Source organism: Maricaulis sp. (assembly GCF_030149235.1).
GTDB lineage: Bacteria > Pseudomonadota > Alphaproteobacteria > Caulobacterales > Maricaulaceae > Maricaulis.
The window spans coordinates 1-54,957 of sequence record NZ_JASBRW010000056.1 but is presented as its reverse complement, the minus strand read 5'-3'; the positions used below and the strand labels follow the sequence as shown (position 1 = coordinate 54,957).

General features: G+C 62.5%; 58 protein-coding genes (1 of these 58 only partly in view). 32 read left to right on the top strand and 26 right to left on the bottom strand.

Annotated elements, in window-relative coordinates:
* A protein-coding gene (locus tag Q1V51_RS08310; protein WP_300555243.1) for a beta-ketoacyl-ACP synthase III crosses the window boundary here: on the top strand, positions 1-469 show its end. 647 nt of this gene lie to the left of the window's left edge; 469 of the gene's 1,116 nt are visible here — the last part of the coding sequence; the start codon falls outside the window, past its left edge; it ends in the stop codon at positions 467-469.
* Positions 470-499: 30 nt separating this feature from the next.
* Here the strand turns inward: Q1V51_RS08310 and Q1V51_RS08305 are convergent, their stop codons facing one another.
* Positions 500-1,711 carry an ammonium transporter gene (locus tag Q1V51_RS08305; RefSeq protein ID WP_300555240.1) on the bottom strand — a complete coding sequence of 404 codons (1,212 nt, stop codon included), beginning with the start codon at positions 1,709-1,711 and terminating at the stop codon, positions 500-502.
* A 495-nt stretch (positions 1,712-2,206) separates the two neighbouring features.
* Here Q1V51_RS08305 and Q1V51_RS08300 point away from each other — a divergent pair, with 495 nt between their 5' ends.
* A complete protein-coding gene (locus tag Q1V51_RS08300; RefSeq protein WP_300555237.1) occupies positions 2,207-3,322 on the top strand; it encodes a beta-ketoacyl-ACP synthase III in 1,116 nt (371 codons plus the stop codon).
* 11 nt (positions 3,323-3,333) lie between these two features.
* Positions 3,334-4,344 (top strand): hypothetical protein, encoded by a 1,011-nt coding sequence (locus tag Q1V51_RS08295; protein ID WP_300555234.1) that lies wholly within the window; start codon positions 3,334-3,336, stop codon positions 4,342-4,344.
* A 42-nt stretch (positions 4,345-4,386) separates the two neighbouring features.
* On the opposite strand, the gene Q1V51_RS08290 is transcribed toward Q1V51_RS08295, so the two are convergent.
* On the bottom strand, positions 4,387-4,761 hold the full coding sequence (locus tag Q1V51_RS08290) for a hypothetical protein (RefSeq protein ID WP_300532612.1): 375 nt from the start codon (positions 4,759-4,761) through the stop codon (positions 4,387-4,389).
* Between the two features lie 150 nt (positions 4,762-4,911).
* Between Q1V51_RS08290 and Q1V51_RS08285 the strand changes: the two genes are divergently transcribed.
* The 7 genes from Q1V51_RS08285 (at position 4,912) to nadC (ending at position 10,960) form a co-directional block, all read left to right on the top strand.
* A complete protein-coding gene (locus Q1V51_RS08285) occupies positions 4,912-5,529 on the top strand; it encodes an HD family hydrolase (RefSeq protein ID WP_300555232.1) in 618 nt (205 codons plus the stop codon).
* A 10-nt stretch (positions 5,530-5,539) separates the two neighbouring features.
* Positions 5,540-6,511: an NAD regulator gene (locus Q1V51_RS08280; protein WP_300555230.1), complete on the top strand. Its 972-nt coding sequence runs from the start codon at positions 5,540-5,542 to the stop codon at positions 6,509-6,511.
* A gap of 73 nt (positions 6,512-6,584) precedes the next feature.
* The gene (locus Q1V51_RS08275; protein WP_300555228.1) at positions 6,585-6,794 is read left to right on the top strand and encodes a hypothetical protein; all 210 of its coding nucleotides are present in this window, start codon (positions 6,585-6,587) and stop codon (positions 6,792-6,794) included.
* A gap of 209 nt (positions 6,795-7,003) precedes the next feature.
* Positions 7,004-8,131: a quinolinate synthase NadA gene (gene nadA / locus Q1V51_RS08270; protein ID WP_366522722.1), complete on the top strand. Its 1,128-nt coding sequence runs from the start codon at positions 7,004-7,006 to the stop codon at positions 8,129-8,131.
* A 9-nt stretch (positions 8,132-8,140) separates the two neighbouring features.
* On the top strand, positions 8,141-8,566 hold the full coding sequence (locus tag Q1V51_RS08265; protein WP_300555224.1) for a hypothetical protein: 426 nt from the start codon (positions 8,141-8,143) through the stop codon (positions 8,564-8,566).
* Positions 8,559-10,103 (top strand): L-aspartate oxidase, encoded by a 1,545-nt coding sequence (locus Q1V51_RS08260; RefSeq protein WP_300555221.1) that lies wholly within the window; start codon positions 8,559-8,561, stop codon positions 10,101-10,103. Before Q1V51_RS08265 ends, Q1V51_RS08260 begins: the two co-directional genes overlap by 8 nt.
* A gap of 8 nt (positions 10,104-10,111) precedes the next feature.
* The gene (gene nadC / locus Q1V51_RS08255) at positions 10,112-10,960 is read left to right on the top strand and encodes a carboxylating nicotinate-nucleotide diphosphorylase (RefSeq protein ID WP_300555218.1); all 849 of its coding nucleotides are present in this window, start codon (positions 10,112-10,114) and stop codon (positions 10,958-10,960) included.
* Here the strand turns inward: nadC and Q1V51_RS08250 are convergent.
* Entirely contained in the window at positions 10,957-11,256 is a 300-nt protein-coding gene (locus Q1V51_RS08250) for a hypothetical protein (protein ID WP_300555216.1), read from the bottom strand. The genes nadC and Q1V51_RS08250 overlap by 4 nt on opposite strands.
* On the bottom strand, positions 11,253-11,810 hold the full coding sequence (locus Q1V51_RS08245; RefSeq protein WP_300555213.1) for a phosphoribosyltransferase family protein: 558 nt from the start codon (positions 11,808-11,810) through the stop codon (positions 11,253-11,255). The genes Q1V51_RS08250 and Q1V51_RS08245 overlap by 4 nt, the downstream gene beginning before the upstream one ends.
* A gap of 90 nt (positions 11,811-11,900) precedes the next feature.
* On the opposite strand from Q1V51_RS08245, the gene Q1V51_RS08240 reads away from it, so the two are divergent.
* Complete coding sequence (locus tag Q1V51_RS08240) at positions 11,901-12,911, top strand: alpha/beta hydrolase-fold protein (RefSeq protein WP_300555211.1); 1,011 nt, start codon at positions 11,901-11,903, stop codon at positions 12,909-12,911.
* Here the strand turns inward: Q1V51_RS08240 and Q1V51_RS08235 are convergent.
* The 5 genes from Q1V51_RS08235 to Q1V51_RS08215 all read right to left on the bottom strand — a co-directional run bounded on the left by Q1V51_RS08235 (position 12,908) and on the right by Q1V51_RS08215 (position 18,163).
* The gene (locus Q1V51_RS08235) at positions 12,908-13,537 is read right to left on the bottom strand and encodes a hypothetical protein (RefSeq protein ID WP_300555209.1); all 630 of its coding nucleotides are present in this window, start codon (positions 13,535-13,537) and stop codon (positions 12,908-12,910) included. The genes Q1V51_RS08240 and Q1V51_RS08235 overlap by 4 nt on opposite strands.
* Positions 13,538-13,635: 98 nt before the next feature.
* Positions 13,636-14,112, bottom strand: a complete 477-nt coding sequence (locus Q1V51_RS08230; RefSeq protein ID WP_300555207.1) for a response regulator — start codon at positions 14,110-14,112, stop codon at positions 13,636-13,638.
* 57 nt (positions 14,113-14,169) lie between these two features.
* Positions 14,170-15,144: an ATP-binding protein gene (locus tag Q1V51_RS08225; protein ID WP_300555203.1), complete on the bottom strand. Its 975-nt coding sequence runs from the start codon at positions 15,142-15,144 to the stop codon at positions 14,170-14,172.
* Positions 15,141-17,444: an ATP-binding protein gene (locus Q1V51_RS08220; RefSeq protein WP_300555200.1), complete on the bottom strand. Its 2,304-nt coding sequence runs from the start codon at positions 17,442-17,444 to the stop codon at positions 15,141-15,143. The genes Q1V51_RS08225 and Q1V51_RS08220 overlap by 4 nt, the downstream gene beginning before the upstream one ends.
* A 248-nt stretch (positions 17,445-17,692) precedes the next feature.
* Positions 17,693-18,163 carry an NUDIX domain-containing protein gene (locus tag Q1V51_RS08215; RefSeq protein WP_300555197.1) on the bottom strand — a complete coding sequence of 157 codons (471 nt, stop codon included), beginning with the start codon at positions 18,161-18,163 and terminating at the stop codon, positions 17,693-17,695.
* Between the two features lie 183 nt (positions 18,164-18,346).
* On the opposite strand from Q1V51_RS08215, the gene Q1V51_RS08210 reads away from it, so the two are divergent.
* Positions 18,347-19,333 carry a calcium/sodium antiporter gene (locus tag Q1V51_RS08210; RefSeq protein WP_300555194.1) on the top strand — a complete coding sequence of 329 codons (987 nt, stop codon included), beginning with the start codon at positions 18,347-18,349 and terminating at the stop codon, positions 19,331-19,333.
* Between the two features lie 3 nt (positions 19,334-19,336).
* Here Q1V51_RS08210 and Q1V51_RS08205 read toward each other — a convergent pair whose 3' ends face one another.
* Together Q1V51_RS08205 and Q1V51_RS08200 are read right to left on the bottom strand one after the other, a co-directional pair.
* Positions 19,337-19,738 carry a dihydroneopterin aldolase gene (locus Q1V51_RS08205; RefSeq protein WP_300555192.1) on the bottom strand — a complete coding sequence of 134 codons (402 nt, stop codon included), beginning with the start codon at positions 19,736-19,738 and terminating at the stop codon, positions 19,337-19,339.
* The gene (locus tag Q1V51_RS08200; protein ID WP_300555189.1) at positions 19,735-20,499 is read right to left on the bottom strand and encodes an SDR family oxidoreductase; all 765 of its coding nucleotides are present in this window, start codon (positions 20,497-20,499) and stop codon (positions 19,735-19,737) included. The genes Q1V51_RS08205 and Q1V51_RS08200 overlap by 4 nt, the downstream gene beginning before the upstream one ends.
* On the opposite strand from Q1V51_RS08200, the gene uvrC reads away from it, so the two are divergent.
* From uvrC to Q1V51_RS08180, 4 genes are read left to right on the top strand one after another with little or no spacing between them, the layout of a single operon-like run.
* The gene (gene uvrC, locus Q1V51_RS08195; RefSeq protein ID WP_300555187.1) at positions 20,498-22,390 is read left to right on the top strand and encodes an excinuclease ABC subunit UvrC; all 1,893 of its coding nucleotides are present in this window, start codon (positions 20,498-20,500) and stop codon (positions 22,388-22,390) included. The two genes, Q1V51_RS08200 and uvrC, sit on opposite strands and share 2 nt — an antisense overlap.
* 9 nt (positions 22,391-22,399) lie before the next feature.
* Positions 22,400-23,017, top strand: a complete 618-nt coding sequence (locus Q1V51_RS08190; protein WP_300555184.1) for a CDP-alcohol phosphatidyltransferase family protein — start codon at positions 22,400-22,402, stop codon at positions 23,015-23,017.
* The gene (locus tag Q1V51_RS08185) at positions 23,010-23,711 is read left to right on the top strand and encodes a response regulator transcription factor (protein ID WP_300555181.1); all 702 of its coding nucleotides are present in this window, start codon (positions 23,010-23,012) and stop codon (positions 23,709-23,711) included. The genes Q1V51_RS08190 and Q1V51_RS08185 overlap by 8 nt, the downstream gene beginning before the upstream one ends.
* An 8-nt stretch (positions 23,712-23,719) precedes the next feature.
* Positions 23,720-25,036 carry an ATP-binding protein gene (locus tag Q1V51_RS08180; RefSeq protein WP_300555178.1) on the top strand — a complete coding sequence of 439 codons (1,317 nt, stop codon included), beginning with the start codon at positions 23,720-23,722 and terminating at the stop codon, positions 25,034-25,036.
* A gap of 9 nt (positions 25,037-25,045) precedes the next feature.
* On the opposite strand, the gene proC is transcribed toward Q1V51_RS08180, so the two are convergent.
* The 3 genes from proC to Q1V51_RS08165 form a co-directional block, all read right to left on the bottom strand.
* On the bottom strand, positions 25,046-25,888 hold the full coding sequence (gene proC, locus Q1V51_RS08175) for a pyrroline-5-carboxylate reductase (RefSeq protein ID WP_300555175.1): 843 nt from the start codon (positions 25,886-25,888) through the stop codon (positions 25,046-25,048).
* Between the two features lie 8 nt (positions 25,889-25,896).
* Positions 25,897-26,400, bottom strand: a complete 504-nt coding sequence (locus Q1V51_RS08170; protein WP_300555172.1) for a YbjN domain-containing protein — start codon at positions 26,398-26,400, stop codon at positions 25,897-25,899.
* A gap of 97 nt (positions 26,401-26,497) precedes the next feature.
* Positions 26,498-26,806, bottom strand: a complete 309-nt coding sequence (locus Q1V51_RS08165) for an accessory factor UbiK family protein (RefSeq protein ID WP_300555169.1) — start codon at positions 26,804-26,806, stop codon at positions 26,498-26,500.
* A gap of 135 nt (positions 26,807-26,941) precedes the next feature.
* Here Q1V51_RS08165 and lgt point away from each other — a divergent pair, with 135 nt between their 5' ends.
* The 7 genes from lgt to ychF all read left to right on the top strand — a co-directional run bounded on the left by lgt (position 26,942) and on the right by ychF (position 35,480).
* Complete coding sequence (gene lgt, locus Q1V51_RS08160) at positions 26,942-27,838, top strand: prolipoprotein diacylglyceryl transferase (protein WP_300555166.1); 897 nt, start codon at positions 26,942-26,944, stop codon at positions 27,836-27,838.
* Complete coding sequence (locus tag Q1V51_RS08155; protein WP_300555164.1) at positions 27,835-28,917, top strand: SAM-dependent methyltransferase; 1,083 nt, start codon at positions 27,835-27,837, stop codon at positions 28,915-28,917. Before lgt ends, Q1V51_RS08155 begins: the two co-directional genes overlap by 4 nt.
* Before the next feature lie 96 nt (positions 28,918-29,013).
* A complete protein-coding gene (locus Q1V51_RS08150) occupies positions 29,014-29,949 on the top strand; it encodes a ribose-phosphate pyrophosphokinase (protein ID WP_300555161.1) in 936 nt (311 codons plus the stop codon).
* 87 nt (positions 29,950-30,036) lie between these two features.
* Positions 30,037-32,097 (top strand): alpha/beta hydrolase, encoded by a 2,061-nt coding sequence (locus Q1V51_RS08145; RefSeq protein WP_300555159.1) that lies wholly within the window; start codon positions 30,037-30,039, stop codon positions 32,095-32,097.
* 854 nt (positions 32,098-32,951) lie between these two features.
* Positions 32,952-33,593 carry a 50S ribosomal protein L25/general stress protein Ctc gene (locus tag Q1V51_RS08140; protein ID WP_300555157.1) on the top strand — a complete coding sequence of 214 codons (642 nt, stop codon included), beginning with the start codon at positions 32,952-32,954 and terminating at the stop codon, positions 33,591-33,593.
* A 100-nt stretch (positions 33,594-33,693) separates the two neighbouring features.
* Positions 33,694-34,299, top strand: a complete 606-nt coding sequence (pth, locus tag Q1V51_RS08135) for an aminoacyl-tRNA hydrolase (protein ID WP_300555155.1) — start codon at positions 33,694-33,696, stop codon at positions 34,297-34,299.
* Between the two features lie 80 nt (positions 34,300-34,379).
* Positions 34,380-35,480 carry a redox-regulated ATPase YchF gene (gene ychF, locus Q1V51_RS08130; protein WP_300555152.1) on the top strand — a complete coding sequence of 367 codons (1,101 nt, stop codon included), beginning with the start codon at positions 34,380-34,382 and terminating at the stop codon, positions 35,478-35,480.
* On the opposite strand, the gene Q1V51_RS08125 is transcribed toward ychF, so the two are convergent.
* Positions 35,477-36,019: a TetR/AcrR family transcriptional regulator gene (locus Q1V51_RS08125; RefSeq protein ID WP_300555149.1), complete on the bottom strand. Its 543-nt coding sequence runs from the start codon at positions 36,017-36,019 to the stop codon at positions 35,477-35,479. The two genes, ychF and Q1V51_RS08125, sit on opposite strands and share 4 nt — an antisense overlap.
* 128 nt (positions 36,020-36,147) lie before the next feature.
* Here Q1V51_RS08125 and Q1V51_RS08120 point away from each other — a divergent pair, with 128 nt between their 5' ends.
* From Q1V51_RS08120 to Q1V51_RS08110, 3 genes are all read left to right on the top strand, one after another.
* Entirely contained in the window at positions 36,148-37,413 is a 1,266-nt protein-coding gene (locus tag Q1V51_RS08120) for a multidrug effflux MFS transporter (protein ID WP_300555147.1), read from the top strand.
* 12 nt (positions 37,414-37,425) lie between these two features.
* Positions 37,426-38,304 carry an enoyl-CoA hydratase-related protein gene (locus Q1V51_RS08115; RefSeq protein WP_300555145.1) on the top strand — a complete coding sequence of 293 codons (879 nt, stop codon included), beginning with the start codon at positions 37,426-37,428 and terminating at the stop codon, positions 38,302-38,304.
* A gap of 73 nt (positions 38,305-38,377) precedes the next feature.
* A complete protein-coding gene (locus Q1V51_RS08110) occupies positions 38,378-38,956 on the top strand; it encodes a hypothetical protein (RefSeq protein ID WP_300555143.1) in 579 nt (192 codons plus the stop codon).
* Here Q1V51_RS08110 and rlmJ read toward each other — a convergent pair.
* Entirely contained in the window at positions 38,953-39,846 is an 894-nt protein-coding gene (gene rlmJ, locus Q1V51_RS08105; RefSeq protein ID WP_300555140.1) for a 23S rRNA (adenine(2030)-N(6))-methyltransferase RlmJ, read from the bottom strand. The two genes, Q1V51_RS08110 and rlmJ, sit on opposite strands and share 4 nt — an antisense overlap.
* Before the next feature lie 114 nt (positions 39,847-39,960).
* Here rlmJ and Q1V51_RS08100 point away from each other — a divergent pair, with 114 nt between their 5' ends.
* Entirely contained in the window at positions 39,961-41,442 is a 1,482-nt protein-coding gene (locus tag Q1V51_RS08100; RefSeq protein ID WP_300555138.1) for a peptidase S10, read from the top strand.
* A gap of 51 nt (positions 41,443-41,493) precedes the next feature.
* Here the strand turns inward: Q1V51_RS08100 and Q1V51_RS08095 are convergent, their stop codons facing one another.
* The 7 genes from Q1V51_RS08095 to petA form a co-directional block, all read right to left on the bottom strand.
* Positions 41,494-42,021, bottom strand: coding sequence for an adenine phosphoribosyltransferase (locus Q1V51_RS08095; RefSeq protein WP_300555136.1), 528 nt, complete (start codon positions 42,019-42,021; stop codon positions 41,494-41,496).
* Positions 42,022-42,041: 20 nt separating this feature from the next.
* Positions 42,042-42,683 carry a glutathione S-transferase family protein gene (locus Q1V51_RS08090; RefSeq protein WP_300555133.1) on the bottom strand — a complete coding sequence of 214 codons (642 nt, stop codon included), beginning with the start codon at positions 42,681-42,683 and terminating at the stop codon, positions 42,042-42,044.
* A 1-nt stretch (position 42,684) separates the two neighbouring features.
* A complete protein-coding gene (locus Q1V51_RS08085) occupies positions 42,685-43,080 on the bottom strand; it encodes a lysozyme inhibitor LprI family protein (protein WP_300555131.1) in 396 nt (131 codons plus the stop codon).
* A gap of 97 nt (positions 43,081-43,177) precedes the next feature.
* Entirely contained in the window at positions 43,178-44,059 is an 882-nt protein-coding gene (mtnP, locus tag Q1V51_RS08080; protein WP_300555128.1) for an S-methyl-5'-thioadenosine phosphorylase, read from the bottom strand.
* A gap of 77 nt (positions 44,060-44,136) precedes the next feature.
* Complete coding sequence (locus tag Q1V51_RS08075) at positions 44,137-44,937, bottom strand: cytochrome c1 (RefSeq protein ID WP_300555125.1); 801 nt, start codon at positions 44,935-44,937, stop codon at positions 44,137-44,139.
* 11 nt (positions 44,938-44,948) lie between these two features.
* Positions 44,949-46,250: a cytochrome b N-terminal domain-containing protein gene (locus Q1V51_RS08070; protein ID WP_300555122.1), complete on the bottom strand. Its 1,302-nt coding sequence runs from the start codon at positions 46,248-46,250 to the stop codon at positions 44,949-44,951.
* Positions 46,247-46,873, bottom strand: coding sequence for a ubiquinol-cytochrome c reductase iron-sulfur subunit (petA, locus tag Q1V51_RS08065; RefSeq protein WP_300555119.1), 627 nt, complete (start codon positions 46,871-46,873; stop codon positions 46,247-46,249). The genes Q1V51_RS08070 and petA overlap by 4 nt, the downstream gene beginning before the upstream one ends.
* Positions 46,874-47,048: 175 nt before the next feature.
* Between petA and Q1V51_RS08060 the strand changes: the two genes are divergently transcribed.
* Entirely contained in the window at positions 47,049-47,501 is a 453-nt protein-coding gene (locus Q1V51_RS08060; protein ID WP_300555117.1) for a TrmH family RNA methyltransferase, read from the top strand.
* On the opposite strand, the gene Q1V51_RS08055 is transcribed toward Q1V51_RS08060, so the two are convergent.
* Complete coding sequence (locus tag Q1V51_RS08055) at positions 47,498-48,634, bottom strand: site-2 protease family protein (RefSeq protein WP_300555115.1); 1,137 nt, start codon at positions 48,632-48,634, stop codon at positions 47,498-47,500. The two genes, Q1V51_RS08060 and Q1V51_RS08055, sit on opposite strands and share 4 nt — an antisense overlap.
* 291 nt (positions 48,635-48,925) lie before the next feature.
* Here Q1V51_RS08055 and Q1V51_RS08050 point away from each other — a divergent pair, with 291 nt between their 5' ends.
* Positions 48,926-50,272, top strand: a complete 1,347-nt coding sequence (locus Q1V51_RS08050; protein WP_300555112.1) for a DEAD/DEAH box helicase — start codon at positions 48,926-48,928, stop codon at positions 50,270-50,272.
* On the opposite strand, the gene Q1V51_RS08045 is transcribed toward Q1V51_RS08050, so the two are convergent.
* The gene (locus Q1V51_RS08045) at positions 50,269-51,612 is read right to left on the bottom strand and encodes a globin-coupled sensor protein (protein ID WP_300555110.1); all 1,344 of its coding nucleotides are present in this window, start codon (positions 51,610-51,612) and stop codon (positions 50,269-50,271) included. The genes Q1V51_RS08050 and Q1V51_RS08045 overlap by 4 nt on opposite strands.
* Positions 51,613-51,809: 197 nt before the next feature.
* Here Q1V51_RS08045 and hemF point away from each other — a divergent pair, with 197 nt between their 5' ends.
* The 3 genes from hemF (at position 51,810) to Q1V51_RS08030 (ending at position 54,387) form a co-directional block, all read left to right on the top strand.
* Positions 51,810-52,700, top strand: coding sequence for an oxygen-dependent coproporphyrinogen oxidase (hemF, locus tag Q1V51_RS08040; RefSeq protein ID WP_300555108.1), 891 nt, complete (start codon positions 51,810-51,812; stop codon positions 52,698-52,700).
* 87 nt (positions 52,701-52,787) lie between these two features.
* The gene (locus Q1V51_RS08035; protein ID WP_300555105.1) at positions 52,788-53,609 is read left to right on the top strand and encodes an AraC family transcriptional regulator; all 822 of its coding nucleotides are present in this window, start codon (positions 52,788-52,790) and stop codon (positions 53,607-53,609) included.
* 70 nt (positions 53,610-53,679) lie between these two features.
* Positions 53,680-54,387, top strand: coding sequence for a CPBP family intramembrane glutamic endopeptidase (locus tag Q1V51_RS08030; RefSeq protein ID WP_300555102.1), 708 nt, complete (start codon positions 53,680-53,682; stop codon positions 54,385-54,387).
* Between the two features lie 62 nt (positions 54,388-54,449).
* On the opposite strand, the gene Q1V51_RS08025 is transcribed toward Q1V51_RS08030, so the two are convergent.
* Positions 54,450-54,842 (bottom strand): hypothetical protein, encoded by a 393-nt coding sequence (locus Q1V51_RS08025; RefSeq protein ID WP_300555100.1) that lies wholly within the window; start codon positions 54,840-54,842, stop codon positions 54,450-54,452.
* Between the last annotated feature and the right edge of the window lie 115 nt (positions 54,843-54,957).

Genomic DNA, 54,957 nt, shown 5'->3' with positions numbered 1-54,957 from the left:
TGATGAAGGCTGGAACATCCTCTCCACGCGGATGGTGACCCAGTATTCCAACAATATCCGCTCGAATTTCGGATTCCTGAACGCCTCCGAAGACCCCGAGCCGGTCTTCGAGGAGCGCTATTTCGTGCAGGAAGGCCGCAAGGTCTTCAAGGAAGTCTGCCCGATGGTGATCGAGCTCATCCTGACCGAGCTGGGCAAGATGAAGCTCTCGCCTGCCGACATGAAGCGGATGTGGTTGCACCAGGCGAATATCAACATGAATATGATGATCGCCAAGAAGGTCTATGACCGCGATTTCGAGCCGCATGAGGCTCCGGTCGTGCTTGACGAATTCGCCAATATTGCCGGCGCCGGTTCGCTGGTCGCCTTCCACCGTCACCATGACGGGTTCGAGGCGGGCGATAAGGGCCTGATCTGCTCCTTCGGTGCAGGTTATTCGGCCGGAACGATCTTCCTGGAGAAGCGCTAGGCGCTTCTCCCCGGCGGCCAGGGTGCTGACCTAGCTCCCGACCGATTCCCCATGCAGTTCGGTGTCGAGCCCCTTGCGTTCAGCTTCCTCGCTGACGCGCAGACTCATGAATTTCGACATCACGAACAGGATGATAAAGGTCACCGCACCGCTGTAAACAGCCACCGAGAGCGCGCCCCAGGTCTGAGTCCAGACCTGCAGCAGATTGCCCTCAATCGCCCCGGCCGCTCCGCCGATCGCTTCGACCGCGAACACACCGGTCAGCACCGCCCCGACAAATCCGCCGACCCCGTGCAAGCCGAAGGCATCGAGGCTGTCATCAATCTTGAGCAGGCGTTTCAGCCCCGTCACGCCCCAATAGGCCCCTGCCGCGCCGCCTGCACCAATGATGAATGCTGCCCAGGCGGGCACGAATCCGGCAGCCGGGGTAATCGCCACCAGGCCCGCGACCGCGCCTGACGCGGCGCCCAGCGCGCTGGCCTTGCCGCGCAGGGCCCATTCCAGGATCATCCAGGTCAGCGCTGCGGTCGCAGCTGCAATCTGGGTCGTGACGAAGGCATGGGCCGCAGCCCCGTCGGCCGCCAGGGCCGAGCCGCCATTAAAGCCGAACCAGCCCACCCAGAGCATGCCGGCACCGATCAGGGTGAGGACGAGATTATCCGGGATCAGCGCCCCGCCCGGCCAGCCGCGCCGCGGACCAAGCACCTTGGCCAGGACCAGGCCAGCGACACCGGCATTGATATGGACCACCGCGCCTCCAGCAAAATCGAGCTTGCCGGCATCTCCCAGGAAACCACCGCCCCACACCCAGTGGCACACCGGGGCGTAGACCAGAATCAACCAGAAGGCCGCGAAAATCAGGAAGGCCGAGAACCGGATCCGCTCCACCGCCGCACCGGCGATGATCGCCACGGTGATAATGGCGAAGGTGAGCTGGAACATGAGGAAGAGATTGGCCGGCAGATCGCCATTCATCGTCTCAGGCGCAATCCCCGCCAGGCCGGCATTGGACAGCCCGCCAACAAAGGCATTGACCGGACCGCCATCAGAGAAGGCCAGGGAATAGCCCACCAGCGCCCACAGCACCGTCCCAACCGCCGCCGCGCCAAAGCTATGCATCATCGTGGAAAGTACATTCATGCGCCGCACCATACCGGCATAGAAGAGCGCCAGGCCCGGCAGGGTCATCATCAAGACCAGAGCCGTCGATGTCAGCACCCAGGCATTATTTCCGCTATCCACGACGATCTCCTCCACATCCGCTACTGGCATGTTGCGTCGCAGCAGAGCTAGGAACAGGGCTGCCAGCCTGTCCATGCATTTGCGCGGATATTGTGCGGAAGGGTCGATTGCGCTCGAATTTAGTGCAAACCTGCCTCAAAACCGTGCAGACGCGCAAAAATTTTCGGCTGACAGAAAAAATGGCCCGGCTGCGGTTGAGCAGCCGGGCCAGTTATACGTCTTCAACCGGGGAGGAGTGGTTTCGACGCTAAAAACTCGCTGCAGCGCCTCGAGACAGACTCGATTGCTGCGTCGCAACAATGATTGGTGCAGCGCAGCAGGAGGTCAAGGGGGTCGGTGAAGTTTTCCGCTGAATAACGCTCATACGGAAAGTTTTGGGCGAATTAACCCGGCCTGGAACCGGGAATGCACGTTTGTTTTACGGTGCAGCGCCGCATTGATTAGACGAAATCATCGGCTAGGCTGAATGGCGAGGGAAGAAACGGGCCAATAATCGTGCGCAAAAGCATTATCCGGTCGACGGGGCATTACATCCCGGAAGCCGTTATTACCAATGAGGAACTCGTTGCCAGCTATAATGCCTGGGCCGAGCGCTTCAATTCCGACAATGCCGCCGCCATCGCCTCTGGCGACATGGCCGAGCAGCTTTTGTCGAGTGTCGACTTTATCAAGAATGCCTCCGGCATCGAACGCCGTCATGTCGTTGAGAAGTCGGGAATTCTCAATATCGACACGATGACGCCAAAAATTGCGCCGCGCGCCTTCGAAGAGGTCGCCTTTCAGGCCGAGTTCGCCATGAAGGCAGTCACGCCGGCCCTGGAAAAGGCCGGTGTCTCCGGAGCGGACGTAGATGGCGTCATCGTCGCCTCCTCCGCCCAGCAGCGTAATTTCCCGGGCCTGGCCTGTGAGATCCAGGAGATGATCGGCTCGAACGGGTTTTCCTTTGACCTGACCATGGCCTGCGCCTCGGCCCTATACGGCCTGCATATCGCCAATGGCATGATCCAGTCCGGCCAGGCCAGGCGCATGCTGGTCTGCTCGCCAGAAATCATGACCTGTATCAATGTGCATTCGCGCCGTGATGTGCACTTCATCTTCGGCGATGCCTCAAGCGCCATTCTCGTCGAGGCCGATGAGGGCCAGGATGGCGGCTGGGACGTGGTCGGCACGCATTGTCAGAACAAGTATTCCATCGCCCTGCGCTCTGATTTCGGCTTCATCAACGCGGCCGAGCGCACGGTGCAGCCCGATTATGCGCCAGGTCTCGACCAGGACGGTCACAAGGTCTTCAAGGACGTGGTCGGCTTCGCGCCGACCGTCGCCCGCACGATGATGCAGGATATCGGGCTGGAACCGGCCGATGTGCGCCGGACCTGGCTGCACCAGGCCAATATCCGCATGGTCGACATGATCGCCAAACGCATTCTCGGCCGCGACCGCACCGAGGAAAACGCCCCGGGCATCCTGCACGAATACGGCAATACCTCCTCGTCTTCAGTGGTCATCAATTTCGAGCAGAACTCCGAGGACATGGCTTCGGGCGAACACGGCGTGATGTGCGCCTTCGGCGCGGGCTATGGCGTCGGCGCTGCTGCCGTGCGCAAACGATAGGAACAGATACGATGAAATATCCGGCTTTCGGCATCGCCCTTCTCACCCTCACCGCCTGCTCCGCACCAGACCAGGAAGCGGTCGAGGACGCCCCCGCAGACACGCCGGAAGCCGTCGTTGAAGAGGCTCAGCCCGCGGCAGAAGAGGCCGCGGAGGACGCGACTCCGGCGATGCCGGGCAATGACATCTTCATCTATACGCTGGAATGGGAAGACGGTACGCCGGCACTGGGCGATCGCGTCACCCAGATCGACCGGCCGGGCTATGACAACCAGCCCTTCTTCACGCCCGACGGCACCGCCCTGCTCTACACCGCCGGTGATAATGTAAGCGGTGAGACCGATATCTGGCGCCTCGATATTGCTTCCGGCAACACCCAGCCGGTCACTCGCACTCCGGTGGAAAACGAATACTCGCCGCGTATCGCGCCCAATGGCATGGGACTGACCTATCTGCTGCAGCCGGAAGGCGGCTATGCCGGCAATGCGACGCTGGCCCGTTTCGACAATTCCGAACGCGAGCTGGCCCATGACCTCGCCCCGGCCGGTTATTATGTCTTTTCCGGGGACATGAACCATGTCGCCGTTTTCTATCTCGGTGAGCCGGGCAGCGAAGGGCCCTTCACCCTGCAGCTGATCGATCGCACCACCGAGCCGGAAACCGTCACCCAGATTGCCGAAAATCCCGGCCGGACCCTGTTCCGCGCACCCCGCGGCCAGGCGGCCTATTTCTCCGTGGGGGATGCCGAAACCGGCGCACATACGGTGCATACGCTCGATTTTGCCAGCGGCACTGCCGTGGCCCTGTTCGATCTACCCGGCACCAGCCAGGACTTCGTTTCCATCGGCGCGCCTGATGACACGGTCGACTTCCTGTCCACCCATGGCGACCAGATCGTATGGCGCGATGGCGAGGGCAGCTGGCAGGCCATCTTCGACCTCGCCGGCGCCGGCCATAACGGCGTCACCCGCCTGGCCGTGAGCCCGGACCGGTCGATGCTGGCGCTGGTCGCTGAGGAATAGGTGTGAGCGCCCTCCCCCGCTGACGGAGGAGGGGGCAAGTCACTAAACCGGCTGCGCCTCGGTGATCTTGTAGGTCAGATCATCGCCATCGGCTTCGTGGATGGTGAGGTATTCGCCGACACGCATGACATGCTCACCGAGGCGGAAGACCGGCTCATCCGGGCCTTCATGTTCTTCGTCATAATGGAAGAACCAGTGGCTGCCGCGATGGGTCAGCCAGCCATCTGCCTTTTCAGCCTCATCGGGCGAGAAGCGGTCAACGGTGCATTTGGCGCGTTCGGCCCGCCAGAGCTCGACATCGAGATGCCCGTCCTTGTCCAGCGGTGCGACAACGACATAGCCGTGATTATCATCGCCCTCAGGGTAGCCGGCATCCGGATTACGGCCGAGGCGCATGACGATACGGGTCAAGGACATGGATTTCTCCCTCATTTGTTTGTCATCATATCAACCTGCCCGGGCGGCCGCGTCCAGCACTTCCGGCGCGTCAAACACGCGCAGGGCTGTTGGCAAGGTCAAAGCGCTTCTGCTACACCCCGGCGCCCGCTTGATGAGGAAACGTCCCGCATGTCCAAAGACGCCGCGAAGTCGAAAGCCCCACGCGCCTGGCAGCGCATGATTTCCGGCCGGCGCCTGGACCTTCTCGACCCTTCCCCCTTTGATGTGGAAATCGAGGATATCGCGCACGGCCTGGCCCGTGTGGCGCGCTGGAACGGCCAGACCAAGGGCGATCACGCCTTCTCCGTTGCCGAGCATTCCGTTGTGGTTCTTCAGATTCTCGACAGCCTCTATCCGGGTCTTGATGCGAAACTGCGCCTCGCCGCCCTGCTGCATGATGCACCGGAATACGTCATCGGCGATATGATCAGCCCGTTCAAAGCGGCTCTGGGCGTGGACTACCGCGCCTTTGAAGACCGGCTGGAAGCGGCCGTGCATCTTCGCTTCGGTCTGCCGCCCAAGCTGTCCAAGGAAAACAAGCGCAAGATCAAGCGCGCCGACATGATCTGCGCCTATTTCGAAGCGACCCAGATCGCCGGCTTCACGCATGAGGAATCGGTCAATTTCTTCGGCCGGCCGCCGGCCGGGCTGGAGATCGCCATTCGCCCCCTGCCGGTGAAACAAGCCCAGCTGCTCTTCCTGGAACGGTTTGAAACGGTACTGGCCGAGGTCGAGGCCAAAGGGTAGAAGCGAAGCCATGGCAGCGCTCGACAACAGCCTTATCGTCGGTCTCAACGCGGTGATCCTGTCCGTGGATGCGGACCGGCCGCGCGTCCTGGTCGTGGCTCAGGAAGACGGAGATGTTGCCCTGCCCTTCGGTCCGTTTGACCCGAACGAACACCGCACATTCGAGATCGGCCTGCGCCGCTGGGTGGCCGAGCAGGCCCGCTTCCAGCTCGGCTATGTCGAACAGCTCTACACCTTCGGCGATCGCGGCCGTGAGGCGCCGGTCGCCGCCATGGGCGGCTCGGACGATGCCCGCATCATCTCGGTCGGTTATCTCGCCCTTACTCCGGACACCAAGACCCCGCCCGATGGCGGTGGTATCTGGCAGGACTGGTACAGCTACTTTCCCTGGGAGGACTGGCGCCCGGGCAAGCCGGCGATGATCGACGAGGAAATCCTGCCCCGCCTGTCGGCCTGGGCCGATGAGGCCGCGGTGCCCGGCCGGCGCGCCGCGCGCCACGACCGGCTGAAGCAGACCTTCGGCCTTGGCGGGTCGAGTTGGAATGAGGAACGCGTCCTGGACCGGTTTGAACTCCTCTACGAGGCCGGACTGATCGCCGAGGCAGCGCGGGATGGCCAGGCCGAGCGCGATCCGGGCTGCGACGGCCTCGGACGGGTGATGGCCTCGGATCATCGCCGGATTCTGGCAACTGCCCTCTCCCGCCTGCGCGGCAAGGTGAAATACCGCCCGGTCGTGTTCGAGCTGATGGAAGACCGCTTCACGCTTTCGGACCTGCAGCATGTCGTCGAAGCCATTATCGGCTATCGTCTGCACAAGCAGAATTTCCGGCGCGCGCTCGACCGGGCCGGCTTTGTTGAGGGCACGGGCAAGTTCGAAAGCCAGACCGGCGGTCGACCGGCGGAGCTGTTCCGCTATCGCCGCGAAGCCCTCGCCGGCCTGCCCTCGCTGGGCCTGGCCACGCCGCGGCTAAAGGACGCCTGACGCAACCTCTGGATCAATGCCTGGACTAAAACTACCCCTGGCCGTAGGGTGGCCCTCGAACAGGGGGGTGAAATTGCGTACCATCGTCACAAGCATTGGCATCGCTATCGCCTACGGCATCGCCCTGATTTCAGCGATCAATGGCCTGTGGTGGCTGGCCGGTCTGATCGCTGCGTCTACGACCATCGCCCTGGTGAGCCTGCCCCCTTCGACGACACCGCCCAAGCGGGCCGCTTTCGCGGCGATCATGCTGGCCTGCCTGATCGTCAGCATCTCCCAATAATCCCCGCGGCACGAGCCGGTCTTGCAGGCCGGTTTTTCCACATCCCCGCTTGCGCTTTGCTCAAACTGAGCATATATCGGTTCCGTCATTAGGCTCAGTTCGAGCATAAGGCGGTTCATCCGAGCCGCCGTTTATCGGATCTTGTAAATGCTCATTTAGAGCATAAAGGCGCGGGAAACATCACGTCGCCGAGACTGGGGAGTAATATGATGGATCGTCTGAATTGGGACGGCACGCCGACCAGCACCAATGCGGAAACCGCCCAGGCCTCCAACCCCTATCTCCTGCCCTATACCGACGAGGTCAAGGCGGCGACGGACCACCTCTATGAGCGGGTCAAACATGTCGTCACGCCGATGGAATGGCCGCAGAAGGCTGCGCTCATCCATGCCATCAACACGCTGAAGGCGGAAAAGAACGCGGTCATCCTCGCACACAACTACATGACGGCGGACATCTTCCATTGTGTCGGCGATCTGATGGGTGACAGCCTCGCCCTCGCACGCATGGCCGCGGAAAGCGATGCCGATGTCATCGTCCAGGCCGGCGTGCACTTCATGGCCGAGACCGCCAAGGTTCTCGCGCCGGAAAAGACCGTCCTCATCCCCGACATGGAAGCTGGCTGCTCGCTGGCAAGCTCGATCACCGGTGAGGATGTTCGCCGCATCAAGGCGGCCTATCCGGGCGTGCCGGTCGTGACTTACGTCAACACCTCGGCCGATGTGAAAGCCGAGTGCGATATGTGCTGCACCAGCTCGAATGCCGTGCAGGTCGTCAAGAGCCTCAACAGCGACACCGTCATTCTTCTGCCCGACCAGTATCTGGCAAAGAACGTCGCCGCCCAGACGGATGTGAAAATCCTGACTTGGGCTGGCAGCTGCGAAGTGCACGAACAGTTCACGACGGAAGACGTTCAGGACCTGCGCGATGCCCATCCGGGCGTGGTCATCATCACCCACCCGGAAAGCCCGCTGGAAGTGGTCCAGGCCGCCGACTTCGCCGGCTCGACCGCTGCCATGGCGGACTGGGCCCGCAATAGTGGCGCCAAGAAAGCCGTACTGCTGACGGAATGCTCGATGAGCGACAATGTCGCCGTGGAAGTGCCCGAGATCGAGTTCATCCGACCGTGCAATCTGTGCCCGCACATGAAGAAGATCACGCTGGAAAACATTTACGACGCCCTGCGCTTCGAGCAGCATGAAGTGCATGTCGATGCCGATGTGATCGAAGGCGCCCGCGCCTCGGTACAAGCCATGCTGGATCTGCCCAAGCCGGCCGCTCCGGCCAGTTTCGACCCGGCATGCCAGGAAAAGCCCGTGGATATCGTCACGGTCTAGGAGGACGGTGTGAAACTCGTCAGCCAGGATGGGCGCGAACTCTATGACTTTGGCGATGACCAAGACGGGCAGAACCTACTGAGCCTGCTGATCACCAATGCCAAATTCCAGGACGGACCATCCGACGCGGTGGCCCATAACGACAAGGTCAACGCCCTCTTGCGCGCGATTGACCCATCCAGCCTGGCCGGTTTCGAGCTGCATGCCGACCGGTTTGACGGCGAGGACATGATGAAAATCCGCCGTTCATTGCTGTTCCAGGCCGTGGGCCGGCATCTGGCTGGGCGGTTTTCTGACGCCGAACGCGACCGGCTGATCGAGATCAGCTTCTTTCCGATGAAGCTCAACCGGGCCCAGCATGCCCAGGTCTGCAAGGACCTCAACAAGGCGCTGGACGACTTCGCCGCGGCACGGGAGCGGGGCCGCAATGGCTGATCGAACACTCATCATCGGCGCCGGCATTGCCGGGCTTTGGGCGGCCCTGAAACTGGCACCCAAGCCCGTAACGCTGCTCACCGGCGCGCCGCTGGGTCAGGGCGCGGCCTCGGCCTGGGCCCAGGGCGGGGTATCCGCGGCGCTGGCCGACAATGATAGCCCCGAGCTTCATGCCGCCGATACGGTTCGCGCAGGAGCCGGCCTGGTCGATGCAGATGCGGCCGAGGCGATCGCCGCAGGCGCCGCAGCCGAGGTCGAGGCACTCGCTGCGCTCGGTGCACCGCTCGAGCGCGAAGGCGACAACTGGGCCCTGTCGCGCGAGGCCGCCCACTCCGCTCACCGGGTCGCCCGGGTCAAGGGCGATGGCGCCGGCGCGGCGATCATGGCGACACTGATCGAGGCCGTCCGGAAGGCGGATCATATCGAGCTCAAGGAAGGCTGGAAGGCGGTCCGCCTGCTCGGTGACGCCTCCGGGTGCACCGGAGCCGCGGCCAAGGCTCGGGACGGCCGGATCGAGCGGATCCACGCCGCGCAGACGGTACTCGCAACGGGCGGAGCCGGTGGCCTGTTCGCCCTGACGACAACGCCGGCCGGTGCACAGGGCCAGGCCATGGCGATGGCCGCCCGCCTCGGCGCCAGGATCCAGGACCCGGAATTCATCCAGTTCCACCCGACCGCCCTCAATGCTGATCTGGATCCTGCGCCGTTGTGTACAGAGGCCTTGCGCGGGGACGGCGCGGTGTTGATCGACAAGTCCGGCAAGCGTTTCATGAAGACGGTCCATGACGACGCGGAACTGGCCCCGCGCGATGTCGTGGCCCGCGCTGTTCATCGACAGAATACGAGCGGTCAGGGCGCCTATCTGGATTGCTGCGAGGCCATTGGCGACAGCTTCCCCGACCGTTTCCCGGCCGTTTTCGCCGCATGCCGGCGAGCCGGGATCGATCCGCGCCGTGAACCCATCCCGGTCGCGCCAACGGCGCACTACCATATGGGCGGTGTCATGACGGACATTGATGGGCGCACCAGGATTGCCGGCTTGTGGGCGATTGGCGAATGCGCCTCGTCCGGCCTGCATGGAGCCAACCGGCTGGCGTCGAACTCGCTCGCCGAGGGCCTGGTTGCCGCTGCGCGCTGTGCTCAGGCCATCGAAGCGGCTGCGCTGACCGTTGCTCGCGTGCCGGTATCAGACCCACCTGGTGATGCGGCCGCGCCATTGGTTGCTCTGCCGCCGCTCGCCCTGACCCGCCTGCGCCAGGCCATGTCGCGTCATTGCGGTGTCGAACGGACCGGGCGTGGGCTGCGGGAACTCCTCGCCCTGATCGACGCATTGCAGACCCGCTATGGCGATGCGGATACCCTACTGGCCGCCCGTCTGATCGTCACAGGGGCGCTGCAGCGAGAAGAAAGCCGCGGCGGGCATTTCCGTGTCGATTTCCCGGAGACACAGAAGCAGGCGCGCCATACCTGCCTGACGCTCGCGGCGCTGACATCTGCCCAAACCAACCAGCACCCCAACGCCCTCCCGGCTGAATAGGACACGCCATGACCGTCAATCCCATCCCGCCGCACATCCTGCGTGACGCAGTTACCCGGGCCCTCGCCGAGGATCAGGGCGGCCGGGGCGATATCACGGCGCTGGCCTGTATTCCGGTGACGGCAAACGCCAAATTCTTCTTCAAGGCGCGCGAGGACGGCGTCATCTGTGGCCTGCAGCCAGCTCTGGAAGCGATCTGGCAAATGGACCCCGAAGCCCTGGTCAAAACCCAGGTCGAGGACGGCGAAACCGTTGAAACCGGCGACGTAATTGCCAGCGTACTCGGCAAGGCCCGGGCGCTCCTTTCAGCAGAGCGTATCGCATTGAATTTCATGGGCCGGATGAGCGGTATTGCCAGCTTCACCCAGCGCTATGTCGCCGCCGTCGAGGGAACGGGTGTCCGAATAGCTCATACGCGAAAGACCACGCCCGGCCTGCGCGCCTTCGAACTGCAAGCCGTCCAGGCCGGAGGCGGAGCACTGCACCGTTTCGGGCTCGATGACGCCATCCTGATCAAGGATAATCATGTCGCCGTCTGTGGCGGCGTAGCGGAGGCGGTGAAGGCCGCCAAATCCAATGCCGGGCACATGACCCGTATTGCCGTCGAGGTGGACCGTCTGGATCAATTGCCGGCGGCGATCGAAGCCGGTGCCGAAAGCGTGCTGCTGGACAATTTCTCGCTCGAGGACCTGCGCGCCGCCGTAGCCGAAACCAACGGCCAGGTCATTCTGGAAGCCTCGGGCGGGGTCAATCTGAAGACGGTGCGCGGCATCGCCGAGACCGGGGTGGATGTCATATCCGTGGGCGCCCTGACCCACTCAGCGCCGAATTTCGATATCGGGCTGGACGAAGCCTAGGCGACCTTCGCCAGCAATTCCGCCAGCGTGCGCGCTCCGGACACCGGCTCCGGCAATACCCGCTCGCCGAAAGTGGTGCCCGCACGGAACTCCTCAGCCAGGCTGTCATACCAGATCAGGTCGCCTTCATGGCGGGCAATGACCCAGAACCCAACGCCATGTTCGGCTCCGTCCGCGGGTGACCAGACTTCCGGCTCGATGCGGATATCCGCCCAGAGCTCGGCCTGCTCAACGTCCAGCTGGCCCTCAGCAACCAGCACCATGCCACGGATCTGGGCCTCGGTGACCAGGCTCATTCTGTGTCTGACAGCGGCGCGGCGACGCCCTTGGCCGCTACCTCTTCCGGGCTGAGACCGCACAGCTCGTGCGGGAAGACGAGCCAGTCATCGCATTCATGGACATAGAAGTCCGGGGTCAGCTCCGTCGTGTTGCGCGCCGGCTTGTAATAGACCGTCGCGATACGGGTATCGATGGGATAATTGCGCCGCAGTTTGGACTTCAGCACGCGCAGGATCGCCTTGATCGACCGGCCGCTGTCAAACACATCATCGACGATCAGCACCCGGTCATTGGCGTCGAGCGTGTCGACCAGATAGCCCTCGCCATAAACCTTCACCTCGCGCGATTGCTGGTCGATCCCGGTGTAGGACGAGGTCCTCAAGGCGATATGGTCGGTCTTGATCCCCTTGTATTCGAGGAGTTCCTGCACCGCGATACCGACCGGCGCGCCGCCGCGCCAGACGCCGACAATATGGGTGGGAGAGAACCCGCGCTCCATGACCTGGGCGCCCAGCCTGAAACTGTCGCGCAAAAGCGCGTCAGCGGAGATGTAAGTCTTGGCAATGCTCATGCTGCAACTTGACCCGACTTGGCGCTGATCTCAAGCGCTTGCCTCGCCCCGTCGCATGACTAGGCTGGCGGCAAATCGCGAGAGGTTCCCATGCGCCGAAACAATGACATTCCTGCCGGTACCGTCACATCCATCACCGTTACCAGCCGAGCCATCGCCAACAACATGCTGGGCGACAGCCTCGAGCGCCGGGTCGATGTGTATGTGCCAGCTGGACATGACGGCAAGGACTTGCCGCTCCTGGTCGACCTGGTCGGGTTCACGGCCGGTGGGCCCAAGCATACGAACTGGCAGAATTTCGGCGAGAATGTCCCCGAACGTGCGGACCGGCTGATCGCAGACGGCAAGATGGCGCCCTGCGTGATCGCCTTTCCGGACTGTTTCACCCGGCTCGGCGGCAATCAGTACATCAACTCCTCGGCCATGGGGAATTGGGCGGATTTCCTGATCGAGGAATGCGTTCCAGCCATCGAGCAGCAATTCGGCTGCGGCGGAGACGGCAAGCGCGGTGTCTTCGGCAAGAGCTCGGGCGGGTATGGCTCCATGGTCCACGCCCTGCTTTATCCCGACTTCTGGGCTGCCGCGGCCTGTCATGCCGGCGATATGGGCTTCGAGCTCGGCTACGCGCCCGATTTCCCGCACACGCTGCGCCGCATCGCCAAAGGCGGCGGCACCATCGAGCGCTTTATCGAGAGCTTTGAAAACGCCGTGAAGCTGTCAGGTGACGACCTGCATGCGCTGATGATCCTGGCCATGGCGGCGACCTATGACCCCGACCCGGACAGCTATCTGGGCATCCGCCTGCCGGTGACGATGGACACGTGCGAGATCATTCCCGAACGCTGGGCACAATGGAAACGCTGGGATCCGCTGGAACTGGCCGATACGCATGGCGAGGGCCTGAAACCGCTCAAGGCGCTCTATATCGATTGCGGCGATGTCGACCAGTACAATCTGGTCTATGGCGCGCGTCGCATGACGCGCAAGCTCGCTGCCCTGGGCGTCGAGCATGTCTATGAGGAATTCCCCGACAACCATTCCTCGGTCGACTACCGGATGGATGTCTCCCTGCCCTATCTGGTCGAGGCGCTCAGCGCCTAGGCTGGGGCGACGATCCGGGGCTTGTTGCCACCCATGGCCGAACTCACGCTGGTCGCGACCACGGCGATACCCAGGCGCGCCACAATGGTGAAGAACAGCAGCAGGATCTTCTCGTCGGAGATGATGTAGCGAATACCTGCCGTCCAACGCCCCGGCAGCGGCAATTGTGCCAGCATGTCCTCAACATAATCGGCCGCATCCAGCATGGCGTGCAGCACGCCCTCCGCGGTCAGCGCCAGGGTCGACAGCATCAGGATCGCCAGGACGAAAGACAGCATCAGTGTCGAGATCATCGAGGCGGTCGAGGAAATCAAGCCCGGCGCGGCGACGTGATAGCGATCGCGCTGGGTGAAGCGGGTGAAGAGATTGCCGATAATGCCGAGCATGATGCGGGCAATGATTGTGAACAGGAGCAGGACGATCTTGTCGTCACTGGCATAGATGCGAACGAGATTGTTGTAGCGCTCCGGCACCGGGATCGAGACGATGGCGTCCTCGATCAGGTCGGCGCCGTCCTGAACCCAACCGAGCCATTGCGGCAGGTAGAACCAGAGCGAAACCAGCATGAACATGGCCAGAACCATGGACACAAACAGCGTCACCGAAATTCCTGTCAGACGGCCCATGGCCCCGCTCCCTTTATCCCCGCATCCTTCATAGCCCGCCTAAACGCCGGACACATGACAATACTCTTCGCAGGGGAATCCGGCGGGAAAACGGCAGACTAGTCGATCGGTTCCAGATCGGCGTCCGACTGTCCCGGCGCTTCGACGATCTGCACCCAGTATTCGCCGATCGAGTTGATCACACGCATCAGCCGGTCCAGCGAGATCGGTTTGACGATGTAGGAGGATGCACCCAGCCCATAACTCGACAGGATATCGTCTTCGCTCTTCGAGGTGGTCAGAATGATGATCGGGATATCACGCAGTTCGGGGTCGGCTTTGACCTCCTCCAGCGCTTCACGCCCATCCTTCAGCGGCATGTTCAGATCGAGCAGGATAATGCCCGGAAACGGCTCGCCCTTGAGATGAGCGTAATTGCCCTGACGCTTGAGATAATCGAGCAATTGCTCACCATTCTCGAGGAATTCGAGCGGATTCTTTAGGCGAACTTCCTCGCACGCCTCTTTGAATAGGAGGCGATCATCCGGGTCGTCATCCACCATCAAGATCGTGAAAAGCGCGTCTTCAGTGCTCATATGCCCGCCTCTTTGCTTGCACCAACCCGTAGCCCCCGCACCGGTTTTTTTCAACCTTTACCGCTGAGCCGGCAGAGCGAGGGTGAAGGTTGCGCCCTGCCCCGGCTGCGAGCTCGCGCGAAGCGAGCCCTTGTGGCGCTGGGCAATTTTCAAACACGTGGCGAGACCAATCCCAGCACCATCGTATTCACTGCGAGAATGCAGCCGTTCGAACATGGAGAAGATGCGCTCGGAATATTTCGGATCGAAGCCGATACCATTATCGGCGACGGAGATCTCCACATACGCCCTCCCGGCATGCTCGACCTTTGCCGCCGTGATCGTGATTTCCGGCGCTTGGCCCGCCGGCTGGTATTTCAAAGCATTACCCAGAAGATTTTGTAACACAATCCGTATCTGGCCCGCATCCCCATAAACGGTAGGCAGACCCTCGGCCGTGATCACCGCCTTGGACCGTTTGATCCGTTCCGACAGGGCATCGCGCACGAAGTCGACAAGCTGGTTCATATCGACCGTGTCAAAGCGAATATCGCGCTGGCTGGCGCGGGAGAACTCCAGCAGCGAATCGATAAGGTGCCGCATCCGGCTGGCGGCGTCAGTCATGCGTGCGAGATAATGCTGCCCGTCTTCACCCAGCTGATCATTATAGCGATCCGTCAGGCGCTGGCCGAAGCTCTCAACCTTGCGCAGCGGCTCCTGCAAGTCATGCGAGGCCGCCGAGGCGAAAACTTTCAGGTCCTCATTGATCCGGCCCAGCTCCTCGACGCGTTCAGCCGTTTGCCGGCGCTCACGCTCAGCCTCGGTCAGGCGGCTGGTCAGATACAGCGCCGACCCTAGCCCCGCCCCCGTCACGGCAATCACGGCCAAGGAAGCCAGCGCCCGCGCATCAGGCGGCAGCCCGGGCATGACCAGGGCTATAACAGCGCCAGCCGCCACAATCACCGGCAGAATGCCGATCAGCATATCGGCGCGAAACCCCGGTTCTTGCACGCCTGCTGTTGGACGTTTCGGGCGATTGCGGTCCGCGCTCATATCCCACCCCCTTGCCGGATCGGCAGGGTCAGCGTGAATACGGCGCCGGCATCAGGCTCGCCCCAGGCGGTCAGCTCGCCGGAATGGCGCTCGGCAATCTTGCGGCAAGTGGCCAGCCCCACCCCGGTACCGTCATATTCCTCGCGCCCGTGCAACCGTTCGAACATGCCGAAAATGCGCTCGGCATGGCGCGGTTCGAAGCCGATACCGTTGTCGGCAACGGCGATCCGCGCAACCGCCCCGGCATCGCCGACCTCCACCGAGCCTTCAATAGAGATAGAGGGCTGAATACCAGACCGCCGGAATTTGAGCGCATTGGCGATCAGATTGATGAAAAGCTGGTGCATCTGGCCGGGATCGGCCTCGATCGCCGGAAGTTCCCCGACCCGAATCTTGGCGCCCTCAGAGGCGATGCGCGGTTCCAGATCAGACACCACATCCGCGACCACGGCAGACAGTTCCACCGGCAGGAAGGACGTCGTCTTCGAATTGACCCGCGAATAGCTGAGAAGATCATCGATCAACTGCCGCATCCGCCCGGCCGCGTCGACCATACGCTCGAGATAATGCCGGCCGGTATCGTCAAATTCTGCACCATACTTGTTCGACAGGCGATCACCGAAGGCCTGGATCTTGCGCAACGGCTCCTGCAGGTCGTGCGAAGCCGCATAGGCGAATTCCTGCAACTCCGCATTCGAGCGCTTGAGCTCCTGGGCATAGCGGCGCAGGGCCTGCTCGTCCTGGCGGCGTTTGGTGATATCCCGGAAAGTCACCACGGCTCCGGCCGACACATCGTCTGTCTTGATGGCCGTGGTCGAATATTCGATCGGGATCGGCTGCCCACTCTTGGTCCAGAAGACTTCCTTGTCGTTGTCGATGATCGGCACGCCGGCGGTATGCACCGGGCACTCCTGAAGGGGATAGATTGATCCGTCGCGATTCGAATGGTGGATCGTGGCGTGCGCCGGGCGACCAACCAGCTCATCCTCGCTGTAGCCGAGCATTTCGCAGGCACTGCGATTGATGAAGCTGATCTTGCCATCACCATCAATGCCGTAAATACCCTCGCCCGCCGACATCAGGATCTGGCTCAGGCGCTGCCGCGCTTCATGGGTGGCGGCGGCGCGCTGGCGGCTGATATTGCGGTGCGCGCTGAACAGAACGGCGAGTAGGATGAAGGACAGGGCCATGGCAACGGCAAAGACGCGCAGCACGGCCTGGGCCTGGCTGGCGCCGGCCAGCGCCTCGGAGAGTTCGATCTCGGTAATGACACCGAAATCGCGCTCATCGCTCCACTGCCAGGCCCCCATGACCAGAACGCCGCGAGGATCGCGATAGCCGTCAAGATTCTGCCCGGCATTGCCGGCGGTCACATCGCGAGCGGCATAAGTCAGCGGCCACTCGCTGTAAGGACGCACGCTGGAAGAGACCGAGCGCAGCGTCATACCCGGATCTCGGGCATCAAGGTGAAGCATGGAGGGGTGTCCCTCCGACAACAGGCCGGCTTCGACGAATTGCGCGTCATAGCGCGAATTGCTGAGCAGGCGGCCGTCACGATTGACAACATAGGTGTCCCCGGACACACCGGTCCGGCCGACTTGGAAAGTCGAGGTATATTCGCGCATCGGGTCGACCTCGAAGATCAGGTACCCGACAAGACCGCTCGGCTCGCGCAATGGAATCACAAGACCGATGACACTGATTTCACTGTGCTCTTCACCCGATTGATCGGAAACCGGCCCATCCAGAATACGCGGGGCGGTCAGGCGGATCCCGTCGGGCTGTGCCCCGGCGGTGTTCAGCGCCTCGCTTAGCTGGCCGAGGCGTCCGATTTCCATGGCGGACAACACGCGACCACCCGCGTCAACCAACTCATAGCCGCGATAGCCATATTCAGCGACGCGGGTATCCAGGCGCATGCGGATATCCGTCTGCATTTGCGCGTCCGCCAGCGCCTCCGGGCTGTCCAGGCCCTCAAGCCCGCGAATAGTCGCAATCAGATCGGGATGATCGAGCCAGATACTGGCATGATCTTCCTGGTGCCCCGCCCAGGCTTCGAAGCGTTGAATGGTGTTGGACAGAACCGACTGCAGGGTGGAGGCGTTGGTCTGGCGCGCCGAATTCATCAAAGCCCGTTCACCGGCCGCCACCGCCAGGGCGACGATGATAACAAAGGCCACCGCCAGAATCCCGGGCAAAACCTGGGAAATCCAGGTTTCCGAGTCAGAGGCGTCCTGCCAGCTGGTGCTGTCATCACCCCGCCTCGGCTCGACTATCCTGTCTGGCCCTTGTTCCGACATATGCGTCTCAGCGAATCGATCCCAGTGTCAGTCTAGGCGTAACGCAACAAAGAAAGGACTAATAAAACACGCCATTGGCTGGCAAACACGGCAAAACTGAGCCGACGCCAGTCAGGCACGGTTCACGCAGACCGGAATAGAACATCACCGTGCGCCCCGCGGTGTGCCGGCCTTTCAGTCAGTTTTACCCTCGCATGGACGCTGATCGGCCGGCGCACCGCAACTTTTCGCCCCCCTGCGACGGGGCATTACCACGCCTCTGAGACCTTCCGGCCCCGGTAGTATTCGGCCAGGCGACGTTGCGTGCCCGGCGATGTGTCCGGTGGCAAGGCATCTGGCGCAAACCATCCCGTCTCCTCAATCTCACCGACACTATCGGGCTCACAGGTCTCGAACACGCTGGTGTGGAAGAGCAGGATGTGATCGCCCTTGAACACGGCATGGTTGGAGAATACGCCGACCAATCGCAGCGGAGTGATCGCCCGTAGGCCGGCTTCCTCTTCCAGTTCACGCATCGCCGAAAGGGCCGCCGATTCGCCTGTCTCGACGCCACCGCCGGGTAAATGCCATCCGCCGATATAGGTATGGCGCACCAGGACCACCTCGCCGGCCTTGTTTTCCGCGATAATGCGCACCCCCAGCGTGGTGCCGCGACGCAGGCGCCACCAGAGCTGAAACAGTGGTCTTACATAGGGTTCTACCCGCTGACGCCAGTTCATGGCACCAACATCGCTGGCCAGCGGCCACCAGCCGCGCTATGTACCCGCTCGAACCATATCTGTTGGGGAAATACCATGTTTGCTTTGTACGCTATTGGTGGCGTTGCTGCCGTGTTTGCTCTGCTCAATCTCATCGAATACCGCCGCGTCGATTAATTCAACGTCACAGCGGCGAGTAGTTTGATGTCGGCACCTGAGTTTATCGGCCTGATTCTCGGTGGAATTGTCGTCCTCCTATTCGGGGGCGACTTCCTCGTCCGCGGCAGTGCCGCCCTGGCTCGCCGCTGGAAACTGCCGCCGCTCTTTGTCGGCCTGACCATTATCGCCTTCGGCACTTCGGCGCCGGAACTTGTGGTCTCCGTACAATCCGCCCTGATGGGCGCGCCGGGCCTGGCGCTTGGCAATATTGTTGGCTCCAACATCGCCAACTTCCTGCTGGTGCTCGGCCTTCCGGCTGTCATCGGCACGATCCACACCACCACTCCCGGCCTGCGCCGCAATGCCATGATCGCCCTCGCGGCGGCTGTGGCCCTGATTGTGGTCGGCTGGGACCGCCAGATCGACATGCTGGAAGCCTCGATCCTAACGATCACCATCGTGCTCTATGTTGCCATTCTCGGCATTCTGGCCCGCAGCGACAGCGATGACCCGACCTTGGCCGAACTCACCGATGTCGATGGCATTGACGGACTTCCGGGAACCTGGCGCGGGATCTTTATCGCCATCATCGGTGGCCTGATCGCCTTGCCGGTCGGGGCACAGATGATCGTCATAGGTGGCACGGAAGCGGCCCGCGCGCTGAATGTGGACGAGTCGATTATCGGACTTACCGCTCTCGCTTTCGGTACCTCGCTGCCGGAACTGGCTACGGTCGTTATGGCTTCGCTGCGTCGTCAGGCTGATCTGGCGATTGGCAATATTCTCGGCTCGAATATCTTCAACGTCTTTGCCGTGGGCGGCGCGACAGGTCTCGCGGCGGGCGCTGCTGGCCTGACCCTGCCGATGCCGGAAAGCTTCTTCAGCCTGGACCTCTGGGTCATGCTGGGCGCCAGCCTGATCATCGCCGCCATTGTTCTGGTCCGACACCCGATCAACCGCCTGACCGGCGCCCTGCTTTTCGCCGGCTATGTCACCTATATTGCGGTGCTAGCCCGGACGGTACTCGGCTAAGACCTAGCCCTTCCGCCGGAAGCGCGTCAGACCGACCGCCTCGGCATCCTTGTAGGCGTCGGTCTTGCGCGTGGTGACCTGCGCCGCCCTGACCGCCTCTGCGCTCAGGGCAATGTCGAGAATCTCGCCACACAGGGTTTCCTGCAGATCAAACTGACGCTCCTCCAGCGCCTTGATGCCGTTCAGGAGGTAGTCGTAATCGACCACGGTGCCGATATCGTCCGCACCGGACCAGTTCTTGGAAACGACGGTCACGACATCGACCAGGACTTGCTGGCGCACACCGCGCTCATAGTCGTGAATGCCGATTTCGATCGACATTTTCACGCCCTCGAGACGGTAGATGAAGACATCCTCGCCGGTCGTGTTGGCGAGGGCGTTTTCGATGACCTGGTCGAGTCTCATGCCTTTTCCTCCGGCACGCCGGCCGCATACATCACGTCACCATTGCGGGCGTCGAGATGCTGGCCGCCATCAATGATCATCGTCTCGCCCGTCATCGCATCGGTCGCAAGGATGAAACGCACAGCGCGGATGATGTCATCAGGCGTGGAGCCCCCCTGCATCGGGTTCAGGCGATGGGCGCGCTCGAATTCTTCCTGGTTCTGACCGCCCGACGGCAAGGTGATCCCCGGAGCGATAGCATTGACCCGGACACGCGGCGCAAAGGCCATGGCCATGGTCGTCGTCGCCCCCAGCAGGGCGTGCTTGGACAGGGTGTAGGAAAAGAAATCCGGGTTCAGATTGAAGAGTTTCTGATCGAGGATGTTGATCACGCAACCGGACGCACGCGCGCTATGCTTTTCCGCCATGGCCGAGGCCAGCAAGACCGGAGCCATGAGATTGACCCGCATAGCCTCGTCGAGCATGTCCGGCGTAACGTCTTCAGGCCGGTCCATCTCGAAGATTGACGCAGAATTGATCAGGGCATCGACCCGCTTGAGAGAGGACACGAACTCGCTCACACCGTGAACATCACCCAGGTCGAACTGCGCCGTTGAAGCCGAACCGCCCGCCTCTTGGATCGTCGCCTCGACCGCACGCGCGGCCGTGCCGGAGGAATTGTAGTGGATGATGACATGCCAGCCATCCTCGGCCAGCGCGGTGGCGATTTTAGCACCCAGGCGCTTGCCGCCGCCCGTTACCAGCGCGATCTTGTGATCCATGAGTCCCTCAAAACAATCTTCGTCTGCGATAGATGACCCGTCCGCCGCGCCGGCGCAATCGCTGACGGGCCCCAAGCTCATCGCTGAATACGTCAAACGCCTGCCGTCCCGGCCGGGCGTTTATCGCATGTTCGGCGAAGATGGAGCGGTGCTCTATGTCGGCAAGGCGCGCAATCTGAAAAACCGCGTCTCCAACTATGCCTCAGGCCGCGGTCACTCCAACCGCATCGCGCTGATGATCGCGCTGACGCGGTCGATGGAATTCGTCGTCACCGAAACCGAAACCGAAGCCCTGCTACTCGAAGCCAATCTGATCAAGACGCTGAAGCCGCGATTCAACATCCTGCTGCGCGACGATAAGAGCTTTCCCTACATCCTGATCCGCAAGGACCATGCGGCGCCGCAATTGCTCAAGCATCGCGGGGCGCGCAAGATCAAGGGTGATTATTTCGGCCCCTTCGCTTCTGTCGGCGCGGTCAATCACACCCTCAACACGCTGCAGAAAGCCTTCATGATCCGGACCTGCTCCGACAGCGTCTATGAAGGCCGCACCCGCCCCTGCATGCTGTATCAGATCAAGCGTTGCGCTGGCCCCTGCGTCGACCTGGTCAAGCCGGACGCCTATGACGAGCTGGTCTCGCAGGCGACCGCCTTCCTGCGCGGCAAGTCCAACGCGCTGCGCGCAGATCTGCAGCAGCGCATGCAGGCCGCATCGGATGATCTCGACTTCGAGAGCGCCGCGCGCCTGCGCGACCGGATCCGGGCCATTGCTGCGGTGACGACAGACCAGGGCATCAACCCGACCGGGGTCGAAGAAGCCGATGTCATCGCCGTGGCTCAGGATGGCGGGCGCTCCTGCGTCCAGGTCTTCTTCTTTCGTGCCGGCCAGAACTGGGGCAACCAGTCCTTCTTCCCGCGTCATGATGAAGAGGCTGAACCGGCAGATGTCCTCGCCGCTTTCATGGCGCAGTTCTATGACGACAAGCCCGCACCGGGTTTGATTCTCCTGTCGCACGAAATCGAGGATGCGCCGCTGCTGTCCGAAGCGCTCAGCCTGCGTGCGGACCGCAAGGTCAAACTGCTTGCCCCGCAGCGGGGCGAAAAGCGCAAGCTGGTCAGCCAGACCGAGACCAATGCCCGCGAGGCCCTCGCCCGCCGGCTGTCGGAAAGCGTGACCCAGGCCCAGCTGCTGAGCGGCGTGCAGCGCGTCTTCAAGCTGGATGACCTGCCCCAGCGGATCGAAGTCTATGACAACTCCCACATCCAAGGCACCAATGCGCTGGGCGCGATGATCGTCGCCGGTCCGGAAGGCTTTGAGAAGAATCACTATCGCCGTTTCAACATGAAGGGCGATGATGCCGCGACGAATGATGATTTCGCCATGATGGCGGCGATGTTGCGGCGGCGCTTCTCGCGCTTGATCAGGGAACGCGATGACGGCGCCCCTGTCCCCGATCTGGTGCTGATCGATGGCGGCAAGGGCCAGCTTTCAAGCGTGCTCGAGGTGATGGAGGAGCTGGGTGTCGCCGAGATACCGGTCGCCGCGATCGCCAAGGGTCCGGAGCGCGATGCCGGCCGCGAAGCCTTCTACCTGCCCGGCCAGGCCCCGTTCAAACTGCCGCAAAAAGACCCGGTCCTGTATTACCTGCAACGGCTTCGCGACGAAGCGCACCGCTTCGCTATCGGCGGGCACCGGGCCAAGCGCAAGAAGGCCATCACGGACAATCCGCTCGACGGCATTCCCGGCGTCGGACCCTCACGGAAAAAAGCGCTGCTGGCGCATTTCGGCTCGGCCAAATCCGTCCGCAATGCCGCTCTCGCGGACCTGGAAGCGGTTGACGGCGTGTCCAAAGCCATGGCCAAACGTATCCATGACTGGTTCCAGAAATAGAGATCGCCCTTGCGCTCCCACATTCCCAACATTCTGACATCGCTGCGTATCCTGCTCGCGATCACCGGTGCGCTCGCGCTCTACACCTCGTTCGGCCTGGAAAACGGACACACCGTGTTCGGACTGACGTTGGAGCCGGGCTCGCGCCTGGCGCTGGATCTCAGCCGATTTGCCTTTGCCGCCTTCTTCATCTCCGCTGCCACCGACTGGCTCGATGGCCATCTGGCGCGGCGCTGGCAGGTGGAAAGCGGCCTGGGGTCCGTGCTCGACCCGATCGCCGACAAGCTGCTCGTCGATCTTTACCTGCTGGTCTACACCCTGATGCTGGCCGCACCGCCGGAAGTCTATGTCCCGGTCTTCGCCATCATCCTGCGCGATGCGGCGATCACGGTGCGTCGACTGATGTCGAGATCACCGGCCGAAACCGCCCCAGTCAGCCTGACCGCCAAGCTCAAGACAGCGCTCGCCATGGGTGTCGCCGGCTTGCCGCTGATCGCCCTGCCACTGGGCTGGCTGGCCTATGAAGCCGTATTGCTGATCTGGATTGGCGGTCTCTGGCTCGTTGCGGCCTTGGCGCTTCAGACCGGACTGAGCTATTTTCGCGCCAACGGGAGCGCCAATGACTGATATCGCCGCAGACGAGGCCCATATCCTCGTCGTCGATGACGACGACCGCATCCGGGCGCTGTTGAAGCGTTTTCTGCAGGAACGCGGCTATCGTGTCTCCACCGCAGAGAATGCCAGCCGAGCCCTCGCAACCATGAAGGCCCTGGAATTCGATCTCCTGGTACTCGACGTTATGATGCCGGGCATGGACGGGTTCGAGATGACAGAGGCGGTGCGGGGCCAGTCGGAAACTCCGATCATGCTGCTGACGGCACGGGGAGAAGCGGAAGACCGCATCAAGGGGCTCAGCCTCGGTGCTGATGACTATCTCTCCAAGCCCTTCGAGCCGGAAGAACTCATCCTGCGCATCAATGCCATCCTGCGCCGGACCAAGCCGGCCCAGGCAGCGATCAAGCGCGTCGAATTCGGTGACTGGAGTTTTGATATCGACCGCGAACAACTCTCACGCTCCGGCGAACCGGTGCGGCTGACCGGAGGAGAAAGCGCCCTGCTGGCCGCCCTCGCGGCCAGCGCCGGCCAGCCGGTCTCGCGTCTCGCCCTGTCGGAGCGAACAGGCAGCGGTGAGCGCGCGGTTGATGTCCAGGTGACGCGCTTGCGGCGCAAGCTGGAGAACGACCCCAAGGAGCCGTTGCATTTGCAAACCGTGCGCGGTGAAGGCTATCGCCTGGCTGCCGACCCGGTTTTCGAGGACTAGGCGGTGCGATGAGTCTTCTGCGTCGCATCACGCCCAAAGGCCTGTTCGGCCGCACCCTGCTGATCATTGTCATGCCGGTGGCCCTAATGCAGGTGGCCGTCGCCTGGTCCTTCTTCGAGGAACACTGGGAGACGGTGACGAGCCGGCTGTCGGAAGGCGTGGCCGGCGATATCGCCATGATGACGGCGCTCTACGAGCAAGACGATCCGGGCAATCCCCAGTTCGACCGTCTCGCCGACACAGCCTATGCGACGATGCGGCTGTCGGTGGATTTCCGGGAAGGCGAAACCCTGCCCACGGCGCGCCGCTCGTCATTTTTCCGAACGCTGGATCGCACGCTGCGCTCCGCGCTTTCGGCCCAGATCAGCAATGAATTCTGGTTCGATACCACGCGCTATCCCAGCTATGTCGATGTCCGCGTCGAGGTCGATGGCGGCGTTTTGCGCTTCATCGCCCTGCGCGAGCGGGTTTTTGCCACAACCGGGCATATCTTCCTGTTGTGGATCATCGGGGCCTCGACCCTTCTGACCGCGGTCTCCATTGTCTTCATCCGAAACCAGGTCAAACCGATCCGCCGCCTCGCCGACGCAGCCGAGCAATTCGGCCGCGGCCAGGATGTGGCGCATTTTCGGCCCGCCGGGGCGACCGAGGTTCGCCAGGCCGCCCACGCCTTCCTGGAGATGCGCGCCCGCATCAAACGCCATCTCGAACAGCGCACCGCCATCCTGGCCGGGGTGAGCCATGATCTGCGCACGCCATTGACGCGGCTGCGCCTGCAGCTGGCCCTGATGCCGGAAAGCCCCGAGCGGGAGGACGCCAAGCGCGATCTTGCCGCAATGGAAGAAATGCTCGACGAGTATCTCGATTTTGCACGCGGGCAGATGTCGGACGAGACCGAGCCGACCGATCTCGGCGCCCTGGCCGAGGAAGTCACCAGCGACATGGCCCATACCGGCACGCCCATCGATGTCCATTATGACGGCGACCTCATTGCCGATGTCCGCGTCAGCACGGTGCGCCGGGCGATCGCCAATCTGGTCTCCAACGCCGCCGGCTTCGGCGAGCATGTCGCCGTCAGCGTGCGCCGCAATGGTGGCCGGATTGAAATCATTATCGATGATGACGGGCCAGGCATTCCCAAGGACCAGATCGAGGAAGCTCTCAAACCCTTCTCGCGCCTGGATGAAAGCCGCAACCAGAACCGCAAGGGCGTCGGCCTCGGCCTCGCCATCACCCGCGATGTCGCGCGCAATCATGGCGGCGAGCTACGCCTGGGCGAAAGTCCGATGGGGGGATTGCGGGCCGTATTGAGCCTGCCGGGTTAGGTCCAGGCGCTAGCGGTTTTCCGGCTCGGCACCGAGCGCGCGGGACCGTCGCTCCGCCGCGTTGACGGCCATGCGCACCAGTTCCGGCAAACCACCGCCCGAGCCCATCAGCACATCGAGTGCGGCCTGCGTAGTGCCGTTCGGCGAGGTCACTGCACGGCGCAAGTCCTGCGGAGACTTGTCCGACGCAGCGAGCAGCGCACCTGCGCCGACAATCGTTTGCCGCGCCAGCTTGTCGGCCAGCTCCCGAGGCAAGCCTTCAGCGAAGCCGGCACCGGCGAGCGCCTCGGCGAGCAGGAAAACATAGGCCGGGCCGGACCCGGATACGGCTGTGACGGCACCGAGCAGGCGCTCATCGCGCACCCATTCGACATCGCCGCCGACCTTGAGAAGCTTGGTGGCCTGGTTCTCGAAATGCTCACCGGCCGGGTTGGAAACGCAGACCGAGATGCCGGAACCAACAGCCGTCGGCGTATTGGGCATGGCACGCACGATCGGGCGGTCACCGAAGACATTTTCCAGGCGCTTGATCGTGATCCCCGCCATGATCGACAGGATGGCGGTCTCCTTGGTCAGGAGCGGCGACAGGCTTTCTGCCAGGCTGTCGAGCACCTGCGGTTTCACGGCCAGCACAACAGTGCCGATCTGTGTCGAGGCTGTCAGGCTTAAACGATCAATATGTTCAAGTCCGTGATCCTCGATCAGCGCCTCGACCACCTCGCTTGGCGAGGGGTCAACGATGAGAATGTCTTCAGCCTTGATCCCGGTTCGCTTGTTCCGCAGCCATCCGGCCGCCAGCGCACCGCCCATATGACCGGCCCCGATAAGGGCAATCTTTCCAGCTTGGCTCATAAGTGTGATCAGGCCTCGCCCGCGGTTTCGAACATCGCGGCTGTGGTTGCTTCTTCCGGCGTCTTGCCGCCCCAGATGAGGAAGTGGAAGGCCGGATAGAAACGTTCACCTGCTTCGCGCGCCGCGGCAATCATTACCGCCGCCTGAGCTGCAGTCACCGGCGTGTCGCCCGGCAGGGACATGGCGTGGCGATAGACGATGGAGCCATCTTCGGCCCAGACGTCGAAATGACCGATCCAGAGCTTTTCATTCAGGCGCGCGACCAGTTCGCAAACATCGCGGTAGCGGTTCGCCGGCACTTTCAGGTCGAGGCTGGCGCAGACATGCAGCGCCTCCAGGTCCGGCCGCCAGGCGAACCAGATCTGATGATCCCGCCAGGCACCGGGCGTGCTGATATGCAGCTCGCCACTCTCGTCGCGGTCGTAAGGATATTGTTCGGCGATCACCGCCTGCTCGACCGCATCGAGCGGGTCGGTCGCAGTCAGGGTGACATCATCAGAGAGCAGGTCCATGGAGCCATCTTCTTCGTCTGCGCGGCGACTCACACCGTGCAAGGACGGTATGACCGCGCCACGACAGGCGCAATAAAAAGCGCTTTGCGCGCTGGGGTCAGTCTGTGGATTTCGCTGCAGCAGCTTTGGCCCGAGCCTTGCGCTTGCGCGTTACCGGTTTCTTTTCGCTGGCTTTTTCGAGCGCCTCAACCCGCGCCTCGAGGGCCGCGATGATAGCAACCGCATCGGCCAGATTGGCTTTCACCGCGTCGTATTCCTCGCGCGATACCAGGTCCATATCGGCAATGATTCGATCCGCGCGGGCACGGAACATGGCCTGCGCTTCTTCACCCACAGCCTGGGCGGCACCGAAAGCGTCGGTCATCAAATCTGCGAAATCATTGAGAAGCGGGTTGCGCGTTTGCATCAAAGAAAGCCATTAGAGTGTCGGGGAAGCCCTATATGCGGTGCGGGGTGCCAAAGCGCAACGTGCCGAAGCGTCACATCTGCACCTGAAGTACGTGCGTATCGGCAAGAAGCGCAGCGGTAATAGCGAGATATCATGCAAATCTGCCCGGCCAGTTTCGACCTGATTGACCCGATCCTATTTTCGATCGGTCCCGATGGTTTCCACTTCGGCACCCATGAACCGGCCTGGTTTGCCCTACGCTGGTATGCGATCGCCTATATTGCCGGGCTAATCCTGGGCTGGCGCTACATGGTCGCGCTGAGCCGTCGGGCGCATGTCTGGCATCCGGCCGGTACCAAGACGCCCAAAGCCCCCTTCAACGAGCCACAGGTCGATGACCTCCTGTTCTGGGCGACACTCGGCGTGATCGCAGGCGGCCGTCTCGGCTATGTGTTGTTCTACTACCCGGAAATGATCTGGCAGCGGCCGCAGGACATCGTCCTGGGGATTACCGATGGCGGCATGGCCTTTCATGGCGGCCTGATCGGTGTCTCCCTGGCACTGTGGTACTTCGCCCGCAGCAACAAGCTGGATCTCTGGCGTATCGCGGATGCGGCCGCCGTGGTCACACCGATCGGCCTGTTCTTCGGGCGCATGGCGAACTTCATCAATGGCGAGCTCTGGGGGCGCCCCTGGGACGGCCCCTGGGCGATGCGCTTTGCCAATGACCCGCTCTGCCTGACCCGGCATCCGAGCCAGCTTTACCAGGCCGCCCTCGAAGGCCTCGCCCTGTTCGCCATCATCAACATCGCCACGTGGAAATTCCGCTCCCTGTCCAAACCGGGGCTGAATGCGGGCCTGTTCCTGCTCTTCTACGGCCTGTTCCGTGCCTTGATGGAGACCGTCCGTGAGCCGGATAATCACATGATCCCGGCGCTGCAGGGCATCATCACCATGGGCATGCTCTTGTCCCTGCCAATGATTGCGCTGGGCGGCTGGCTGATCTGGCGCGCCGTGAAAACCGATCAACCCGGCAAGGCGGCCGCATGATCGCAGACCGCCTGAAGGCGCGGATCCGCGAACAGGGCCCGCTTTCCATTGCCAATTTCATGACCGAGGCCCTGTTCGACCCGGTCGAGGGTTTCTACGCCACCAAAGACCCGATCGGCGCCGGTTCGGACTTCATCACCGCGCCGGAGATCAGCCAGATATTCGGCGAGCTGGTGGGGCTGTTCGTGCTTCAGAGCTGGGTCGATCTCGGCCGCCCTGATCAGGTTCGCCTGATCGAGCTTGGCCCCGGCCGCGGCACGATGATGTCGGACGTGTTGCGCACTGCGCGCGCCCTGCCCGGCTTTCTCGACTCCGCCCGGATCACCCTGATCGAAGCGAGCGCCGCCCTGAAATCGGTCCAGGCCCAGACCCTGGGGCCCAGCGGTGCCCAGATCGGCTGGGCTGACCGGCTTGAGGCCGTCGCCCCCGGCCCGTCCATCATCCTGGGCAATGAGTTTCTCGACTGCCTGCCCCTGCGCCAGGCCATCCGGCATCGCGGCAACTGGCATGAACGCATGGTGGCGCTGGGTGACGACAATGAGTTCGTCTTTGCACTCGGCCCCGATCTCGGCCCGGATACGGATCTGATTCCGCCGCGTCTGCGTGACCTGCCCGACGGCCAATTGGCGGAATTCCGTCCCGGCGACCTGCAAGTCGTCGAAGCTCTGGCGGCCCGGTTCAAAGACGCTCCCGGCCGCGCCCTGTTCATCGATTATGGCCCGGCCACCAGCGAGGCCGGCGATACGCTGCAAGCGATCCGGGCGCATGAAAAGGTTGAAGTGCTCGATGAACCCGGCACAGCCGATCTGACCGCCCGGGTGAATTTTGAGGCTCTGAGCGCCGCGGCCCGGGCACAGGGTCTGGACAGCCAGGGCCCGCTGGGTCAGGGCGCATTCCTCAACCGGATGGGCCTTGAGGCCCGCGCAGCGGCCCTGAGTCAGTCCGCCCCGGAAAAGCGCGCCCTGATCGCACGCCAGGTCTTCCGCCTGACCGACCCCGATCAGATGGGGGATCTGTTCAAGGCCATCGCGCTACAATCACCCGGCCTGCCCGCCCCCCCGGCTTTCTCTGCAGACTGATATTTTTAACAACCGCTTTTGGCGCTTTTTCGGGTTCATTCTTTTGCGCCCCTCTGTTAAGCAGCGCGCTAATTTCACACGCGCGGGGCGAGCACCATGAAACTGATGTCGGGCACTTCCAACGAGCCTCTGGCTCGGGCTATCGCGGACTATCTCGATGCCCCCCTGACCGCGACCGAGATCGAACGCTTCGCCGATGGCGAGATTTTCGTCCGCATCGACGAGAATGTGCGCGGCGAGGACGTCTTCATCATCCAGTCGACCTCCAGCCCGGCCAATGACCACCTTATGGAGCTGTTGATCTGTATCGACGCCCTGGTCCGCGCCTCGGCCCGCCGGATCACCGCAGTGGTGCCCTATTTCGGCTATGCCCGCCAGGATCGCAAAACCGGCGGCCGCACGCCGATCTCGGCCAAACTGGTCGCCAATATCATCGCCAAGGCCGGCGCCGACCGGGTTCTGACCATCGACCTGCATGCCGGCCAGATCCAGGGCTTTTTCGACATCCCGACCGACAACCTCTTCGCCACCAAGGTGATCGAGGACGATATCCGCCGCAAATATTCCGAGAAGGACGACCTTCTCATCGTCTCCCCCGATGTCGGCGGTGTGGTGCGCGCCCGGGCGCTGGCCAAGCTGCTCGATGCGGAGATCGCCATTGTCGACAAGCGCCGCCCCAAGGCCGGCCAGTCGGAAGTGATGAATATCATCGGTGAAGTCGAAGGCCGCCGCTGCATCCTGTTCGACGATATGTGTGATAGCGGCGGCACGCTGTGCAATGCCGCAGCGGCGCTGAAGGAAAAGGGGGCCATCGACGTCTCCGCCTATGTCACCCATGGCGTTCTATCCAATGACGCGCCGGGCCGTATCGCCAAGTCGGAACTGAATGAGCTGGTCGTGACCGACAGCATCATCCCGGATCCGACCGCAACGGTGACCGACAAGGTCCGCCGCCTGCCGGTCGCCCCGCTGCTGGGCGAAGCGATCCGCCGCATCGCCAATGACGAGTCGGTGTCGAAACTGTTCGACTAGATCGGCTATCGACCGCACCCAGGTCTGAGCCTACACTCCCATCAGAATTGAACCCGCGCGGGGGCGCGGGCCATTGGGGGTATTGCCATGAAACGTATTCTCACGAGTGCTGTCGCGGGTCTGTTTGCGCTGGGCGCAGCGGCCTTTGCGCAGGATGAAGCCGGACCGGACTCGCCGGCTGAGGTGACGGCAACGGAAACACCGGTTGCGATCGACTGGCCGGTTCCCTCGGTCGAACCCTATGTCTGCCCCTTCAGCTTCGACTATAAAGTCGGCGAAATGAGCTGCGGCTTCATCGCGGTGCCGGAAAACCGCGGCAATCCCGACAGCCGCATGATCCGCATCAATTACGTCAAGATCGCCTCCACCGCCGAGGACGAAGCCGATGTGCGCGAGGATCCGGCCATTTATTTGACCGGCGGTCCGGGCGTGGCTCTGGAAGGTTATGCCGAGCGCCTGCGTGAACATGACATTCTGCAACAACGTGATCTCTACATCCTGGAACAGCGCGGCATCGCCAATTCCGGTGAGTTCTGCCCCTTCTATGATGCGGTACGCCGCGATCTTGCCTGGGCCGACACGCCGCTGCAGGCCTCGGTCAATGGTGCCGAACGCATGCGCGAATGCTTCCGCACGGCGCGCGAGGCCGGTGTCGACCTGACCGGTTACAACACGGTTGAAAATGCCCGCGATGTCCGCGCCCTGCGCCAGGCGCTGGGTTTTGAGAACTGGAATGTCTGGGGCATTTCCTACGGCTCCGTGCTCGGCCAGATGGTGCTGCAGGAAGACCCCGAAGGCACCCGCGCCATGGTCATCGACGCCATCGTGCCCAATGACCTCATCGGGCTCGGCCGCATCGGCCGCTGGGTCACGCGCGTTCTGGACAATGTATATTCCACCTGCACCGATGCAGCGGTCTGCGAGGATCTGGAAGCGCGGGTTACGGCTGCGATGGAAGCGCTCAAGGCCGAGCGTATCGTGGTCGAGGTCGACAATACCGAGATCAATCCGGAAGGCCGGGTCAGCTTCGGGGCCGAGATCGTCGTCTTCGCCCCCTTCATGATGATGTATGAGCAGGACGAACACCCCGCCGTCCCCGGCGTCATGGACACGATGCTGACCGCGATCGAAACCGGCGACATGTCGCTTTTCGAATTGCTCGCCAGCGATGACGATCTGGGCGGCATTGCGGTCTCCCAGGGCATGTCCAGCGCCATTCGCTGCAATGACGGCTATTACGCCGCCAGCGCGGCCGTGGCTGACGAGGACGTCGCTGAAAACCCGATCCTCGAAGGCCTCGGCTTTGCCGAAGGGGCCGCCTATCAGGCCCAGGTCTGCGTCGAAGAAGGCCTGGCCCCGCGTCAACAGCACCCGGACGCCTACGGCCTCATCTCTACCGATATTCCGGTCCTCGTCGTCAATGGCGCCTGGGACCCGGTCACGCCGCCGCCGCTGGCCGAGCGCATCATGCCGGGCCTTTCCAACAGCCGCTATGTCGAAGTGCCCTTCGCCGGCCATGGCCCGACCCGCTCGCTGGCGCAATGTGCCGGCCCGGTGATGAATGCCTTCTTCGACAATCCCGACCCGCAGGCGCTTGACGCGACCTGCCTGGAAGAGGGCGTCAACCAGCCGGACTATGTCGACTTCTTCACCTCCAGCGCCGTCATCCGCGCCGGCACGATGGCATCGGATGATCCCAAGACGCTGGCCCCGGCGGCGATCTGGTTCGGTCTGCCGCTGTTGATGCTGATCTTCTCGGCCATCATCTACCCGCTGGCCTGGCTCGCCCGCCGCATCAGCCTCAATTCCGCCGAGGCCCTTTCCGCCGATACCGGTGGCGCGCGCTGGCTGGCCTGGTTTGCCGCGCTGTCCGGCATCGCCTTCCCGGTCATGGTCGGGCTCGGCGCCTATGAGGCCAGCGAGATTTCGCAATTCGCCATCATCGCCGGCATGACCAGCACCGCCTCGACGGGTGCCTGGATGGCGCTGCTGGCCGGCGTGTTCGGCTTCCTCGCCCTGGTCCAGCTCTGGCGCGCCCGCGCGGCGGGTTCGGTGCGGATCGGCTCGCTGATCGGCATTGCCATCACCGGCCTGTCAGCGGTCGCGCTGGCGGCGTTCGCTGTCAGCTGGGACCTGGCACCCTTCTAGGAAACGCTGTCTCCCCCCTCTCCCAGGGGAGAGGGGGACCGGCGCTCGCCGCCGGTCCGGAGCGGGCCGGGAGTGAGGGGGCGTCTCAGCTCCTGATCCTGACGCAAGTCAGGACCTTGAGGGGCCGAGCTCGACGGCGTCGAGGTCCCGGATCAAGCCCGGGATGAGGGAAAATAATCCTCGGTCGGTGGCGCTCGGCGATAATCCCCCCAGCTCCCGGGATGAGAGGCGATGTACACGTCGACATCGCCCGGGGACCAGCGGAGCCTGTCCGCGGTGGGTGCGGTGACGCGTATCCACCTCCGGCAGGGCGTCGAGGGAGGTCGCAGCGGCACTAGACGACCGACCGCTCCTACTTCCCCGATTGGACACGGTCCGGCGACGGTCCGGGAAAGCTCCGCGTGCGGGATGCCAGGTCATGCCACACAAACAAATACTAGAGATCCGGCACGGCCGGCATCCCGCACATCCTCTCCTCTCGGCCGGCGCCAAGCTGGCCGGGCGAGAACCCTTGTCTGGATGGTTGCGGAATGGAGATTTTCAATGAAACGCCATCGCTGGATGAACCCCACGGCACGTGAGCCGACGCGGGGCTGATCCAAACCACGCTCCCCTCATCCCGGACTCGATCCGGAATGAGGGGTTCAACCCGGTCGTTCAGGCCGCATCCCCGCTACCCTCACCGCAACAAATGCAGTAAAAGCGCCCTGCGGCTGTTACTTCCCCGCCCATGCGGTTGCGCAGCTCGCGGGGATCGGCTATAGCCCGCCGCTCGAAAGATTACTGTGGCGCGATGCCAGATAAAGTCGCCGCCCGCCAAGTGAGGCGGCGCTTGCATTTAAGGATCAGGACCGATGAGCAACATCGTTCTCACTGTTGACGTTCGTGAAGGTATTGGCAAGGGCGCCGCACGCGCTGCCCGCCGTGATGACCTGGTGCCGGGCGTTCTCTATGGCGGCAAGCTGGATCCGGTCGCAATCAACCTGCGCGGCAATGAAGTCCGCAAGGCCCTGCTGACCGGCAATTTCCTCTCCAACATGATGGAGCTGGATCACGAAGGTAAGCGCCAGTCGGTCATCGCTCGCGACATCCAGTTCCACCCGATCTCTGACAAGGTCATGCATGTCGACCTGTTCCGCGTTGACGAAGACTCCAAGATCAACATGGAAATCCCGGTCCGCTTCATCAATGAAGCCGCCTCTCCGGGCATGAAGCGCGGCGGCGTCCTCAACATCGTCCGCCACGATGTCGAATTGCTGGTTCCGGCCGGCAATATCCCGGACTTCATCGAAGCTGATCTGACCGGCCTCGACATCGGCGATTCGGTGCACATCTCCGCCATCAAACTGCCGGAAGGTGCGACCCCGACGATCTCCGATCGTGACTTCACCGTCGCCACGCTGCAGGGCTCGCGCGCTGTGCTCACGGCTGCTGATGAAGCAGGCGCTGAAGGCGAAGCTGCTGAAGGCGAAGCTGAAGGCGGCGACGAGGCATAAGCCCTCGCGCCCTGCTCCATCGCCGGAGCGGACACGCTGTTTCAAAGGCCGCGACTCGCAAGGGTTCGCGGCCTTTTGCTGAGAGGAGCCGGGTCGCGACATGATGATCCTTGCCGGGCTCGGCAATCCCGAGCCGAAATACCTCAAGAACCGTCACAATGTGGGCTTCATGGCGCTCGACGTCATGGCGCAGGCCTGGTCCTGCGGGCCGTGGCGCAAGCGCTTCCAGGGCCTGGCCACCGAGCTGACCATCGGCTCGGAAAAACTGCTCCTGCTCAAGCCACAGACTTTCTACAATAATTCCGGCCATGCCATTGGCGAGGCCGCGAAATTCTTCAAGGTTCCGCCGGAGAAGGTCGTGGTCTTTCACGATGAGCTCGACCTGGCGCCGGGCAAGTTCCGGCTCAAACTGGGCGGCGGGGCGGCCGGCAATAACGGCATCAAGTCGACCACCAGCCAGCTCGGCCCGGATTTCCGCCGCGGCCGCATCGGCGTCGGCCATCCCGGCGACCGCAACAAGGTCACAGGTTATGTGCTGTCGGATTTTTCCAAGGCGGAAGAGGCCTGGCTGATCGACCTGCTCGACGCTATCGCCGGCTCCGTTGACCTTCTGTCCAAGGGCGAATTTGACGCTTTCCAGACCCAGGTCACGCACAAGGCGCCGGCGCCAGAGCCGGTCAAACGCGGCAAGCCGGACACGGACTAGGCCGGCAACAGCACAGATTATCGATTTCCGCCGCAAGAGCGCTTATAAGCCGCGGCGAGACAGGCAAGGACGAGGACATTATGGGTTTCAAATGCGGCATTGTGGGTCTTCCGAACGTCGGCAAGTCCACCCTCTTCAACGCCCTGACGCAAACTGCGGCAGCGCAGGCGGCGAACTACCCTTTCTGCACCATTGAGCCCAATGTCGGTGATGTGGCGGTGCCGGAACCGCGCCTCGCCAAGTTGGCCGAGATTGCCCAGTCGAAGGAAGTCCTGCCGGCGCGGATGAATTTCGTTGATATTGCCGGCCTGGTGGCCGGTGCCTCCAAGGGTGAAGGGCTGGGCAATCAATTCCTCGCCAATATCCGCGAAACCGACGCCATCGCCTATGTGCTGCGCTGTTTCGATGATGATGACGTCACCCATGTCGCCAACAAGATCGACCCGCTGGCCGACCTGGAAACCGTTGAGACCGAGCTGATGCTGGCGGATCTGGAAAGCCTAGAGAAGCGCCGCACCAATTTGGACAAGAAAGCCAAGTCCGGTGACAAGGAGGCCAAGGCCACCCTCGCCCTGGTCGATATCGCCCTGGAACAGCTCAATACCGGCAAGCCGGCGCGCTTTGCCGAGATTTCCAAGGATGATGAAAAAGCCTGGCGCGGCCTGCAATTGCTGACCACGAAGCCGGTCCTCTTCATCGCCAATGTCGATGAAGCCTCAGCGGCCGATGGCAATGCCTATTCTGAAATCGTCATCAAGCGCGCCGAGGAAGAAGGCGCCCAGGCTGTGGTGATCTCGGCCAAGATCGAGAGCGAGCTGGCCCTGCTCGAGGACGAGGAAGAACGTGCGGAATACCTGGAAACGATCGGCCTGACCGAGCCGGGTCTCGATCGCCTCATCCATACCGGCTACTCCCTGCTTGGCCTGCAGACCTATTTCACGGCCGGCCCGAAAGAAGCCCGCGCCTGGACCATTCATGAAGGCTGGACCGCACCGCAGGCCGCCGGCGTCATCCATGGGGATTTCGAGAAGGGCTTCATCCGCGCCGAGACCATCGCTTTCGAAGATTATGTCGAATGCGGCGGTGAAAGCGCGGCCAAGGAAGCCGGCAAGATGCGCGCGGAAGGCAAGGACTACATCGTCAAGGACGGCGATGTGATGCACTTCCGTTTCAACGTCTAGCCGCTCGCCGCGACCCGGTCGAACACGCTCACATCCTGCAGGCTCTGCGCCATGATCATGGCGCCTTCCAGCCGGGCCACGAGTTCCAGCGCGGCCACCTCGCGGGCCTTGGCATCGCCCAGTGCGGGGTCGGTCTCCAGCGCTTCCAGGAGCCAGTCACGGGTCCGCTCGAAAAATCCCCGCGCCGCCGCGGCAACGGGCTGGGGCAGGCTGGCGCTTTCCGCACCGAGCACGCCGCACAGGCACATGAGGTTTTCCTCGACCAGGGCGGCGCGGAAGCCGGCGATAAAGGCCTGCCGTTTCTCGGCCACGGAACGGCTGTCGCGGGGGTCGCCCAGACTGTCGAGGAAGCGGTCATTATAGCGCTGCGTCATGGCCACGCCGAGCGCTTCCTTGGTCGGGAAATGATAGTGCACGCTGGCTGACTTGATGCCGACCGCGCTGGCCAGGTCGCGAAAGCTGAAACCGCCATAGCCGCCATGTCGCGCCAGGCTTTCGGCCACGTCGAGGATTTTTTCCGCTGTTCCTGCCCGGTCCATAAGACGTGCTCCCGGCGCTCCTATCATGTGATAGATAGGTGTAGACGGGTGCCCACGCAATATTGCCGGCGAGCGAAGGGACAACACGCTTGCGGTCCGGAGCGCAGCGGCTCACAGTCGCGCGTTCCATGACCCCATCTTCCCCGACCCCAATCGCCACGCGATCCGGAGACAACTCCGACCTGCCGCTTCCCTTGTGGGAGCTGGTGGCGTTGATGGTGGCCATTACCGGTCTGGTCGCCCTGTCGATCGACATGATGCTGCCCGCGCTGGACGATATCGCCGCCGATCTCGACGTTGCCCGGGCGAATAGCCAGCAGAATGTGATTTCGGCCTACCTGCTCGGCTTTGCCGTGGCCCAGATCATCTACGGCCCGCTCTCCGACCGGTTCGGGCGCAAGCCGGTGATGATGGGCGCGATCGGGGTTTATCTCATCGTGACGCTGATCTGCGCGATGACACCCAGCTTCACCCTCCTGCTGACCGCACGGTTCGCCCAGGGCGCGGCCGCGGCAGCCAGCCGGGTCATTACCGTGGCGATTGCCCGCGACCTGACCTCCGGCCGGCGCATGGCCGAGATCATGTCGCTGGTGATGACCGCCTTCATGGCCGTGCCGGTCCTGGCACCGGCGATGGGGCAGCTGATCATGGTCGTGGCCGACTGGCGCTGGATCTTTGGCGCCCTCTTCCTCTTCGGCATTGCGCTCCTGGCCTGGATCCATATCCGCCTGCCCGAAACCCTGCATCCGGAATACCGCGTACCGCTCAAGGTCAGCACGACGGTTGCGACCTTCGCGGAAGCCCTGCGCAACCGGCAGCTTCTCGGCTACACGCTTGCAGCGATGGCATTCTTCGGAGGGCTCTACGCCTTCCTCAACTCCTCGCAACAGGTCTTCATCAGCACCTATGGGCTGGGCGATAACCAGTTTCCGCTGGCCTTCGCCATTATTGCGACCGGCATGGGGGCGATGAGCTTTATCAATTCGCGCCTGGTGCAAAGGCTGGGACAAAGACGCCTGGCTCATACCGCCCTGATCGTCTTCACCGCGGTCAGCCTGGTCCATACCGCCAGCCTGCTCGCGGGCGTGCACAGTGCGGCAGCTTTCCTGGGACTGCTCGCCATTGCCCTGGCCGCACTCGGCCTGATCGCGGCCAATTTTTCCTCCATAGCCATGGAGCCCATGGGTCATATCGCGGGCACGGCCTCGGCGGCCTACGGCATGATCAGCGGTGTCGGCGGGACGTTTGTGGGCTGGGCCATCGGCCAGCTGTACGACGGCACCGCCATTCCGCTGATCGCCGGGCAGGCGCTGATGGGCGCGGCGGCGATTGCGATTGTGCTTGTCACCGAGCGCGGGCGCCTATTCGGTACCGGGGATGAAACCCATCATTAAAAGGGGACAGACATGACGTTCGAAACGATCCGCTACGAGGTCGAGGACGCGATCGCGACCATCACCATGCACCGACCGCACCGGCTCAACGCGTTCACCTATGAAATGGGCGACGAGATCATGGCGGCGTTCGACGCCGCCGATGCCGATGACGCGGTCAAGGCCATCATTGTCACCGGTTCACCACCCGCTTTCTGTGCCGGTGCGGATCTGTCGACCGGGGTTGAGACCTTCGACATGGTTGCCCAAACCCAGCATAACGGCACATTTGATCCCAAGGATCCCAAATGGCGTGACCGCGGCGGTGTTCTCAACCTGCGAATCTGGAACGCCCTGAAGCCGGTCATCGCAGCCATCAATGGCGCCTCAGTCGGGATTGGCGCGACGATGATCCTGCCGATGGATATCCGCCTGGCTTCGGTCGATGCCAAATTTGCCTACCCCTTCGCGCGCCGCGGCATCATCTGGGACGGCTGCGCGAGCTGGTTCCTGCCCCGTGTCGTGGGCATTTCAACAGCTATGGACTGGGGCCTGACGGGACGGACTTTCCCGGCAGCCGAGGCCTTCGAGGCGGGTCTTGTCGCCCGGGTCCTGCCCGCCGAAGACCTGATGGCGGAAGCCCGTGACCGGGCGCGCCAGATCGCTGAACGATGCTCGCCCGTATCGCTGGCCATGATGCGCCGGATGGCGTGGCGCATGCAGGGCGCGGCTCATCCGATGGAGGCCCATCGCCTGGAATCGATCGGCATTCTGGAAGCCGGAATGGGCGACGACGCCAAGGAGGGCGTCATGTCCTTCCTGGAAAAACGCCCGCCGGAATTCCCCGGCAAGGTCTCCAGCGATCTGCCGTCCGGGCATCCCTGGTGGGATGAGGCAGGGGACAACTACTAGCACATTCCCGTCGCGCGCCTTCCAAGCCCTCGATAGTCTCAGGCCATCAATAATGGTCCGTCGGGGGACAGACATGACCGCAACCACACTCGCCTCGCCCAATCCTTCGCGCCTCGGGCTCTATCTTGGCATTTTGCTGCTGGGTCCGTTTAGCTATCTCGCCCATGAGTTCGGCCACTGGGCCGCCGGGGAGATGCTCGGCGTGGAAATGTGGATGACGCTGAACAAGGCGGGACCGGCATCGGGCTCCTATGGCTCGCAAACCTACGCCCTGATTGTGTCGCTCGCAGGCCCTGCCGTCACCGTGGCCCTCGGCGTTCTCGCGTACTTGTGGGCTCGGGCGACCGGATCGTTTCTCGCTTACGGGCTGCTATTTTTCCAGTTCATGCTGCGCTTAATTGCGGGAGGGATCACCATGACCGGCCCTTACCCGAATGATGAAGCCCTGGCCGGTATCATCCTGGGCATGGGCCCCTATCCGATCACCATCGGCGTCGCGGCCCTCCTTCTGGCTCTGACATGGGATGCTGCGCGACGCCTGCGTCCGCACTGGGCGCATAATATCGGCGCCTACGCCGTCAGCAGCCTGCTGATCACGACGATCGTTTTCTCCGACCGTTTTCTGCGGGATATGAATATCCAGCTGCTCTAATCGTCAGCCAGATCTTCCAGGTCCTCGTCGGTAAAGGCGCCGTCAACGCGCCAGCCATAGCCATCGCCCTGTGCCAGGGTGTCAGCCAGCCAGGGCATGGCGCCGACGAGTTGCTCCTCCAGCGTCCAGGGCGGATTGACGATCACCACCCCGGCTCCGGCGAGCTTGCCTTCACTGGCCAGGTCACGCACCCAGAGATCAGCCCGCAGGATTTTCTCGGGATCAATGCCCTGCTCGGTAATCAACCAGTGCGCAAGCCCGGCATCGAACCGGTCGGCAGCCCAGAGGTTCTTGAGCGAACGCCAGAACACATAGGTCCCGGTTGGCCATTTGCCGATCGCGCCCATGACCGCTTCGGCCATGTGGGCGAGTTCATCCCGGTCCTCGAACGGCGGGTCCACAAGCACCAGGCCGCGCTTTTCCGGCGGCGGGACAAGCGCCTCGATCGCCTTGTAGCCATCGCGCTTTTCAACTTTCACGCGCTTGTCGCGCTTATAGCGATCGTCCAGCGTCACTGAGTCGGCGGCATGCAGCTCGCACAGATGCATGCGGTCATTCTCACGCAGCAGACGCGCCGCGATTTCCGGCGACCCCGGATAGGATTTCAACCCATCCGGGTTCATCTCACGGATCAAGTTGAGATACGGCTCGAGCGCCGGGCGGGCCTCCTCGGGAATATCCGCGTTCAGCAGCTTGCCGACACCGTCTTTCCATTCCGGAGAGCGCTCAGCTTCATCTGATGCCAGGTCGTAAGCGCCGATACCGGAATGGCTGTCGATGTAGCGCACCGGCTTGGGCTTGGCCTTGAGGTGCTCAAGGCAAAGGGTGAGGACGAGATGTTTGAGAATGTCGGCAAAATTGCCGGCATGAAAAGCGTGTCGATAATTCATGGGTCTGCCCTACCCCAACTTGGCTTTTGCCCCAAGTCTTGGCTTGCAGGCCGGTCACTTCACGCCAGCCCTGGTGCTGACTAGACTGCCGCCAAATCATTGGGGAGACCATTCATGATCCGTACCCTCACTGCCGCGCTTGCCGCGGCGACGCTGAGCATTGTGCCATCATTGGCGCAGGAAAACGCCGAGACGCCGGAACCGCGCGTCTATGAAAGCCGCGGTCAGGTGACCATTGGCGAACAGCGCATCCGTTATTCCGTCACCGCCGGCGAAACCTTCCTGCACGACAGCGATGGCAATCCGACCGCGTCGATCTTCACCACCGCTTACATCGCCGACAATATGGGCGATCCGCGTACCCGCCCGGTGGCCTTCGTGTTCAATGGCGGTCCGGGCTCGGCGAGCTTGTGGCTGCATATGGGCGTATTTGGCCCGCAGCGCCTGGCGCTGCCCAACGCAGTCGATGACGGAGCTGCGCCCTATGATGTCGTCGAGAATGTCCACTCCATCCTCGACGTGGCCGATCTCGTGTTCGTCGACCCGGTCGGCACCGGCTGGAGCCGGGCCCTGGGCGAGACGGAGCCGTCGGAATTCTGGGGCGTCAATGAAGATGCCGAGAGCCTCGCCGCCTTCATCCGCCTCTGGCTGAGCGAGAACCGGCGCTGGAATTCGCCGAAATACCTGCTCGGTGAGAGTTATGGCACGCTGCGGATCGGCGCCCTGCTGAACGAGCTGGAAGGGGGATATACAGATGTCGCCATCAACGGTGTGGCCCTGATCTCCACCGTCCTCGATTTCCGCTATGACGACACGTCGCCGGGTAATGATATCGGCTATGTCGGCCTGATGCCCGGCTTTGCCGCGACGGCCTGGTATCACAACAAGGTCGACCGTTCGGCCTGGAACAATGATATCGAGGCCTTCCTTGCCGATGCCCGCGAGTTCGCCATCGAGGAATACATGCCGGCCCTGATGTATGGCGTCACGCTTGATGCCAATCGCCAGGCCAGTGTCATCTCGGGTCTAGCCAGCTTTACCGGCTTGTCGGAAGACTTCCTCGAGCGCGCCAATATGCGGGTCTCCCTGCGTCGCTTCCAGCGCGAGCTGCGCCGCGATGAAGGCCTGTCGGTCGGCCGCCTGGACAGCCGTTTCACCGGTGTCGAGATTGATGGCGTCGGTGAAGGCCCGGAAACCGATCCGAGCTTCTACGGCATCGACGCAAGCTTTACGGCCTCCATGCTGGACTACTTCACCCGCACGCTGGGCGTGGAGATCACGGAATACTATTCCACCATTGGCGGCGTTCGTGGCTGGAACTGGGATACCGGCCAGTCCGGCGGCAATGAGTACATCAATGTTGTGCCGTGGGTGTCGCGTGCCATGCGCCAGAACTCCGATCTCGAAGTCCTCGTAGCCCAGGGCTATTATGACCTGGCGACGCCCTTCTTCTCGGCGGAGCTGATGTTCAACCAGCCCGGTTTCGACCAGGATCGCGTGACCTTCACCTATTATGAAGCGGGTCACATGATGTACATCCACGAGCCGTCCCTCGAGACCTTCGCCCAGGATGTTCGGGATCTGATTGCAGACTGATCCGTCGGATGGACTTGAGAATGAGCCGCCCACCGTTCGCGGTGCGGCGGCTTATTCGCCCTCGTAGGAGACCAGCGAGGATACCGGCACGCCCAGCGCCTCGATGCGCTTGGCGCCACCCAGATCCGGCAGGTCGATCACGAAGGCCGCGCCGACCACCGTCGCACCGGCGCGCTGCAGCAGCTTGATGGACGCCTCGGCGGTTCCGCCAGTGGCGATCAGGTCATCCACCAGCAGAATACGGTCGCCCTCATGGACGGCATCGACATGGATCTCGATCGCGTCGACCCCGTATTCCAGCTCGTATTCTTCGATCAGCGTCCGATGCGGCAGCTTGCCCTTCTTGCGAACCGGCGTGAAGCCGACCGAGAGCTGATGCGCCACGGCGCCGCCGAGGATGAAGCCTCGCGCCTCGGTACCGGCAACCCGGTCAATCTTGGTCCCGGCCCAGGGATGAACCATCAGGTCGACGGCGATACGAAAGGCCCGCGCATCACCGATCAGCGTGGTGACGTCACGGAACATGATGCCCGGCTTGGGATAGTCGGGAATGGTGCGGATCGCGGATTTGAGGTCCATGGCGTTTGTCCCTGAGCGCGCTAGATCGGGTTTTCGTACGGGTTTGGAAAGTCTTCCTCAAGCGCCCCGGCTTCCCAGGCGAGAAAATCCTCATCCGCCAGCAGCTGGTCGCAATAAGCCTGGGCCTCGCTGTGCAGGTCAACCGCATAGGTTCTGAAACGGGTCGCGGCCGGGGTGAAGAAGGCATCTGCAATCGACCATTCGCCGAACAGGTAGGGGCCGGGTCGGGTCGCGACATCATGCCAGAGCGCCTGCATCAGAGCGATGTCCATGCGGGTGGCATCGTTCAGCTCGATCGCGGCCGGTTCCCGGCCGAGGTCCATCGGGCAGTGCTGGCGCAGCGCGAAAAAACCGGCATGCATGGCACTGGCTGCCGAACGGGCCCGGTGACGCAGCGGTGCCGAAGCGGGCCAGAGCGAAGGCACTTGTTCTGCGGCCCACTCGCAGATCGCCAGGGAATCCCAGATCACACCGTCTTCGGTATGCAGGGCCGGAACGGTGCCGCCGGGTGAAATCTCCGAGATCGTGGACCGCGTATCGACATCATCGAGCGGGACCAGCACCTCTTCGAAATCCAGCCCGGATTTCCTGAGCACCTGCCAGGCCCGCAGAGACCAGCTCGAAAAACGGCGATTGCCGATGAAAAGCCTGGGCTTGGACACGTCAGGCCTCGCTCAGCTCGGTCGTGCGGGCGCGGGTCAGGGCAATCTGGCAATCAAGGACAACATCACGGCGAGAATCCTCGCTCAGGATCATCAGAGCACCCCGGCGCGCGCACTCGGCATCACGATAGGCCGCCCAGGCGCTCTGAGCAGCCTCCAGAGCCGCAGACGCGCCAAACATGCCCCCAGTGTCCAGATCAGCAAGCTCGGCCTCCTCAGCCGCTCCTGCCGCGGCGGCAGCCATCGCAGCCTCCGCCTCCTGCAACAAATCACCGAGGCAATCATGCCGGGCTCGCGGATTGGTCAGGTGGGCGGCGCACTCAACGGCGGGACGAGGCAGGACAACCGGCTGCTGCAGCGCCAGCATGACTGTGGAACCCAGAACCAAACTCAGCATGACATCCCCCGATACACATGCGGCGCAACACTACGCGCCGGGCCGTCTTTATGGACGACCGTTGGCAGCGGCAAAAGACCCGGCCGGGAGAATTCACTCAATCCGCTGCAAAAACGCGCGGAATCAGGCTGGCGAGACGCTCCACGGCCGCGCCAAGGCGATGGCTCGGCGGAGTCACGATCGACGTGTCCAGACAGGTTTCGATCCCATCCGGCGATGCCGTCCGCTCTGTAGCGGACAGGGTGGTTGCCAGCTGAGCCAGCATGGCCTTCGCCTTCTTGGTATTGCCCTGCATGACTTCAAGCACGCCGGCGACATCGACGCTGTCCTCACCCTCGTGCCAGCAGTCGTAATCGGTGACCATGGCCACAGCCGCATAGGGCAGCTCGGCTTCGCGCGCGAGCCGGGCCTCGGGCATGTTGGTCATGCCGATCACGTCCAGCCCCCAGCTGCGGTAGAGCTCACTCTCCGCACGGGTTGAAAATTGCGGGCCTTCCATCACCAGATAGGCCCCGCCCATGGTCGCACCGATGCCGGAAGCCTGAGCCGCGTCAAAGGCCATCTGGCTGAGCCGAGAACACACCGGGTCAGCCATCGGCACATGGGCGATACAGCCCTCGCCGAAAAAGCTCATCGGGCGTTGTCGGGTGCGGTCGACATACTGGTCGACAAAAACGAAATGGCCCGGCGCATACTCTTCGCGCAGAGAGCCGCAGGCGGAGACAGCCAGGATATCGGTACAACCGGCCTGCTTCAGCGCTGCGATATTGGCCTTGTAGGGCAATTCTGACGGGGAGAGGGTGTGCCCGGAACCATGGCGCGGCAGGAAGACGAAATTGACACCATTGAGCTCACCGAAGGTCAGCTCGGCGGACGGGAACCCCCAGGCGGTTTCCCAGGCCTGGGTGCGGACATTCTCCAGCCCCTCCAGGGCGTAGAGGCCGGAACCGCCGATTACGCCAATAGTCCACTTGCTCATCATCTTGCTCCGTCGTCTCCACGAAAAAGGCCGCGGACGAGCGCCGCGGCCTTAGTCAGCTCAGTGCTCAGCCCAGCCTAGTGCTTCACATTCGCCCAGATCTGGCGATAGGCCAGATAGACCAGAATGGTCAGGACGAACAAGAAGAGCAGGACCATGAGGCCGGTCTGCTTGCGAATATCCTGGTGCGGATCCGCGGCCCAGGTGAGGAAAACGGCGATATCTTCCGCCATCTGCTCCTGGGTTGCCTCGGTTCCGTCGGCGTATTCGATCAGGCCGTCAACCAGCTGCGGCGCCATGGAAATCGGCCCGAAATACTCGTTGTAGTACTGGCCCGGCCCCATTTCGACGCCTTCCGGAGCGTCGGTGTAGCCCAGCATCAGCGAGCGGACATAATCCGTGCCGTGATGGCGGGCGCGGGTCATGACCGAAAGATCCGGCGGCAGGGCGCCATTATTGGAACCGCGAGCAATCTGCTCATTCTCATACGGTGCCGGGAAGGTGTCAGCCGGGATACCCGGGCGGATGCGCGGATCACCGGCATCATCGACTTCACCATCCCACTGACGCGTGTAGGACGCAGCCAGCTGCATGACGAGCGGGTTGTCATTGGCGTTCGGGAAGCGCTCGTCCTCGAAGGGACCACCACGCTCACCGAGATTACGGAAGCTCAGCAGGTCCATCGAGTGGCACGAGGCGCAGACTTCGACATAGATCTGATAGCCACGCTGGACCGCAGCACGGTCATACGTGCCGAACGGGCCGGAGTGGTGCCAGTGATGGTGTTCCGGCGCCTTGTAATCGCCCGGAGCAGCACCAGCAGCGGCAGACAGTCCAAGCGCGGCCAGACCGGCTGCAATAAGACGGGTCATTTTCATGATCTTGATCCTTATTCCGCCGGCTGGGCGTTGGTGTTGTTGCCCAGGACCGCTGCCTCGATCGACGCAGGACGTTCCTTCGGCTTCTCGACAATGCCCATAACCGGGAGCACGACGAGGAAGTAGGCGAAGTAGTACAACGTCAGGAACTGGCCGAAGTAGAGGAATTTGAAGCCCTCGATGCCGAGCACGTAATCATCCGGGTTCTTCGCACCGCACCAGCCCAGGCCGAAGCAGGCCAGGACGAAGAAGATGAAGAACCAGCGCGTCAGCGGACGATAGCGCATGGAGCGAACCTTGGACGTGTCCAGCCAGGGCAGGACAAACAGGATCGCGATAGCGCCGAACATCAGCAGCACGCCGCCCAGCTTCGCATCGATCGGGCCGATGTCGAAGGTAATGGCACGCAGGATCGCGTAGAAGGGCAGGAAATACCATTCCGGAACGATGTGAGCCGGGGTCGAGAGCGGGTTGGCTTCGATGAAGTTGTCCGCGTGACCCAGAACGGTCGGCAGGAAGAAGACGAAGACGCAGAATACCATCAGGTAGACCAGGATCGCGAAGCCGTCCTTGACCGTGTAGTACGGGTGGAAGGGCAGCGTATCCTTCTTGCCGTCATCACCGCCACGCACGTCGAGACCAACGGGGTTGCCATTGCCCGGAACGTGCAGCGCCCAGATATGCAGACCGACCACGCCGGCGATCACGAAGGGCAGCAGGTAGTGCAGCGAGAAGAAGCGGTTCAGCGTGGCCTGACCGACCGAGAAACCGCCCCACAGCCATTCACGGATCGCATCGCCGACGAAGGGCAGCGCACCGATCAGGTTGGTGATCACGATGGCGCCCCAGTAGGACATCTGGCCCCACGGCAGGACGTAGCCCATGAAGGCCGTGGCCATCATCAACAGGTAGATCACGACGCCCAAGATCCACAACACCTCACGCGGCGCCTTGTAGGAACCGTAATAGAGGCCGCGGAACATGTGCAGATAGACGGCGACAAAGAAGAAGGCCGCGCCATTGGCGTGCATGGACTGGATCATCCAGCCGAAATTCACGTCACGGCGGATACGCTCGACACTGTCGAAGGCATAGGCTTCATGCGGCACGTAGTGCATCGCCAGGACAATACCGGTGACGATCTGGATCATCAGGAAGATCGCGAGGATCCCGCCGAAGGTCCACCAGTAGTTCAGGTTACGCGGCGTCGGGAAGTCGACAAAGCTGTCCCAGCCGAGGCGGATGATCGGCAGGCGCGAGTCGAGCCATTTGGTAAAGCCGGTTTTCGGTTCGTAGGTCGAAGGTCCACTCATGCTACAGCCCACCCAGAGTTAGCGCGTTCTTCATCGTTCAGACCAATTTTCACGGTCGTCTCGCTCTCGAAGAAGTAGTCCGGTACCGGCAGGTTTTCAGGAGCCGGGCCGCGACGGATGCGCGCAGACTTGTCGTAGTGAGAACCGTGGCACGGGCAGTACCAGGCATTGTATTCGCCGCCCGCATTGGTCTCCTGGCTCGTCGGCACGCAACCCAGGTGGGTGCAGTTGCCTTTGACGATCAGGAATTCCGGTCGAAGCACACGGTTGGCGTCGAGCGCCGGCGTGCCGTCGGGCAGGTTTTCGTTACGGGCGTCCTCGTCGGGCAGAGCCGACAATTCCACATCGCGGGCCTCTGCCACCTCGTCTTCCGTGCGGTGACGGATGAAGACCGGCGCACCGCGCCACATCACCGTCATTTCCGAGCCCGGAAGGAGCTGGGAAATATCGACCCGGATGGACCCCAGGGCCAGCGTGTCCGCTGCCGGGTTCATCTGATCGATGAATGGCCAAATCACAAGACCGCCACCAACAGCGGTCGCGCCGCCTGCAGCGATATAAATGAAGTCGCGGCGGGAGGGTTCTTCCCCGTGTCCGTCAAGCGCGCCGTTTTCTTCCGTCACGAGCCGACCTCTTCTCTTATATCTTGGGGAGCCGGACGGCATCCCCTGCCCCAGAAAATCGACACCAAATCCGGGGTCCGGGCTTGACGTCGCATAACCGATCGTCGATGGGCGTGTCGCAGCGCCACAGAGCGTGGCGTACACTTCCCAAATTTCGACGTGAGCGCGGCTTAGAATGCGTATCGTTTTTTTTCAACCTGATATTCCGCAAAACCTTGGGGCGGCCATGCGCGTCGCGGCCTGTTTCGGGGCTGGTATGGACATCATCGAGCCATGCGCTTTTCCCCTTACAGCAAAGGGGATTAGGAAGGCTGCGATGGACTATCAGGCAGCCATTTCGCCCCTCCGGCACGCCTCCTGGGGCCACTACACATCAAGTGCAGACGCGGCAATTGGTCGCCTCGTTCTGTTTACGACCAAAGCCGCTGACAACCTTTGGGATTTCTCCTTCAGGCCTGATGACCGGTTATTATTTGGCCGCGAAAGCGCCGGTGTGCCGGATGAAGTCCACCATTCAGCGGACGCTCGGGTGGTGATACCGATTCGCCCTGAAACCCGCTCGCTCAATGTGGTGGTCAGCGCCGGCATTGCGCTGGCGGAGGCGCAGCGGCAGCTTGGTCCGGCCTAGCTCATCCCCGCATCTTCGAACCGGTGTTTCATTTGTGCATAGGCCACCAGATCGGCCGCCATCAACACACCGGCGAGGCGGTCGCCATCGACGACATAGAGCCGGTCGAGATGGTGATGCTGCATCCGGCGGAGCGCTGTGTCGCCCTTGGCAAGCGCGTCAATGACCTGCCCCGCCAGCGGTTTGACCGCGATTTCGCCGACGCGCCGGAGCAGCCTGTCCTCGCGCGGCACGGCCTCGGCTTCCAACACGCCCGCACCGCCGATCAACCGGCCCTGATCAACAACCGGACACCAGTCCCGATGATGGAAGACGAGTTTCTCGCGAATGAAATCCTCGACGCTTGCTCGCGCATCGACCGTCTCAAGTCCGGGCCGGATAAGATCGGCAACGCGCAGTTCGCGCAGGGCGAGTCGCGTTTCGAGCTGCAGCCGGGCCGAACGGGCCGCCGATCGCAGGAAGAAACCGATCAGTATCCACCACAAGCCTGCAGCGGAAACGGCCAGCAGCAGGACCAGAACGCCATTGACCATCAAAAAGACGGCAAAGACCTCGCCCGCGAGGCTCGCAATCCGGGTCGCCTGCCGCTGGCTGGCCCCGAACATCCACAAGATGGCGCGCAGGACCCGGCCACCGTCGAGCGGAAAGGCCGGCACCATGTTGAACAGAGCCAGGATCAGGTTGATCAGGCCGAGATAACTCAGCACCAATGCCAGCGGCTGCCAGCTCTCCTGCAGGCCCGGCCAGCCCGCCGCCGAGGAGAATATCAGCGCCAGAAACAGGCTCATCACCGGACCGGCCAATGCCATTACCAGCTCGACCAGCGGCCGGTCGGGCTCCTCCTCAAGCTCTGCGGCGCCACCGAAAAGGAACAGGGTTACGTGATGGATGGGCAGACCAAAGGCCCGCCCGACGAAAGTGTGGGACAACTCGTGGGCGACAATCGAAAAAGTCAGCCCCGCCACCGCCAGAATGGCCATGGCGATATAGGTCTGCGTGCTCAGGCCCGCTTCGGCATCTGGAAAGAAGCCGACAGCCAAGGACCAGGCGACCAGCAGCACCAGAAACAGCCAGGACGGTTCAGCGCGAACGACCACGCCTCGGATTTTCACCGAAAAGATGTAAGGCCTCATAATGCGAGTTTAGCCTTATATCCTGCAGTGAGGCCAGTATTGCTGGAGTTTCACCGCGGCGGCTTGGTCACAAAACCAATCCAGCGCTTGCTTTTGCTTTCACTTAGGCCCATATCAAGCTCAACACGCCGCGCGTAGGCCTTCTTCAGAGGAAGTTCGCGGCCCTACAGGATCTTTTCAGCGATCCACCGCGCCTTGATGCGCCTCGCCGGACGGCTGATCTACGCTCATTTCGTTCATTTGATTTTCGCGCACCCAGCCTCGCTGGACGCGCTTTTATGGTATTGTTTTTTGACTCTTTTTTCTGACTTGGGACTGGCACAGCCGGTCCAGACAGCCGTCGATGAAGCCGGCTATACCCAACCCACACCGATCCAGGCCAAGGCCATTCCGGTTCTGCTGCAAGGCCGTGACCTTGTCGGTATTGCTCAGACCGGTACCGGCAAGACTGCCGCATTCGTTCTGCCCCTCCTCACCCGCCTCGCAGCCAGTGATGAACGCGCGGGACCGCGCGGCTGCCGCGCTTTGATCCTGGCTCCAACCCGCGAACTCGCCGCCCAGATCGGCGACAGTATCGAGACCTATTCCAAACACCTCAAACTCAGCCACACCGTGATCGTCGGCGGCGTGAAGCCGCGTCCTCAGATCAAGCGCCTGGAGCCCGGTGTCGACATTCTCGTCGCCACGCCCGGCCGCCTGCTCGATCATGCCGGTAGCGGCGTGCTGCGCCTGGACAAGATCAAGACCGTCGTGCTGGACGAGGCCGATCAGATGATGGACCTCGGCTTCATGCCCGCCATCCGTCAGATCATGAGCAAGCTGCGGAAGACGCGTCAGACCCTGCTTTTCTCCGCCACCATGCCCAAGCCGATCCGGCAATTGGCCAATCAGTTCCTGACCGATCCTGTCGAGATCGCCGTTACCCCGCAATCCAAGCCGGTCGAGCGTATCGAGCAAAAAGTCCTGCTGGTCGAGCGCGCGGACAAGCGCGATGCCCTGCGCGATATCCTGGCGGCGCGGGAAGTCGAGCGCGCCATCGTGTTCTCTCGCACCAAGCACGGCGCAAACCGGATTGTGCAGAATCTTGGCAAGGATGGCCTCGAGGCCGTCGCCATTCACGGCAATAAGAGCCAGAATCAGCGCGAGAAAGCGCTGGAAGCCTTCAAGTCGGGCGATGTGAAGATCATGGTCGCCACCGATATCGCCGCCCGTGGTATCGATATTGATAACGTGTCCCATGTGGTGAATTTCGACCTCCCCAATGTGCCGGAGGTCTATGTCCACCGCATCGGACGTACCGCGCGGGCCGGCACAGACGGTGTCGCTATCTCACTCGTTGAGATGGATGACCGCATCTTGCTGCGCGATATCGAGAAAACGATTGGCTTTCATCTCACCGATGAAGGGGCAGACCTGCATTGCCCCAAGCCGGCCAAGAAACCCCAGCGTGGTCGCGGCGGCGGGCAAGGCCGTTCAGGCGGCGGACAACGTCGTTCGGCAAATGGACCGGGCAAGCCCAAGGCGCAACGGGGAGAGCCGCGTAAGGCGGCCAAGCCCGCCGAAGCGTCTGGCAATGCACAAAAGAAGCGCCGGCCGCGTCGCCGGCCGTCCAATTCCAGCGGTGCTGCGGCGGCCTAGGCCGCGCGCAGCTTGCTAAGGAAGGCGGTGATGTTTTCGCGCATCGCCTTGGACTGGGCCTGCAAATCATCCACCTCACCGGCGACGGCGCGGCAGGCTTCATAAGCTGAGCGCGCGCCCTCACCGACCCGCGAGACAAGCTTATCGAGCTCGGCGGCGGCACCGGCCGTCATTTCGGCACTGCGGGAAATCTCACCCGTGGCCGCGTTCTGTTCTTCCACCGCGGCACTGATCGAAGCACCGGTCGCGCTGACATCCTCGATCGAGGCGCTGACGGTATCGATTTCGCGCACGGCGCGGCTGACCGTTTCCTGCATGCCGGCAATCTGGTGAGAGATATCCTCAGTCGCCTTGCCGGTCTGGCTGGCGAGCGCCTTGACCTCGGAGGCCACCACTGCGAAGCCCTTGCCGGCCTCCCCGGCCCGCGCCGCCTCGATGGTGGCATTCAGCGCCAGCAGGTTGGTCTGTTCCGCAACTCCTTCGATCAGGGTAACGATCTCACCAATCTTTTCAGCGGCGCCGGCCAGCTGGGACATGGTCTCGACTGTGACCTGGGCCGACTGGGACGCCGAACTGCTCTGCGTGGCGGTGTCACTGGCTTGGCGCGCGATCTCCGCGATAGAGGCCGTCATTTCCGTGGTCGAGGCGGCAGCGCTCTCGGCCGATTTGCGTACATCGGTTGACCGCATCGAGGCCTGATTCATCTCCTCCCCGCTGCTGCGGGCATTCTCGGCAATTGAATCGGTGGCTTGTTTCACACTGGTCGCGGCGGAGAGGACTTGGTCGGCGATGGCGATGACCTGCTGCTCGAACTCCGCCGTGAGCGCTTCGATGCGGGCCTTGTCCTCATCAGCCTTGCGGCTCTCGCTATAGACCTCGAGCGCCAGGTCCATGTCGAGCATCGCAACGCGGGTGAAAGCGGCGACACGCTCGGCCGTTTCGGCGCTGCGATTATGCAGGCGGCTGTAGCCGTCCTCGATGATCGCAGCCTGGATTCGCGCCATGACAAAGGAATACCCGCCCATATAGAGGGTCGGTGAGAGACCGATCCGGTTGTGAACCTGACCGATGGTGCGCGCGGAGTGGATATAGGCCTCGTCGAACTGGGCATCGAGCATGCGACCCCAATGTTCGCTTTGCTTTTGCTTGGCGTGTGCCACCCGGGACGGATCGGAGAAAAAGCCGCTGCTGTCATCATGCTGGGCAATATGCGCATAGAAGGCATTGAGCACGTCCGGCATTTCCCGCTCGATCAGAGGTCTGATCTCGCGCAGGGACTGGCGGGTGGCGTCGTCGAGTTCGAGAAAGGCCAGGCGGTTAGCTAGGTCCAACGTGCTCATGATTGAAATCCTTCGGGTATTCCACATTCCAATTGGGCTCATTGATGCCGCTACGAAGGTAAACGCGGATTAACCGAAACCGCCCAACTACCTATTCCCCCGCTCATTTCTTATGCGCATAGACTTATGCGCCGCCGGGCACAAAAGTCGCGCTTTGAACCCTTGCACCGGCGGACAAAGGGCGTATCCATGTCGCCATGACGACGACCTCTGCCAGCGACACGCTCGACATCGACCTCGCCCGCGCCACTGCCCGGGCCTGGTTCGAGGACCTACGCGACAAGATCTGCCACGCCTTCGAAGCGCTCGAGGACGAAGCGCCGGCCCAGCTCTACGGGCCGGACGCCGGCCGGTTCGAGTTCGAGGACTGGAGCCGCGGCCAGGACCAGGGCGGCGGCCGCATGGGCATTATGCGCGGTCGGCTGTTCGAGAAGGTAGGCGTTCACGTCTCGACCGTGCATGGAGAGTTCTCCGAACAATTCCGCGCGCAAATCCCCGGCGCTGCCGAAGATCCGCGCTTCTGGGCATCCGGTATCTCCCTGATCGCCCACATGTGGAACCCGCATGTTCCGGCCGTGCATATGAACACACGCTTCATCACCACCACGAAGTGGTGGTTCGGGGGCGGGATGGACCTGACACCGGTGCTCGATCGCGCCCGGACCCAGGACCATGATGACGCCAAGGACTTCCACGCCGCCTGCAAGACGGCCTGTGACAAGCATGACGATGACTTCCACGCCCGTTTCAAGAAATGGTGTGACGAGTATTTCTACCTGCCCCATCGCGACGAACCGCGTGGCATTGGCGGGATCTTCTACGACCGCCACAATACCGGCGACTGGGATGGCGATTTCGCTTTCACCCGCGATGTCGGCCTGGCCTTCCTCGATGTCTACCCGCAACTCGTCCGGCGGCGCATGCAAACGCCCTGGACCCCGGATGACCGTGAGGAACAACTTGTTCGCCGCGGCCGCTATGCCGAGTTCAACCTGCTCTATGACCGCGGAACCAAGTTCGGCCTGGAAACGGGCGGCAATGTGAAGTCGATCCTGTCCTCGATGCCGCCCGAGGCGAAATGGCCCTAGGCAGAGCGTGGATTATCTGGCGGCCAATCCCGCTTCATTTCACCATTGACCCCGTCTAAGCCTGTTCCCGGATAATGGGGCACAGGCATGGGCATGCACGTAAACGGGCGAGTGACCACGGCGGCAGGGCCGCATAAACGCTTTGAAGCTGCGTTTAGCGGGAAGGCCTTCGCTCCGCATCGGCACGACACCTATACATTCGCACTGACACTCCAAGGCGTTCAGAGTTTCGATTATCGCGGCGCCTGCCGGCACTCCCTGCCGGGTGAGCTGGTCGTGCTGCATCCCGATGAGCTGCATGACGGGCAAGCCGGCACCGAAGACGGGTTTTGCTATCGCGGCATCAATATCGCGCCGACAGACTTGCTTGACCCGCTCAATGGGCGCGCCCTCCCCTTCATTCAGGGCGGCCGGACCCGGGACAAAGAACTGATCACCCTTGTCGTCGACCTTGTGCGGGACCTGTCCACACCCCTCGACCCCTTGCACTGGCAAAACGCACTTGCGGACCTGACAGAAGCCCTGTGCGCGCTGGATAGCGGGGGAAACCTGACCCGCCAGCCGGACGCAGCAGCCGTGGTCGCGGCCCGAGACTATATCGAGGCCCATTTGATTGACCCAATTCAGATGGAAGATCTGGAGCAGGTTACCGGCGTGTCGCGCTGGCAGCTCTCGCGCGATTTCCGCGCCGTGCTCGGCACCAGCCCCTATCGCTACGTCACCCTGCGCCGCCTCGACCGGGCCAAGGCGTGCATCTTCCGCGGCCTGAGCTTGGCCGAGACCGCCTACGCCTGCGGCTTTTCCGACCAGGCTCACCTCACACGGCAGTTCAAGGCCACACTCGGTCTCACGCCAAAGGCCTGGTGGAAGATCATCGACACCCGCACCCACGGCACGATCATTCAATAAGCCCGCCACGCAAACACCTAGAAAGGGACCAGGCCCGCAAAGGGCACCTCCCTTAAGTGAAAGCGTGTGCATGACCGAACAGACCCATTCCCGCCTACGCGCCGCGATCGAATTGACCGCCGGCGTTACCATCGCCTTCGGCACCAAGGCGCTTCTCGATCCCTATATCTGGAAATTCTCCGGCCCCATCTCGCTCGCCGTCGTCCTGACCTTGGCGACGCTCTACCTGCATTCGCGCGGTGAGACATGGGCTCAGCTCGGCCTGCGCAACCCGGGCCGATGGAAGTCCTGGGCCCTGCTCCTTCCACAAATCGTGCTGGGCGTCGTGGTCATCCTGGGGGTCGGAGCCGGCACAGCCTTTCTCGGCGACACGCTGGGACTGTGGCAGACCGGAGCCCTTCCTGACGGTGTCGAAGACCGCTGGGGCAATATCCGAGGCAATCTGCCAGTCTATCTGCTGTGGCTGGCGCTGGCCTGGATCTCGGCCGGATTTGGCGAGGAGCTGTTCTTCCGTGGCTTCATGGTCAGTCGCGCCGAGCGGGTCACAAAGGGCCTGCCCTTCGCGCTCTTCCTCGCCGTGCTGATCCCGGCTGCAATCTTCGGCATTGCCCACTTTTACTATCAGGGCCTGCGTGGCCTGATCGTGACCGGGCTCATCGGCCTGTCGCTCGGCACGCTCTACCTGCTCTACAAGCGCAATCTCTGGCCATTGATCGTCGCCCATGGCCTTGTCGACACGCTCGGCTTCACCGCGCTCTATCTCGACGCGGACTGGTAAATCCAAAACAGAAAAAGCCCCAGCCAGCTGGCCGGGGCTTTTTGCTTGAACAGGTGCTCGCTCTAGTGCTTGAGCCGCGCCAGGAGCTCATCCTTGCAGGGCTCGAAGCGTTCAGAAATCCAGTGCGCCTTGAGCTCGTCGAGCGCATCGCCGAGCATCGGGCCGGGCTCATACCCCATCAGGATGAGATCGCCACCGGAGACCGGGAAATCCGGCTCTTTCCATTCCGCGGCAAACTGGGCCAGGAGGCGCCAGTCGCGCGGCGGCGGAGCCGTCTGGCCAGCGGCCGCAAGACGCGCCTGGTCTTCAAAAGCACGCGCCCCAAGCACCATGATGGCGCGCTCGGCAGCAGCACGGTCGGTGAACGCGTCGTGGACATCGCCCCGGGCCGACGGATCGACGGCACCCTGGAGGCGTTGGGTTTCGGCATTGGACATTTTGAGTTTCGCAGCCATGGTCCTGATCCTTTCCGGTCCGCCATCGGCCAGCGCCACAAACCGCAACAGCGAATCGGGCGCTAATCCGTATTCTACATCTTGATCAATGATTGCGGTCAGGACTCTTAAGGAT

What these genes read in the sequence shown, in the direction of transcription:
- Q1V51_RS08295 (WP_300555234.1), top strand. Translation starts at nt 3,334, where the DNA reads ATGAAATATCCGGCTTTCGGCATCGCCCTTCTCACCCTCACCGCCTGC.
- Q1V51_RS08290 (WP_300532612.1), bottom strand. Translation starts at nt 4,761, where the DNA reads ATGTCCTTGACCCGTATCGTCATGCGCCTCGGCCGTAATCCGGATGCC.
- Q1V51_RS08285 (WP_300555232.1), top strand. Translation starts at nt 4,912, where the DNA reads ATGTCCAAAGACGCCGCGAAGTCGAAAGCCCCACGCGCCTGGCAGCGC.
- Q1V51_RS08280 (WP_300555230.1), top strand. Translation starts at nt 5,540, where the DNA reads ATGGCAGCGCTCGACAACAGCCTTATCGTCGGTCTCAACGCGGTGATC.
- nadA (WP_366522722.1), top strand. Translation starts at nt 7,004, where the DNA reads ATGGATCGTCTGAATTGGGACGGCACGCCGACCAGCACCAATGCGGAA.
- Q1V51_RS08260 (WP_300555221.1), top strand. Translation starts at nt 8,559, where the DNA reads ATGGCTGATCGAACACTCATCATCGGCGCCGGCATTGCCGGGCTTTGG.
- nadC (WP_300555218.1), top strand. Translation starts at nt 10,112, where the DNA reads ATGACCGTCAATCCCATCCCGCCGCACATCCTGCGTGACGCAGTTACC.
- Q1V51_RS08250 (WP_300555216.1), bottom strand. Translation starts at nt 11,256, where the DNA reads ATGAGCCTGGTCACCGAGGCCCAGATCCGTGGCATGGTGCTGGTTGCT.
- Q1V51_RS08245 (WP_300555213.1), bottom strand. Translation starts at nt 11,810, where the DNA reads ATGAGCATTGCCAAGACTTACATCTCCGCTGACGCGCTTTTGCGCGAC.
- Q1V51_RS08240 (WP_300555211.1), top strand. Translation starts at nt 11,901, where the DNA reads ATGCGCCGAAACAATGACATTCCTGCCGGTACCGTCACATCCATCACC.
- Q1V51_RS08235 (WP_300555209.1), bottom strand. Translation starts at nt 13,537, where the DNA reads ATGGGCCGTCTGACAGGAATTTCGGTGACGCTGTTTGTGTCCATGGTT.
- Q1V51_RS08230 (WP_300555207.1), bottom strand. Translation starts at nt 14,112, where the DNA reads ATGAGCACTGAAGACGCGCTTTTCACGATCTTGATGGTGGATGACGAC.
- Q1V51_RS08225 (WP_300555203.1), bottom strand. Translation starts at nt 15,144, where the DNA reads ATGAGCGCGGACCGCAATCGCCCGAAACGTCCAACAGCAGGCGTGCAA.
- Q1V51_RS08220 (WP_300555200.1), bottom strand. Translation starts at nt 17,444, where the DNA reads ATGTCGGAACAAGGGCCAGACAGGATAGTCGAGCCGAGGCGGGGTGAT.
- Q1V51_RS08215 (WP_300555197.1), bottom strand. Translation starts at nt 18,163, where the DNA reads ATGAACTGGCGTCAGCGGGTAGAACCCTATGTAAGACCACTGTTTCAG.
- Q1V51_RS08210 (WP_300555194.1), top strand. Translation starts at nt 18,347, where the DNA reads ATGTCGGCACCTGAGTTTATCGGCCTGATTCTCGGTGGAATTGTCGTC.
- Q1V51_RS08205 (WP_300555192.1), bottom strand. Translation starts at nt 19,738, where the DNA reads ATGAGACTCGACCAGGTCATCGAAAACGCCCTCGCCAACACGACCGGC.
- uvrC (WP_300555187.1), top strand. Translation starts at nt 20,498, where the DNA reads ATGAGTCCCTCAAAACAATCTTCGTCTGCGATAGATGACCCGTCCGCC.
- Q1V51_RS08200 (WP_300555189.1), bottom strand. Translation starts at nt 20,499, where the DNA reads ATGGATCACAAGATCGCGCTGGTAACGGGCGGCGGCAAGCGCCTGGGT.
- Q1V51_RS08185 (WP_300555181.1), top strand. Translation starts at nt 23,010, where the DNA reads ATGACTGATATCGCCGCAGACGAGGCCCATATCCTCGTCGTCGATGAC.
- Q1V51_RS08180 (WP_300555178.1), top strand. Translation starts at nt 23,720, where the DNA reads ATGAGTCTTCTGCGTCGCATCACGCCCAAAGGCCTGTTCGGCCGCACC.
- proC (WP_300555175.1), bottom strand. Translation starts at nt 25,888, where the DNA reads ATGAGCCAAGCTGGAAAGATTGCCCTTATCGGGGCCGGTCATATGGGC.
- Q1V51_RS08170 (WP_300555172.1), bottom strand. Translation starts at nt 26,400, where the DNA reads ATGGACCTGCTCTCTGATGATGTCACCCTGACTGCGACCGACCCGCTC.
- Q1V51_RS08165 (WP_300555169.1), bottom strand. Translation starts at nt 26,806, where the DNA reads ATGCAAACGCGCAACCCGCTTCTCAATGATTTCGCAGATTTGATGACC.
- lgt (WP_300555166.1), top strand. Translation starts at nt 26,942, where the DNA reads ATGCAAATCTGCCCGGCCAGTTTCGACCTGATTGACCCGATCCTATTT.
- Q1V51_RS08155 (WP_300555164.1), top strand. Translation starts at nt 27,835, where the DNA reads ATGATCGCAGACCGCCTGAAGGCGCGGATCCGCGAACAGGGCCCGCTT.
- Q1V51_RS08150 (WP_300555161.1), top strand. Translation starts at nt 29,014, where the DNA reads ATGAAACTGATGTCGGGCACTTCCAACGAGCCTCTGGCTCGGGCTATC.
- Q1V51_RS08145 (WP_300555159.1), top strand. Translation starts at nt 30,037, where the DNA reads ATGAAACGTATTCTCACGAGTGCTGTCGCGGGTCTGTTTGCGCTGGGC.
- Q1V51_RS08140 (WP_300555157.1), top strand. Translation starts at nt 32,952, where the DNA reads ATGAGCAACATCGTTCTCACTGTTGACGTTCGTGAAGGTATTGGCAAG.
- pth (WP_300555155.1), top strand. Translation starts at nt 33,694, where the DNA reads ATGATGATCCTTGCCGGGCTCGGCAATCCCGAGCCGAAATACCTCAAG.
- ychF (WP_300555152.1), top strand. Translation starts at nt 34,380, where the DNA reads ATGGGTTTCAAATGCGGCATTGTGGGTCTTCCGAACGTCGGCAAGTCC.
- Q1V51_RS08125 (WP_300555149.1), bottom strand. Translation starts at nt 36,019, where the DNA reads ATGGACCGGGCAGGAACAGCGGAAAAAATCCTCGACGTGGCCGAAAGC.
- Q1V51_RS08120 (WP_300555147.1), top strand. Translation starts at nt 36,148, where the DNA reads ATGACCCCATCTTCCCCGACCCCAATCGCCACGCGATCCGGAGACAAC.
- Q1V51_RS08115 (WP_300555145.1), top strand. Translation starts at nt 37,426, where the DNA reads ATGACGTTCGAAACGATCCGCTACGAGGTCGAGGACGCGATCGCGACC.
- Q1V51_RS08110 (WP_300555143.1), top strand. Translation starts at nt 38,378, where the DNA reads ATGACCGCAACCACACTCGCCTCGCCCAATCCTTCGCGCCTCGGGCTC.
- rlmJ (WP_300555140.1), bottom strand. Translation starts at nt 39,846, where the DNA reads ATGAATTATCGACACGCTTTTCATGCCGGCAATTTTGCCGACATTCTC.
- Q1V51_RS08100 (WP_300555138.1), top strand. Translation starts at nt 39,961, where the DNA reads ATGATCCGTACCCTCACTGCCGCGCTTGCCGCGGCGACGCTGAGCATT.
- Q1V51_RS08095 (WP_300555136.1), bottom strand. Translation starts at nt 42,021, where the DNA reads ATGGACCTCAAATCCGCGATCCGCACCATTCCCGACTATCCCAAGCCG.
- Q1V51_RS08085 (WP_300555131.1), bottom strand. Translation starts at nt 43,080, where the DNA reads ATGCTGAGTTTGGTTCTGGGTTCCACAGTCATGCTGGCGCTGCAGCAG.
- mtnP (WP_300555128.1), bottom strand. Translation starts at nt 44,059, where the DNA reads ATGAGCAAGTGGACTATTGGCGTAATCGGCGGTTCCGGCCTCTACGCC.
- Q1V51_RS08075 (WP_300555125.1), bottom strand. Translation starts at nt 44,937, where the DNA reads ATGAAAATGACCCGTCTTATTGCAGCCGGTCTGGCCGCGCTTGGACTG.
- Q1V51_RS08070 (WP_300555122.1), bottom strand. Translation starts at nt 46,250, where the DNA reads ATGAGTGGACCTTCGACCTACGAACCGAAAACCGGCTTTACCAAATGG.
- Q1V51_RS08060 (WP_300555117.1), top strand. Translation starts at nt 47,049, where the DNA reads ATGCGTATCGTTTTTTTTCAACCTGATATTCCGCAAAACCTTGGGGCG.
- Q1V51_RS08055 (WP_300555115.1), bottom strand. Translation starts at nt 48,634, where the DNA reads ATGAGGCCTTACATCTTTTCGGTGAAAATCCGAGGCGTGGTCGTTCGC.
- Q1V51_RS08045 (WP_300555110.1), bottom strand. Translation starts at nt 51,612, where the DNA reads ATGAGCACGTTGGACCTAGCTAACCGCCTGGCCTTTCTCGAACTCGAC.
- hemF (WP_300555108.1), top strand. Translation starts at nt 51,810, where the DNA reads ATGACGACGACCTCTGCCAGCGACACGCTCGACATCGACCTCGCCCGC.
- Q1V51_RS08035 (WP_300555105.1), top strand. Translation starts at nt 52,788, where the DNA reads ATGGGCATGCACGTAAACGGGCGAGTGACCACGGCGGCAGGGCCGCAT.
- Q1V51_RS08030 (WP_300555102.1), top strand. Translation starts at nt 53,680, where the DNA reads ATGACCGAACAGACCCATTCCCGCCTACGCGCCGCGATCGAATTGACC.
- Q1V51_RS08025 (WP_300555100.1), bottom strand. Translation starts at nt 54,842, where the DNA reads ATGGCTGCGAAACTCAAAATGTCCAATGCCGAAACCCAACGCCTCCAG.